The sequence below is a fragment of the Salinimicrobium terrae DSM 17865 genome (assembly GCF_000424665.1).
Classification (GTDB): Bacteria; Bacteroidota; Bacteroidia; order Flavobacteriales; family Flavobacteriaceae; genus Salinimicrobium; species Salinimicrobium terrae.
In genome coordinates, this window is the sequence record NZ_AUKI01000020.1 from 1 (window position 1) to 57,671 (window position 57,671).

55 protein-coding genes, 1 rRNA gene and 1 pseudogene (1 of these 57 running past the window's edge) are annotated in these 57,671 nt (G+C 38.8%); 30 read left to right on the forward strand and 27 right to left on the reverse strand.

The features are described 5' to 3' along the window. A 16S ribosomal RNA gene (locus H148_RS0109070) occupies positions 1-113 on the reverse strand; the annotation flags it as partial. Between the two features lie 820 nt (positions 114-933). Continuing rightward, positions 934-1,623, reverse strand: a complete 690-nt coding sequence (locus H148_RS0109080; RefSeq protein ID WP_029034525.1) for a DUF4294 domain-containing protein — start codon at positions 1,621-1,623, stop codon at positions 934-936. A gap of 101 nt (positions 1,624-1,724) precedes the next feature. Here H148_RS0109080 and H148_RS0109085 point away from each other — a divergent pair, with 101 nt between their 5' ends. Together H148_RS0109085 and H148_RS0109090 are read left to right on the forward strand one after the other, a co-directional pair. Continuing rightward, complete coding sequence (locus H148_RS0109085; RefSeq protein ID WP_029034526.1) at positions 1,725-2,813, forward strand: M42 family metallopeptidase; 1,089 nt, start codon at positions 1,725-1,727, stop codon at positions 2,811-2,813. A gap of 86 nt (positions 2,814-2,899) precedes the next feature. Further along, entirely contained in the window at positions 2,900-4,018 is a 1,119-nt protein-coding gene (locus H148_RS0109090) for a DNA topoisomerase IB (RefSeq protein ID WP_245583407.1), read from the forward strand. Positions 4,019-4,126: 108 nt separating this feature from the next. Here the strand turns inward: H148_RS0109090 and acs are convergent, their stop codons facing one another. Beyond that, on the reverse strand, positions 4,127-6,034 hold the full coding sequence (gene acs, locus H148_RS0109095) for an acetate--CoA ligase (protein ID WP_029034528.1): 1,908 nt from the start codon (positions 6,032-6,034) through the stop codon (positions 4,127-4,129). 187 nt (positions 6,035-6,221) lie between these two features. Between acs and H148_RS0109100 the strand changes: the two genes are divergently transcribed. From H148_RS0109100 to H148_RS0109110, 3 genes are read left to right on the forward strand one after another with little or no spacing between them, the layout of a single operon-like run. Continuing rightward, positions 6,222-7,151, forward strand: coding sequence for a DnaJ C-terminal domain-containing protein (locus tag H148_RS0109100; RefSeq protein ID WP_029034529.1), 930 nt, complete (start codon positions 6,222-6,224; stop codon positions 7,149-7,151). Continuing rightward, positions 7,144-7,434 (forward strand): chaperone modulator CbpM, encoded by a 291-nt coding sequence (locus tag H148_RS0109105; RefSeq protein WP_029034530.1) that lies wholly within the window; start codon positions 7,144-7,146, stop codon positions 7,432-7,434. Before H148_RS0109100 ends, H148_RS0109105 begins: the two co-directional genes overlap by 8 nt. 13 nt (positions 7,435-7,447) lie before the next feature. After that, positions 7,448-7,783, forward strand: a complete 336-nt coding sequence (locus tag H148_RS0109110) for a hypothetical protein (RefSeq protein ID WP_029034531.1) — start codon at positions 7,448-7,450, stop codon at positions 7,781-7,783. 464 nt (positions 7,784-8,247) lie between these two features. On the opposite strand, the gene H148_RS0109120 is transcribed toward H148_RS0109110, so the two are convergent. Together H148_RS0109120 and H148_RS0109125 are read right to left on the reverse strand one after the other, a co-directional pair. Then, positions 8,248-9,192, reverse strand: coding sequence for a phosphoribosylaminoimidazolesuccinocarboxamide synthase (locus tag H148_RS0109120; RefSeq protein ID WP_029034532.1), 945 nt, complete (start codon positions 9,190-9,192; stop codon positions 8,248-8,250). Positions 9,193-9,249: 57 nt separating this feature from the next. Then, positions 9,250-10,203 carry a PhoH family protein gene (locus H148_RS0109125; RefSeq protein WP_029034533.1) on the reverse strand — a complete coding sequence of 318 codons (954 nt, stop codon included), beginning with the start codon at positions 10,201-10,203 and terminating at the stop codon, positions 9,250-9,252. 108 nt (positions 10,204-10,311) lie between these two features. Here H148_RS0109125 and H148_RS0109130 point away from each other — a divergent pair, with 108 nt between their 5' ends. From H148_RS0109130 to dnaN, 5 genes are all read left to right on the forward strand, one after another. Further along, complete coding sequence (locus H148_RS0109130) at positions 10,312-11,139, forward strand: SAM hydrolase/SAM-dependent halogenase family protein (RefSeq protein ID WP_029034534.1); 828 nt, start codon at positions 10,312-10,314, stop codon at positions 11,137-11,139. Positions 11,140-11,337: 198 nt separating this feature from the next. Then, a complete protein-coding gene (locus H148_RS0109135; RefSeq protein WP_029034535.1) occupies positions 11,338-11,652 on the forward strand; it encodes a putative quinol monooxygenase in 315 nt (104 codons plus the stop codon). Positions 11,653-11,868: 216 nt separating this feature from the next. Then, positions 11,869-12,603 carry a gliding motility-associated ABC transporter permease subunit GldF gene (gldF, locus tag H148_RS0109140; RefSeq protein ID WP_029034536.1) on the forward strand — a complete coding sequence of 245 codons (735 nt, stop codon included), beginning with the start codon at positions 11,869-11,871 and terminating at the stop codon, positions 12,601-12,603. A 1-nt stretch (position 12,604) separates the two neighbouring features. Then, complete coding sequence (gene gldG, locus H148_RS0109145; RefSeq protein ID WP_029034537.1) at positions 12,605-14,281, forward strand: gliding motility-associated ABC transporter substrate-binding protein GldG; 1,677 nt, start codon at positions 12,605-12,607, stop codon at positions 14,279-14,281. 183 nt (positions 14,282-14,464) lie between these two features. Beyond that, on the forward strand, positions 14,465-15,583 hold the full coding sequence (gene dnaN / locus H148_RS0109155) for a DNA polymerase III subunit beta (protein ID WP_029034538.1): 1,119 nt from the start codon (positions 14,465-14,467) through the stop codon (positions 15,581-15,583). Between the two features lie 229 nt (positions 15,584-15,812). Here the strand turns inward: dnaN and H148_RS0109160 are convergent, their stop codons facing one another. Beyond that, the gene (locus tag H148_RS0109160) at positions 15,813-16,151 is read right to left on the reverse strand and encodes a DUF4870 domain-containing protein (protein ID WP_029034539.1); all 339 of its coding nucleotides are present in this window, start codon (positions 16,149-16,151) and stop codon (positions 15,813-15,815) included. A gap of 219 nt (positions 16,152-16,370) precedes the next feature. Between H148_RS0109160 and mnmE the strand changes: the two genes are divergently transcribed. From mnmE to H148_RS0109210, 11 genes are all read left to right on the forward strand, one after another. Continuing rightward, complete coding sequence (mnmE, locus tag H148_RS17565) at positions 16,371-17,573, forward strand: tRNA uridine-5-carboxymethylaminomethyl(34) synthesis GTPase MnmE (protein WP_245583408.1); 1,203 nt, start codon at positions 16,371-16,373, stop codon at positions 17,571-17,573. Beyond that, positions 17,537-17,812, forward strand: a complete 276-nt coding sequence (locus H148_RS19040) for a tRNA modification GTPase (protein WP_245583409.1) — start codon at positions 17,537-17,539, stop codon at positions 17,810-17,812. The genes mnmE and H148_RS19040 overlap by 37 nt, the downstream gene beginning before the upstream one ends. Before the next feature lie 239 nt (positions 17,813-18,051). Continuing rightward, positions 18,052-18,432 carry a helix-turn-helix transcriptional regulator gene (locus H148_RS0109170; RefSeq protein ID WP_029034540.1) on the forward strand — a complete coding sequence of 127 codons (381 nt, stop codon included), beginning with the start codon at positions 18,052-18,054 and terminating at the stop codon, positions 18,430-18,432. A gap of 6 nt (positions 18,433-18,438) precedes the next feature. Further along, entirely contained in the window at positions 18,439-19,575 is a 1,137-nt protein-coding gene (locus H148_RS0109175) for a tyrosine-type recombinase/integrase (RefSeq protein WP_029034541.1), read from the forward strand. Continuing rightward, the gene (locus H148_RS0109180) at positions 19,565-20,443 is read left to right on the forward strand and encodes a hypothetical protein (RefSeq protein WP_029034542.1); all 879 of its coding nucleotides are present in this window, start codon (positions 19,565-19,567) and stop codon (positions 20,441-20,443) included. The genes H148_RS0109175 and H148_RS0109180 overlap by 11 nt, the downstream gene beginning before the upstream one ends. Before the next feature lie 194 nt (positions 20,444-20,637). Continuing rightward, positions 20,638-20,952, forward strand: coding sequence for a helix-turn-helix transcriptional regulator (locus H148_RS18335; protein ID WP_051286339.1), 315 nt, complete (start codon positions 20,638-20,640; stop codon positions 20,950-20,952). A gap of 1 nt (position 20,953) precedes the next feature. After that, positions 20,954-21,736, forward strand: a complete 783-nt coding sequence (locus H148_RS0109190) for a hypothetical protein (RefSeq protein WP_029034543.1) — start codon at positions 20,954-20,956, stop codon at positions 21,734-21,736. Next, positions 21,729-22,436 carry a P-loop NTPase family protein gene (locus H148_RS0109195; RefSeq protein WP_029034544.1) on the forward strand — a complete coding sequence of 236 codons (708 nt, stop codon included), beginning with the start codon at positions 21,729-21,731 and terminating at the stop codon, positions 22,434-22,436. Before H148_RS0109190 ends, H148_RS0109195 begins: the two co-directional genes overlap by 8 nt. A gap of 386 nt (positions 22,437-22,822) precedes the next feature. Beyond that, entirely contained in the window at positions 22,823-23,041 is a 219-nt protein-coding gene (locus tag H148_RS0109200) for a helix-turn-helix domain-containing protein (RefSeq protein ID WP_037325036.1), read from the forward strand. After that, a complete protein-coding gene (locus H148_RS0109205; RefSeq protein ID WP_029034546.1) occupies positions 23,038-23,364 on the forward strand; it encodes a HipA N-terminal domain-containing protein in 327 nt (108 codons plus the stop codon). The genes H148_RS0109200 and H148_RS0109205 overlap by 4 nt, the downstream gene beginning before the upstream one ends. Continuing rightward, positions 23,364-24,347, forward strand: a complete 984-nt coding sequence (locus H148_RS0109210) for a type II toxin-antitoxin system HipA family toxin (protein ID WP_029034547.1) — start codon at positions 23,364-23,366, stop codon at positions 24,345-24,347. The genes H148_RS0109205 and H148_RS0109210 overlap by 1 nt, the downstream gene beginning before the upstream one ends. A gap of 430 nt (positions 24,348-24,777) precedes the next feature. On the opposite strand, the gene H148_RS0109215 is transcribed toward H148_RS0109210, so the two are convergent. The 12 genes from H148_RS0109215 to H148_RS0109280 all read right to left on the reverse strand — a co-directional run bounded on the left by H148_RS0109215 (position 24,778) and on the right by H148_RS0109280 (position 41,940). Then, on the reverse strand, positions 24,778-25,296 hold the full coding sequence (locus H148_RS0109215) for a hypothetical protein (protein WP_037325037.1): 519 nt from the start codon (positions 25,294-25,296) through the stop codon (positions 24,778-24,780). 610 nt (positions 25,297-25,906) lie between these two features. Further along, a complete protein-coding gene (locus H148_RS17575; RefSeq protein ID WP_211222986.1) occupies positions 25,907-26,722 on the reverse strand; it encodes an HNH endonuclease in 816 nt (271 codons plus the stop codon). Positions 26,723-26,733: 11 nt separating this feature from the next. Beyond that, positions 26,734-28,347 carry an ATP-binding protein gene (locus H148_RS0109225; RefSeq protein ID WP_029034549.1) on the reverse strand — a complete coding sequence of 538 codons (1,614 nt, stop codon included), beginning with the start codon at positions 28,345-28,347 and terminating at the stop codon, positions 26,734-26,736. A gap of 1 nt (position 28,348) precedes the next feature. Further along, complete coding sequence (locus H148_RS0109230) at positions 28,349-28,750, reverse strand: EcoRII N-terminal effector-binding domain-containing protein (RefSeq protein WP_029034550.1); 402 nt, start codon at positions 28,748-28,750, stop codon at positions 28,349-28,351. Next, a complete protein-coding gene (locus H148_RS17580; protein ID WP_083961632.1) occupies positions 28,747-30,651 on the reverse strand; it encodes a DEAD/DEAH box helicase in 1,905 nt (634 codons plus the stop codon). The genes H148_RS0109230 and H148_RS17580 overlap by 4 nt, the downstream gene beginning before the upstream one ends. Continuing rightward, positions 30,629-31,666 (reverse strand): DNA (cytosine-5-)-methyltransferase, encoded by a 1,038-nt coding sequence (gene dcm, locus H148_RS0109240; protein WP_037324964.1) that lies wholly within the window; start codon positions 31,664-31,666, stop codon positions 30,629-30,631. Before dcm ends, H148_RS17580 begins: the two co-directional genes overlap by 23 nt. Next, positions 31,663-32,073 (reverse strand): very short patch repair endonuclease, encoded by a 411-nt coding sequence (locus tag H148_RS0109245; RefSeq protein WP_029034552.1) that lies wholly within the window; start codon positions 32,071-32,073, stop codon positions 31,663-31,665. Before H148_RS0109245 ends, dcm begins: the two co-directional genes overlap by 4 nt. Before the next feature lie 50 nt (positions 32,074-32,123). Beyond that, complete coding sequence (locus tag H148_RS0109250; RefSeq protein ID WP_029034553.1) at positions 32,124-32,777, reverse strand: hypothetical protein; 654 nt, start codon at positions 32,775-32,777, stop codon at positions 32,124-32,126. Between the two features lie 864 nt (positions 32,778-33,641). Continuing rightward, positions 33,642-34,058, reverse strand: a complete 417-nt coding sequence (locus tag H148_RS0109265) for a GNAT family N-acetyltransferase (RefSeq protein WP_029034554.1) — start codon at positions 34,056-34,058, stop codon at positions 33,642-33,644. A gap of 314 nt (positions 34,059-34,372) precedes the next feature. Further along, the gene (locus tag H148_RS18340) at positions 34,373-35,107 is read right to left on the reverse strand and encodes a hypothetical protein (protein WP_029034555.1); all 735 of its coding nucleotides are present in this window, start codon (positions 35,105-35,107) and stop codon (positions 34,373-34,375) included. Then, on the reverse strand, positions 35,064-41,339 hold the full coding sequence (locus tag H148_RS0109275) for a P-loop domain-containing protein (RefSeq protein WP_029034556.1): 6,276 nt from the start codon (positions 41,337-41,339) through the stop codon (positions 35,064-35,066). The genes H148_RS18340 and H148_RS0109275 overlap by 44 nt, the downstream gene beginning before the upstream one ends. Positions 41,340-41,460: 121 nt before the next feature. Further along, entirely contained in the window at positions 41,461-41,940 is a 480-nt protein-coding gene (locus H148_RS0109280; RefSeq protein ID WP_029034557.1) for a hypothetical protein, read from the reverse strand. A gap of 625 nt (positions 41,941-42,565) precedes the next feature. Between H148_RS0109280 and H148_RS19000 the strand changes: the two are divergent. The 3 genes and pseudogenes from H148_RS19000 to H148_RS0109290 form a co-directional block, all read left to right on the forward strand. Further along, positions 42,566-43,071, forward strand: a pseudogene (locus H148_RS19000) (phage integrase SAM-like domain-containing protein); the annotation flags it as partial. Between the two features lie 18 nt (positions 43,072-43,089). Next, positions 43,090-43,707, forward strand: coding sequence for a site-specific integrase (locus tag H148_RS19005; protein WP_342663248.1), 618 nt, complete (start codon positions 43,090-43,092; stop codon positions 43,705-43,707). Beyond that, complete coding sequence (locus H148_RS0109290; protein WP_029034558.1) at positions 43,697-44,422, forward strand: hypothetical protein; 726 nt, start codon at positions 43,697-43,699, stop codon at positions 44,420-44,422. The genes H148_RS19005 and H148_RS0109290 overlap by 11 nt, the downstream gene beginning before the upstream one ends. A gap of 58 nt (positions 44,423-44,480) precedes the next feature. On the opposite strand, the gene H148_RS0109295 is transcribed toward H148_RS0109290, so the two are convergent. Together H148_RS0109295 and H148_RS0109300 are read right to left on the reverse strand one after the other, a co-directional pair. Next, the gene (locus tag H148_RS0109295) at positions 44,481-45,170 is read right to left on the reverse strand and encodes a nucleotidyl transferase AbiEii/AbiGii toxin family protein (RefSeq protein WP_029034559.1); all 690 of its coding nucleotides are present in this window, start codon (positions 45,168-45,170) and stop codon (positions 44,481-44,483) included. After that, positions 45,167-45,679 (reverse strand): hypothetical protein, encoded by a 513-nt coding sequence (locus H148_RS0109300; RefSeq protein WP_037324967.1) that lies wholly within the window; start codon positions 45,677-45,679, stop codon positions 45,167-45,169. The genes H148_RS0109295 and H148_RS0109300 overlap by 4 nt, the downstream gene beginning before the upstream one ends. Before the next feature lie 336 nt (positions 45,680-46,015). Between H148_RS0109300 and H148_RS0109305 the strand changes: the two genes are divergently transcribed. From H148_RS0109305 to H148_RS19045, 6 genes are all read left to right on the forward strand, one after another. Next, positions 46,016-46,306, forward strand: coding sequence for a helix-turn-helix domain-containing protein (locus H148_RS0109305; RefSeq protein WP_029034561.1), 291 nt, complete (start codon positions 46,016-46,018; stop codon positions 46,304-46,306). 19 nt (positions 46,307-46,325) lie between these two features. Then, entirely contained in the window at positions 46,326-47,411 is a 1,086-nt protein-coding gene (locus tag H148_RS17595; RefSeq protein WP_245583411.1) for a virulence-associated E family protein, read from the forward strand. A 290-nt stretch (positions 47,412-47,701) separates the two neighbouring features. Continuing rightward, entirely contained in the window at positions 47,702-48,562 is an 861-nt protein-coding gene (locus H148_RS0109320) for a toprim domain-containing protein (protein ID WP_029034562.1), read from the forward strand. Further along, positions 48,543-49,046, forward strand: coding sequence for a mobilization protein MbpA (mbpA, locus tag H148_RS18855; RefSeq protein WP_245583412.1), 504 nt, complete (start codon positions 48,543-48,545; stop codon positions 49,044-49,046). The genes H148_RS0109320 and mbpA overlap by 20 nt, the downstream gene beginning before the upstream one ends. Next, positions 49,043-49,900 carry a relaxase/mobilization nuclease domain-containing protein gene (locus tag H148_RS0109330; RefSeq protein ID WP_029034564.1) on the forward strand — a complete coding sequence of 286 codons (858 nt, stop codon included), beginning with the start codon at positions 49,043-49,045 and terminating at the stop codon, positions 49,898-49,900. The genes mbpA and H148_RS0109330 overlap by 4 nt, the downstream gene beginning before the upstream one ends. A gap of 12 nt (positions 49,901-49,912) precedes the next feature. After that, the gene (locus H148_RS19045) at positions 49,913-50,266 is read left to right on the forward strand and encodes a DUF6730 family protein (RefSeq protein WP_425414075.1); all 354 of its coding nucleotides are present in this window, start codon (positions 49,913-49,915) and stop codon (positions 50,264-50,266) included. Here H148_RS19045 and H148_RS0109335 read toward each other — a convergent pair. From H148_RS0109335 to H148_RS0109360, 7 genes are all read right to left on the reverse strand, one after another. After that, positions 50,151-51,191 carry a PAS domain-containing sensor histidine kinase gene (locus H148_RS0109335; protein ID WP_029034565.1) on the reverse strand — a complete coding sequence of 347 codons (1,041 nt, stop codon included), beginning with the start codon at positions 51,189-51,191 and terminating at the stop codon, positions 50,151-50,153. The genes H148_RS19045 and H148_RS0109335 overlap by 116 nt on opposite strands. Positions 51,192-51,485: 294 nt before the next feature. Next, positions 51,486-51,791 carry a hypothetical protein gene (locus H148_RS0109340; protein ID WP_029034566.1) on the reverse strand — a complete coding sequence of 102 codons (306 nt, stop codon included), beginning with the start codon at positions 51,789-51,791 and terminating at the stop codon, positions 51,486-51,488. Positions 51,792-51,796: 5 nt separating this feature from the next. Further along, entirely contained in the window at positions 51,797-51,856 is a 60-nt protein-coding gene (locus H148_RS19050) for a hypothetical protein (protein ID WP_425414079.1), read from the reverse strand. 22 nt (positions 51,857-51,878) lie between these two features. Beyond that, positions 51,879-52,484, reverse strand: coding sequence for a TetR/AcrR family transcriptional regulator (locus H148_RS0109345; protein ID WP_029034567.1), 606 nt, complete (start codon positions 52,482-52,484; stop codon positions 51,879-51,881). 102 nt (positions 52,485-52,586) lie between these two features. Then, entirely contained in the window at positions 52,587-55,745 is a 3,159-nt protein-coding gene (locus H148_RS0109350) for an efflux RND transporter permease subunit (protein ID WP_029034568.1), read from the reverse strand. A gap of 4 nt (positions 55,746-55,749) precedes the next feature. Further along, complete coding sequence (locus H148_RS0109355; RefSeq protein ID WP_029034569.1) at positions 55,750-56,805, reverse strand: efflux RND transporter periplasmic adaptor subunit; 1,056 nt, start codon at positions 56,803-56,805, stop codon at positions 55,750-55,752. Between the two features lies 1 nt (position 56,806). Continuing rightward, a protein-coding gene (locus H148_RS0109360) for a TolC family protein (RefSeq protein WP_029034570.1) crosses the window boundary here: on the reverse strand, positions 56,807-57,671 show its 3' portion. Its footprint extends 476 nt past the window's final position; only the last 865 of its 1,341 coding nucleotides appear in the window; its start codon lies beyond the right edge, outside the window — the gene reads right to left on this strand; it ends in the stop codon at positions 56,807-56,809.

Consider the following 57,671-nt stretch of genomic DNA (forward strand, 5'->3'; position numbering starts at 1 on the left):
GTTACGCACCCGTGCGCCGGTCGCCACCATCCGAAGACGTGCTGCCCCTCGACTTGCATGTGTTAAGCCTGCCGCTAGCGTTCATCCTGAGCCAGGATCAAACTCTTCATCGTTAAATCTTATATACTTTAACAACTACTAAAGGAATTCCTCTTCTTCACCCCGATAGCTATCGGGGATCAAAGCTCAAAACGTTCTTCTAGTCTTAATTCTTATTTGCATTTGTTACTAATTAAAGCAACATACGCGCTGTCAATTCAATATGTCAATGAACTTACCCCTCTGTCCTTCCGGACATCTCCCCTTAAAAAAGGGGAGAAACTTTTCCGTATTTCAGGAGGCGTTTCTTGTGAAATAAAAGGAGTTGAACCTTTTCTATTATTACCCTACCCGGGATTTCTTCTTCAGTAATTCTCAATGAACTTCGCTCCTGTTCTAAGCGGCTGCAAATCTACAACCTTTTTTAAAACCAGCAAGAAAAAAAATTAAATTTTTTCTTAACCCCTGTTTTTAGCTTTCTTAAAGAACGAGCTTGCAAATTTACAACCTTTACTCTTTATTATCCAAGTTAAAATTCAAAACTTTTTCAGAGAACTTTGCCTGCTATTTCAACCAGACCAATTTTACTCCGATACTCCTGCCCTACCGGCTTACAACTCCCGGATATAAGACCCTTTGTTGTTTCTCAAAGCGGGTGCAAATATACTACCGATTTCTACTTCTGCAAACTTGTACCACAACTTTTGACATTTCACAACCCCCTCAAGATAAGGTATTGAAAATGACATTTTTGAGAGGTAATTATTTATTCAACCCGCGTTAGGGATAGCAGCGGAAATCCTTTTTGTGAAGCATGAGCAAGCAAAAAGATTGAAGCGTATAGCCCGACCCGGCATGCGCGGTAGCGAAAGCAGGGGAACGCCCAAATACATATTATGATTTTCTATCCCCTTTTACGGGTGCTGACCACTTATCTGTAAGTTCCAGGAAATTGTAATCCAGCGCAGAGGGTTGCCTTTCCAGCTGTTTACCTTGAAAAGCTCTTTGAAGAATATCTTCAATATAATAGTCTTCCTCATTCTTAGATGGATCAAACTCCTCCTTTAAGGAAATGTCAAAGAAACTGGCTGTTGTATTGTACCAGAAAGCTCTCCATCCACTTTTTAGATCTTTCACGAGATCAAAAGCGGTTATTCCGGTTTGCCGGTGAATTAATTTTACCAGAATCTGACCTTCTGTCCTGGTTAATTTCTTTAATTCGGCCGAGAATTGATTTTCAATATAATCCTGGACAATCTTAGTATATCGTTTCCGGTCCCGTTTTGATTTGATTTGATCCAGCCTGTTATTTAATTCCACCAATCTTTCTGAAGCCAGTTTGGCATAAGGATAAACCTTTATGGTTTTTCTGCGGAGAATAAGGTATTTACGACGTTCCAGATCACTGTCAAATTTTAGTCTTCCAAGGATAAGCACCTCATCAAGATCTATATGTGAGCGTGCAATGGTATCTCCTTCTATAATATAGAACTCATAATCCACACTATCCTGCACTGGTTCTTCAACCTGAGCGAGAATAGGCAACGGCGCCAAAAAGAGATAAATGAATAAAATTTGCCTCAAAATACTCGTTTTCAACATTTGAGCTAAAATCATTCCAAAATTACATTATCTATAAATTGTCAGCTCTTTAAATCTTATTAAATTCGTCAAAAAGTATAAAAATGGGCCAGGAAGAAATCCTCAACGAAAAATCTGTAAGTTTTCTCGAACAATATTTAAATAATGCTGCACCTACCGGATATGAATGGGAAGGTCAAAAATTATGGATGAATTATATAGAACCTTATGTGGATGAATTCATTACAGACACCTACGGTACTGCCGTAGGGGTCATAAATCCTAAAGCAAAATACAAGGTTGTAATAGAAGGTCATGCCGATGAGATCTCGTGGTATGTAAACTATATTACCGACGACGGTTTGATCTACGTAATTCGTAATGGTGGAAGCGACCACCAGATCGCCGCCTCAAAAAGAGTGAATATTCACACCAGGAACGGGATTGTAAAAGGAGTTTTTGGATGGCCTGCCATTCACACCCGCGATAAAGAAAAAGAACAGGCTCCTAAACTTGACAATATTTCTATAGATGTAGGCTGCTCTTCAAAAGAAGAGGTGGAGGCTCTAGGCGTTCATGTTGGTTGCGTAATCACTTATCCCGACGAATTCTTTATCCTCAATAAAAATAAATTTGTGAGCCGGGCTCTTGACAACCGAATTGGCGGATTTATGATCGCCGAAGTAGCACGCCTGCTGAAGGAAAACAAAAAGAAATTGCCTTTTGGTCTTTATATAACAAATTCGGTACAGGAGGAAATTGGTCTAAGAGGTGCCGAAATGATCACCCAACGTATTAAACCAAATGTGGCCATAGTGACCGATGTTACTCATGACACCACTACCCCAATGATCGAAAAGAAAACAAACGGACTAACAAAAATTGGTGACGGTCCGGTGATTTCTTATGCACCCGCCGTACAAAACAAGCTGCGAAATCTTCTAATTAAAACTGCCGAGGATAAAAATATCCCCTTTCAGCGTATGGCTTCTTCAAGAATGACAGGCACAGATACAGACGCTTTTGCTTACAGTAATGGCGGAGTGGCTTCGGCTTTGATCTCCCTTCCCTTGCGTTATATGCATACCACAGTTGAAATGGTGCACCGCAATGATGTGGAAAATGTGATAAAGTTGATCTATGAAAGCTTGTTACAACTAAAAGATGGAGATACCTTTAGCTATTTTGAATAGGTATCCCAAAATAACATTTTTGAACCTCCTTTCTAAGGAGGTTTTTATTTTCTGAAGTTTTCACATTTCTTTACAAGGTCGGGATAATGATGAAAGCTATATTTAGAAAAAAATTCATGGTCCTTTCTCCAGATGAAGTTGTAACGCTACTCTCCAATCCTGACCTGGCTGCAGAAAAAGCTAATCTACAGTATATTTCTGAAGATGACCTTTGTATTATGCGGCGCAAAAGAGGAAAAGGTTACCAGTATCTCCACGATGGAGAACCACTTAAGGATGATGAGGTGCTGGAAAGAATAAAAAAACTTGTTATTCCACCCGCATGGGAAAAAGTAAAAATCTGCCCTTTTTCAAATGGTCATCTACAGGTCATAGGACTTGATACCAAACAGCGAAAACAATACATCTATCATCCCGACTGGACAAAGCTCCGTAATCTCACAAAATTTTATAAGATGACCGCCTTTGGTAAGGTTTTGCCAAAGATCAGAGCACAGGTAGATAAAGACCTGGACAAAAAAGGAATGCCACAGGAAAAAGTCCTCGCCCTGGTGGTAAGACTCATGGAAGAAACACACATTAGGATTGGAAATGAGGCTTATGCCAAACAAAATAAATCCTACGGCCTGTCCACTTTAAGAAGCCGACATGTAGAGATCTCCAGCGGTGAAATGAAATTTAATTTTTTAGGTAAACGTGGAATTGAAAATACTGTTTCTGTACGTGACAAGAAATTAATTAAACTGGTAAATCAATGTGAGGAAATTCCCGGATGGGAGGTGTTTAAATATATAGGTGAGGACGGAAAAAAGCACAGTATTGATAGCGGAATGGTAAATCACTACATCCAGGAATTGAGTGGAGAACTATTTTCGGCTAAAGATTTCAGGACCTGGAGTGCCACGAAGATCTTTTTTGAAAAGTTACGCGACACGGGCTTTACCGAAGAGGAAAAGCAGAACAAAAAGAACATCTTAGAGGCTTATGATACCACAGCCGAAGCATTAAACAACACCCGCAGTGTATGCCGTAGCTATTACGTGCACCCCTATGTGGTTGAGCTATACGAGACAGGAGGTATAGTTCCATATTTCCAAAAGGTAGAAAGAAAACGTACCTCCAAACCTAATCTTTCTCAAACAGAAGAAGTCTTACTTGAAATTCTCAAAGATTTTGAAATTGAGCTGGAAGAGAAAGAATCCTAAAACCTATCAAAAATTCTGATTTACTTCTCAAGATGCTTTAGAAAAGCTACAAGGCCTTCAACTTCTCTTATCTTGTTATACTAAAGCAGTTATTTCATAAAAGAAAATTTAATGTTTTGCTTCAGTCATTATTTCGTCAACAATTTCTGGATTAAGCAGAGTTGAAGTATCTCCAAGATTTTCTGTATCGTTTGATGCAATTTTACGAAGAATCCTTCTCATAATTTTTCCGCTTCTTGTTTTGGGAAGTCCGCTCACGAATTGAATCTTTTCAGGTTTCGCAATTGGTCCCAAAGTTTGGGAAACAATCTCCTTAATTTCCTTTTCAAGCTTTTCTGAAGGCTCTACTTTGTCATAAAGAATTACATATGCGTAAAGTGCATTTCCTTTAATATCATGTGGAAAGCCCACAACCGCACTCTCGACCACGTGTTCATGCTCATCAATGGCATTTTCTATTGCTGCAGTTCCCAGGTTATGTCCGGAAACAATAACTATGTCATCAACCCTTCCCGTAATGCGGTAATTTCCGGTTGCATCACGATATGCCCCGTCACCGGTAAAATATTTGTTTTTAAACGTGGAAAAATACACTTCTCTATAGCGTTGATGATCCCCATAGATGGTACGGGCAATTGAAGGCCATGGAAATTTAATTGCCAGTCTTCCGTCAACAGGCTCATTTGTAACGGGTGTCTCCTCTCCCTGATCATTCATAAGAACCGGTTGCACTCCCGGCAAGGGTAAAGTCGCAAAAGTGGGCCTTGTAGGTGTAATACCGGCAAGAGGGGAAATCATAATTGCTCCTGTCTCGGTTTGCCACCAAGTATCTACAACAGGACAATTTCCTTTTCCAATATTATCATTGTACCAGTGCCAGGCCTCTTCATTAATGGGTTCTCCTACACTTCCCAGCACTTTAAGGGAAGTGAGATCGTGCTTTTCAACGAAATTTAAAGGTTGTTTGGCCAGCGATCGTATTGCAGTAGGAGCTGTATAAAAGTGAGTGACTTTTAACTTATCAACAATTTCCCAGAATCTGCCGTAATCGGGATAGCTGGGAACGCCTTCAAACATCACAGTTGTAGCTCCGGATGCCAGAGGCCCGTATATTATATAGGAGTGTCCTGTGATCCATCCAATATCGGCCGTACACCAGTAGACATCATGTTTTTCAAGCTGAAAGACATTTTGAAAGGTGTAAGTCGTACCCACCATATAACCTCCAACAGTATGAACCATCCCTTTTGGCTTACCGGTTGAGCCGGAAGTATAGAGAATAAACAACATATCTTCGGCATCCATAACTTCTGCAGGGCATTCTTTTTCAGCCTTTTGAAGTTCATCAAACCAGAATTTATCCCTGCCCTCTTTCATAGGAGTAGGCTCCACTGTGCGGCGGTAAACGATCACCGTTTCTACACCCGGGGTCTCTTCCAGAGCCTTATCACACATTTCCTTCAAATTAACTTTTTTAGATCCTCTGTAAACTTCGTTTGCCGTAATAAGCATCTTACAATCGGAGTCATTGATACGTCGTGCAATAGCCGAACTGGAAAAACCTGCAAAAACGATGGAATGAACTGCCCCAATTCTTGCACAAGCCAGCATAGCAATGGCTAATTCAGGGATCATTGGCATGTAAAGACATACCCTGTCTCCTTTTTTGATCCCGTTATTTTTCAAAACATTTGCAAACCTGGAAACTTTTACAAATAATTGCCTGTAGGAGATATACCGGGATTCCTCATCGGGATCATTAGGTTCCCAGATAATAGCCGTTTTGTTCCCAAGGGTCTCCAGGTGACGATCCAGGCAGTTTTCTGTGATATTCAGTTTTCCTCCCTGGAACCATTTCACTTCAGGTTTCTCAAAATCCCATTCCAGGGTCTTGTCCCATCTTTTTTGCCAGGTAAACGTACCGGCTATTTCATCCCAAAAAGCTTCAGGATCTGTAATACTTTTCTTGTAGGCTTTCTTATAATCGGCGAAGCTGCGCAGCTGTAAATTTTCCATAATCTAAATTTAGGAAAAGAAGCTTCAAAAACAAATATTTAAAATTAATTGATTTTCAGAAGGGTATCCAGAAATGGCATTTTTGAAAGGAATCTTTCAGGAGTAATAAATCGCAGGAATGATCTGATTTTTTCCTGAAATATGTATCTTTAAAGGAATGGAAGATTAAAAAACTTCATAAAAATCTATGGAATTTATTGATTATTATAAGGTTTTAGAGCTGGATAAAACTGCTACTAAAAATGATATAAAAAAAGCCTACCGAAAACTGGCACGTAAGTATCACCCAGACCTAAATCCTAATGATACTGCTGCCCAGAAGAAATTTCAGCAGATAAATGAGGCACATGAAGTGCTTATAGATCCAGAAAAAAGAAAAAAGTACGACCAGTACGGGAAAGACTGGCAACATGCCGAAGAATTTGAAAGACAAAAAGCACAACAGCAACAGTATCAGCAACAATATTCGGGTGGCAGAACCGGCGGCTTTGGAGGAGCAGAAAATTTTGGCGGCGGCGGATTTGAAGGCGGGGATTTTTCTGAATTTTTTGAATCTATGTTCGGAGGTGCTCAAGGCGGAAGGCAAAGAACTACCCGCTTTAGGGGACAGGATTATAATGCAGAGCTACAGTTAAATCTTACCGATGTCTATAAAACCCAAAAGCAAACGCTTACCATCAATGGTAAAAATATAAGACTAACCATACCTGCCGGTGTGGAAAACGGACAAACTATTAGGATCAAAGGTTATGGAGGGGAAGGAATGAACGGTGGACCAAACGGGGACCTCCTCATTACTTTTGCCATTAACAATGATACTTCCTTTAAACGAGAAGGAAAAAATCTCTATAAAGATGTAGAACTGGATATATTTACGGCCACATTAGGCGGAGATCTCATGGTAGATACCTTTGACGGAAAAGTAAAACTGAATGTGAAGCCGGAAACCCAGAACGGAACAACCGTAAAACTAAAAGGAAAAGGATTTCCGGTTTACAAGACAGAAGGACAGTTTGGCGACCTTTTTATTACTTACAAAATAAAGATTCCGACAAACCTGAGTGCAAGGGAAAAAGAACTTTTACAGGAACTAAAAAAACTGCAAGAAAATGGATGATCAATATATCTCAATATTAGAATTTTGTAATTGCCATCAACTGGAGTATTCTTTTATTCATTCCCTCACAGAAAATGGATTAATACAAACTATAATTATAGAGGAAGATGAATACATTGAGCAGGAACAACTGAGGGAGCTGGAGCGAATAATGCGCCTGCACTACGACCTTGAGATAAATATGCAGGGAATAGACGCTATTAACCATCTCCTGAACCGGGTTTCCCGACTTCAGGATGAAGTGCGGCATTTACAAAACCGCCTAAAATTATATGAAGATTAAACTAAACTGAATTATGAAATTGATTTTGAACATTTTTGCGGGATTAACTTTATTGTTCTTTACTCAAACCTGTAGTTATACAACTAACGGGGAAGATGAATCGCGTTCGGCTGTAATAAAAGAAAAAACTATGGAGATCACCGGCACCATCCAGGAACAAGGCATGACCTCGTACCAATACGGCACCCATACTATTGAAACAGAAAATGAAGAATTTTACGCTCTAAAAAGTGAGGCAGTAGACCTTGACGACTATGTCAACGAAGAAGTTACCATAGTTGCTGAAAAAATTGAAGGTTATCCCCTTTCCGGCGGTCCGGATTATTTGTTGGTACATGAAGTGAGATGAAGTTAGAAAGACGCGGTTAGAAAGGCAAAGGCAAGTATGCAGTACGCAGATTTTAGTAAGTAGTGCAAAATGAGTTAAGAACCAAAAATCGAGAATTTTAGAGTTTGTCATTTCGACCTCTGTTGTAAGCTGCAGATTATTTTTTCTCATAACCTTTAACTCATGATTTATTTTCTTTTGCGAGTTGAGGTTGTTGCGAGTTCAATTTTATTTGCGGAAATCAGCGAAATCAGCGGGAAATTATGGAAAAGAACCCATGTCACGCTGAGCCAGCGACCGCAGGAAGCGACGGTCGAAGCGCTTGTTAGCACATGACATCCATTTCTTCTAAAAAAACTTTATTCAAACCAGGCTTCGACCATATTTCCCCGGCCTCCCGGACGTGAAAATTGCTCAGCCTGACAACCAGAATGCACCAGAGAGCACAAAGCCACCTATAACTTATTTTTAATACTCAATACAAACTACCTTATGTGCTCCAATACATTCCGCTCGATCCTCTCCTCAATATTAGAAATATCAGCCTTTACAAAGGGTTCGCCGGTGATCTGTTCATAGAGCTCGATGTAACGCTCAGAAACTGAATCTATGTATTCATCGCTCATTTCGGGAATTTGCTGCCCTTCTTTTCCCTGAAATTCATTTTGGATAAGCCATTGTCTGACAAACTCTTTTGAAAGCTGCTTTTGAGGTTCCCCTTTAGCCAGACGCTCCCGGTAACCTTCGGCATAGAAATAACGGGATGAATCGGGAGTGTGGATTTCGTCGATAAGCACAATTTCTCCTTCAGCAGTTTTCCCGAATTCATATTTTGTGTCTACCAGAATTAGCCCGTTTTTCTTAGCGAGTTCACTACCGCGAAGGAACAGCTGTTGGGTGTAAATCTCAAGGAGATGATAATCTTTTTCAGAAACGATTCCTTTTTCCAAAATCTCTTCCCGGGAAATGTCCATGTCGTGCTCTCCCGAGTCGGCTTTTGTGGTGGGAGTGATAATAGGTGCTTCAAAAGCTTCATTTTCTTTCATCCCTTCGGGCATATGTACTCCGCAAAGGCTGCGTTTTCCAGCGGCATATTCCCGGGCTGCATGACCGGTCAAATAACCACGTATAACCATTTCCACTTTAAAAGGTTCACACCTCTGCCCTATCGCCACATTGGGATCGGGTGTGGCTTCGAGCCAGTTGGGTACAATATCTTCGGTGGCTTTCATCATTTTAGTGGCGAGCTGATTAAGGATCTGTCCCTTGTATGGAATTCCTTTTGGCATCACAACATCGAAAGCAGAAAGCCTGTCGGTCACGATCATGACCAGGCGGTCATCTTTCAGCGTATAAACATCCCGTACTTTTCCTTTGTAAACATTTTTTTGACCGGGAAAATTAAAATTTGTAGAGGTAATGGTATTCATGTGAGTATTAAGTTATAAGAAAAGATCCCACGGCAGCGGGATCTCAAAAATGTCATTTTATTCCGGATTTTCTATTCTTTTATAAGCAGCAATGATCTTCTTCACAAGCTTGTGACGAATCACATCCTTATCGTCCAGGTGAATTATTCCCACCCCATCAACATCCTGCAAGACAAGAATTGCTTCTTTAAGTCCCGAAATCACTCTTTTTGGAAGGTCAATTTGCCCTGGATCTCCAGTGACCATGAATTTTGCGCTCTTCCCCATTCGGGTAAGGAACATCTTCATTTGGGCATGGGTGGTGTTTTGGGCTTCGTCAAGAATAACAAAAGCATGGTCCAGGGTTCTACCACGCATAAAGGCCAGAGGCGCGATCTGGATCACTCCTTTTTCAATATAACTTTCCAGTTTTTCATGAGGAATCATATCCCGCAGGGCATCATATAATGGCTGCATATAAGGATCCAGCTTTTCTTTTAGATCCCCGGGTAAAAATCCCAGATTCTCTCCTGCTTCCACTGCAGGTCTCGTAAGAATAATTCTTTTTACCTGTTTCTCCTTAAGGGCTTTAACAGCCAGCGCAACACCTGTATATGTTTTCCCTGTCCCCGCAGGACCAATAGCAAAGACCATATCGTTTTTCCTCATCAGCTCAACCAGGCGGCGTTGATTAGCGGTCTGAGGTTTGATCATCCTACCGCTAACTCCGTGAACCAATACTTCTCCACTTTCATTGGAAGTATCGTATTCCTCCTTGCTTTCACTAGTTAGCACCCGCTCAATTGCATTTTCATCAAGACGATTGAACTTCCCGTAATGATCGATCAACATATTGAACCTCCTGTCGAATTCTTCGAGCATTTCCTCGTCGCCATAGATGCGAAGTTTATTACCTCTTGCAACAATTTTGAGCTTCGGAAAATACCTTTTCAAAAGTTCAATATGTGAATTCTGTTCCCCGAAAAAATCCCTCGGACTTATTTCAGAAAGTTCAATGATAAGTTCGTTCAAAAGCGATCGGATTAAATTTAAAAAATGAGTTAATTATCTTTAGATTTGCATTACAAACTTAAATAAATAAAGGTTTAAGTTAGGAAAAATATTCATTAGAAATTGCCCATGGCCATAATTACCTTAACGACAGATTTTGGGGAAAAAGATCATTTTGCAGGGGCAGTTAAAGGAGCGATTTACACCGAGTTACCAACGGCAAAAATTGTGGACATCTCTCATTCCATTGCCCCCTTTCATATTACAGAAGCTTCCTACATCATAAAGAATGCTTACAAGAGCTTTCCAGAAGGCAGTATTCACATCATTGGAGTAGATTCAGAATTAACTCCTGAAAATAAACATGTTGCCCTAAAACTCGACGGACACTACTTTATTTGCGCCAACAACGGAATTCTCTCGTTAATAGCTTCGGAATTTGTTCCGGAGAAGATCGTTGAGATCAATATTCACGACAAAATTCAGAGTAATTTCCCAGTACTGGATGTTTTCGTGAAGGTAGCAGGTCATCTAGCCCGTGGTGGCACCCTTGAAGTCATTGGGAAATCCATTTCCGAAATTAAACAGCTTAAGGAAATGGAACCGTTGATCAACTCCGAGAAGAATCAGATAAAGGGCAATGTGATCTACATTGATAACTACGGGAATGTGGTAACCAATATTTCGAAAAAGCTGTTTGAAAAAGTTGGTAAAAGCAGAAAATTTAACATGAGGGCAAGAACGGCAACATTTACAGAGATCTTCAGCACATACAGTGAGGCAATAAATTTTGATACCGAAATGATCAACCGGGAAGATGGCAAGAAACTTGCCATCTTCAACTCCGGTGGGTACATCGAGCTGGCGATCTATAAGAGCAATCCTAGTACGGTAGGTAGTGCCTCTACCCTCTTCGGTTTGGAGTATAGGGATACGGTGACGGTGAATTTTTTATAAAAGAGCCAAGAACCAAGAGACTGAGCCAAGACTTTTTTAACCTCTCGACTCCGCTCGAGGTGACATGAAGTAGATATTGGAATTTGGTGCCCGCAGTTGAAAATTAATGCTTTGCCATTCTTCCGATTTACTCCAACTCTAAAGGGAGCCGGAAAAATAGATTAGCTAATTTGCTTAATATAAATTGATAATTGAAGAATGATAATACGGATAGTAAAAATGACTTTTGAACCTTCAAAGACAGAAGAGTTTCAAGAGTTGTTTCAAAGGAATAAGGAGAAGATAAGAGGATTCCACGGTTGTGAATTCCTTGAGTTTTATAGAGATAAGAACAATAAAAACATATTTTTTACGTACAGTTACTGGCAGGATGAAGATGCTCTGGAAAACTATAGACTTTCCCCTCTTTTTAAAAAGGTATGGAGCGAGACGAAACAAATGTTTGCAGGGAAGCCGGAGGCGTGGAGCGTAGACAAAGTATGGTCCTCGGGTTCAGTTGGCGGTGCGCAGTAATTAGAGGGCGGTTGTAAATGGTTAATTGGGGATTAATTAATAGGTTAATTAGAAATAAGTTCACTATGACCTCCGTCCTCTGTCCACTTTTCGGAATTTGGTGTTTAACGGAGGTTGCATTTTTGCGCTATACCCCCTCCCCTAAAGGGAGCCGGAATAATGGATTGGGCACCTGATATTTATTATTATAAAAAATAGAAAATATACATTCAAATAGTGATAGCAGTATTAAAGAAAGAAATCAACTCATTTTTTGCCTCTCCCATAGGCTACTTGGTGATTGGACTTTTTCTGGTAATCAACGGGCTGTTTCTTTGGGTTTTTCAAGGGGAATATAATATTCTGGACAGTGGTTTTGCGACTCTCGAGCCATTCTTTACACTGGCGCCCTGGATCTTTCTTTTCCTCATTCCCGCCATTACCATGAAAAGTTTTTCCGATGAAATTAAACAGGGGACTCTGGAGCTGCTCCTCACTAAACCACTAACAACCCTGCAACTGGTGTTGGGTAAGTATTTTGGAGCACTTTCTTTGGTGATCCTGGCTCTTGTGCCTACTATTTTATACGTCGCAGCCATTTATTATCTCGACAGGCCCGAAGATAATCTCGATTGGGGCGTGCTGATTGGATCTTACATCGGACTCCTTTTTTTAGGAGCCTGCTATACCGCCATAGGAATTTTTGCCTCTATACTTTCACATAACCAGATCGTATCCTTTATTCTTGCAGTCTTTCTCTGCTTCATCGCCTATTTTGCTTTTGAAGCCGTTGCCAACCTTAATATTTTTGGCAGCGGAACCTTTGGAGTGGAAGACCTTGGACTTAATGCGCATTATGAAAGCATAAGCCGCGGGATCATGGATACGAGAGATCTAATCTACTTTTTGAGCTTTATCTTCTTTTTTCTTGCTCTCACAAACCTGAGTCTCATCAACAAAAAATCAGCCTGAAGTGAAGTTTCAAAAATCACATTTTAAAAAGGTTTTTTTGTTGCTCCTGGCAATTATTGTGGTCAATGTACTTTCATACACTTTCTACGAAAGGTTTGATCTTACAGAAGACAAACGTTATACACTTTCTGAAGCTTCAGAAGAGATCGTTTCCAAAGCTGAGGCTCCGGTAATTATCGATGTATTCCTGGAAGGAGAATTTCCTCCGGAATTCAGAAGGCTACAGGTAGAGACCAGGCAGCTGCTTGAAGAATTTGCTGCAGTGAATCCGCAGATAACATTTCGGTTTACAAACCCACTCGAGGAAGGTGGTAATGCCAATGAGATCGCAACGCAATTCTACGAAATGGGAATGACTCCCGCTCGTATCAATGTGGTTGAGAATGGCCGTACCAGTGAAGCTATCGTCTTCCCCTGGGCAATGGCAAACTTCGGAAGTAAATCTGTTGCAATTCCTTTACTGAAAAATCAACTTGGCGCAACAACCGAGGATCGTGTTGCAGCTTCTGTGCAACAGCTGGAATACGCCTTTGCCGATGCATTTTCCAAACTTTTAGAACCAAAAGGAAAGAAAGTAGCTGTAATGCGAGGTAACGGCGAACTGCAGGATCAGTACATAGCCGATTTTGTAAGGAGCATTCAGGAGTATTATTACATAGCGCCGTTTACTCTGGATTCTGTAGCGGTAAATCCGCAGGGAACACTGGAGCAGCTAAAAGAATACGACCTCGTGATCGAAGCAAAACCGACAGAACCTTACACCGAAGCCGAAAAGCTGGTGCTCGACCAATACCTTATGAGCGGCGGGAAACAACTGTGGCTGGTGGAACATGCTGCCATGGAAACCGACAGTCTTTTCAGTTCTGCCGGCAGTGCCTTTGCCTTGCCCCGCGATCTTAATCTTGGAGATTTTTTCTTCAAATATGGTTTGCGAATCAATCCTGCACTGGTGAAGGATCTTTATTCGGCGCCAATTGTCCTGGCCACCGGCAGTGGAAATGATGCCCAGTTCAATCCTTACCCCTGGTTCTATTTTCCGCTTTCCTCCTCCCCGACCAATCACCCTGTAGTGAACAACCTAGAGGCAGTAAAATTTGAATATGCGAGTCCTATGGACGTTTTGGAAAATGACATAAAAAAAACGGTGCTGCTTTCAACTTCCCCACGGTCTGAGGTTGTTGGACTTCCCCGGGAAATAAGTCTGGAGGAAATTACAGCAGAGCCCGATCTTTCTGAATATACTTCAGGAGAGCAGCCTTTGGCAGTAATGCTGGAAGGAGAATTTAATTCAGTTTATGAGAACCGGGTGTTACCATTTGAACCCGAAAACTTCCGAAGTAAAAGTGAAGAGACAAAAATGCTGGTAATAAGTGACGGAGATGTTATTAAAAATCAATTACAACGGGGAGAACCGCTATCACTTGGTTTTGACCGCTATACCGGAACAACCTACGGCAACAGGGAATTCTTGCTCAATGCGGTGAATTACCTGCTGGATGACAGAGGCCTCATAGACATTAGAAGCAAGGAGGTGAAAATAGCATTTTTGGATCTGGAACAAGTTGAAGAGCAAAGAACTTTTTGGCAGGTAATGAACATCCTGCTTCCGCTGAGTGTGTTGGCTTTGTTTGCTGGTCTTTTCAGCATTCTAAGGAAAAGAAAATACATTAAAAGGTAAAAAGCTTTCCTTCCATGCCCTGTTTATTAACAATTCCGAAGCTCTTAAAATTATAAGTTGCTGAAAATGACATTTTTAACAGGTATTTTCAGCAATTTGCTGTTAATAAAAAATACCTGCTGCTTTCCTGCTTTTTAAAGGATTAGGATATATTTGTATCAAGATTAACTTATTATGAAGCCAATGAAATTTATTGTATCAAGCACATATTTGCTGAAACAGCTACAAATACTGGGGGGTGTGATCAATAATAACAACACGCTGCCCATTCTGGATAATTTTCTTTTCGAACTCAACAATGATGAACTAACCGTTTCTGCGTCTGACCTGGAGACAACCATGTCTTCAAAACTTACAGTAGAATCTGATTCTGAAGGAAAGATCGCAGTTCCCGCGCGTCTTCTTCTGGAGACTTTAAAGACTTTTCCGGAACAGCCGCTGACCTTTGTTGTCGAAGATAACAACACCATTGAATTGAGTTCCAATCATGGAAAATACGCGCTGGCTTATGCAGGTGGCGAGGAGTTCCCTAAAGCTGTAAGCCTGGAAGAACCAAGCAGTACTACAATCGAGGGAGATGTTTTGGCAACGGCGATCAGCAAAACTATTTTTGCTTCTGGAAATGATGATCTACGGCCTGTAATGAGCGGGGTTTTCTTCCAATTTACCCAGGATGATTTAACCTTTGTAGCTACAGATGCTCACAAACTGGTAAAATATTCCCGAAATGACATTTCGGCTTCTCAAAAAGCTGAATTTATCATGCCTAAAAAACCTCTGAACCTGCTGAAAGGAATTCTTTCAGGCTCAGATTCTGAAGTGGTTATTGAATATAATGAATCAAATGCACGTTTTACGTTTGAAGATACTACGCTTGTTTGCCGACTTATCGACGGAAAATATCCGAATTATGAGGCAGTAATTCCAAAAGAGAATCCGAACAAGCTGGTCATTGACCGCGGACAATTCCTAAGTTCAGTAAAAAGGGTTTCCATTTTCTCCAACAAAACAACTCACCAGGTACGTTTAAAGATCGCCGGGGCCGAACTCAATATTTCTGCGGAAGATGTTGATTACAGCAACAAAGCCGAGGAGCGTCTTACCTGTTCTTACCAAGGCGACGATATGCAGATTGGTTTCAACTCACGTTTCCTTACGGAAATGCTTTCAAACCTGAACGCAAATGAAGTACAACTGGAAATGAGTTTACCTAACCGTGCAGGAATCCTTACTCCCGTTGACGGGTTGGATGACGGGGAGAAAGTTACCATGTTGGTGATGCCGGTAATGCTAAACAACTAAAGCTGAGCTTTAGTTGTAGATCGCTTCGCTGTTAGACCGCTTCGCTACTAGATTTAAGACCGCCACCTGCGGTGGCTGTTAGACCAAAAAAAAGAACCTCTGAAAAATGATTTTTCAGAGGTTTTTTTAGTCCCCTCCTTCGGTGAAGTGGCCGCAGGTCGGGGTGGACTGCCTTCAGCCCGGACTATCAATAATTTGCCCTTAGGGGGCAAAGTTTGCTTTCAGTCACTTATTTAATAACCTCGATAGATAGTGGATAGTATGGAATTTCCCCATTATTTACTTTAATCGCGTTAAGGATTGGGAAAACAATGGCGATAATACCTATACCTATCAGCAATAGGATTCCAATTCCAAATAACAAAATAAGAGGAATAGAAATAATAGAATAAATAAAAATAGATATCTGGAAATTCAGGATCATTTTTCCGTGGGCATCCATTCCCAATACTTTATCCTTCTGAGTAAGCCATATGACCAGCGGAACTATAAATCCGCCAATTACTGTTACCAGGTCAAGTAACTGACTCAGGTGCGTTAGCATTAACAATTGTTTGTCTTCTCTCATGATGGTTGTGTTTGAATAATTCATTTTGATTTGATTGATGATTATTAATATTATTACTTTGTATTGCAAGGTACTAAAAAGACGAATAGAATGTTTAACTGTTGCAAAAAATTTATTTTTTAGAAGAAAAAGTAGATTTGCCACAGATGCATAGATTATTGCCTCAATCCTGCCAACTCACCACTGAGCACTGCCTACTGAATTTATTATCTTTAACCCATGAAATTAAACGACAACATCGTAGCTCTTGCTACTCCTTCGGGGGCGGGTGCTATTGCGGTGATACGGATTTCAGGGCCCGATGCGGTGCAGCTGGCAGCTCCTGTTTTTAAGGCGAAGAGCAAAAAAGACCTTTTGGAACAGCCTTCCCACACGCTCCACCTGGGAAACATTGTGGATGGAGAACGGATTATTGATGAAGTACTTATCTCTGTTTTTCACGGACCAAAATCTTATACAGGGGAAAATACCATCGAAATCTCCTGTCACGGGAGTCCGTACATTCAGCAGGAGATCATTCAGCTGTTGATACGTAGAGGTTGTCGTTCTGCGGAAGCCGGGGAATTCACCCTTCGCGCCTTCCTTAATGGTAAGATGGATCTGAGTCAGGCAGAAGCCGTAGCCGATCTTATCTCTTCTGAGAACCAGGCGAGCCACCAAATGGCGATGCAGCAAATGCGCGGCGGATTCTCCAATGAGATCCAAAAACTGCGACAGGAACTCCTGAACTTCGCTTCCCTGATTGAATTGGAATTGGACTTTGCCGAAGAAGATGTGGAGTTTGCGAACCGGGATGAATTTCAAAACCTGGTAAGCAGAATTCAGCAGGTTTTGAAAAGGTTGATCGATTCCTTTGCTGTGGGTAATGTGTTGAAAAACGGAATTCCGGTTGCAATTGTTGGCGAACCCAATGTCGGAAAATCCACTTTGCTAAATGCCCTTTTAAACGAGGAACGCGCGATCGTATCAGAAATTGCCGGTACCACCCGTGACACGATTGAGGATGAGATCTCCATTGGAGGGATTGGATTCAGATTTATAGACACCGCCGGAATTCGTGAGACCGAAGATGTGGTGGAAAGCATCGGGATCAAACGGACTTTTGAAAAGATAAGTCAGGCGCAGGTGGTACTCTATTTGTTCGACGCTTCCCGCCTCCGTCATCCTGAACCACAGACAAATCGTCATCCTGAACTTGTTTCAGGATCCACGGGCTCCGCCCCAACCCTCAACCAGGTAAAAACAGAAATCGAAAAGATAAGAAATCAATTCCCTCAGAAACCCTTGGTGATCCTCGCCAATAAGATAGATCAACTGACTCAGGGGGAGAAAGAAAATCTCAAATCTCAAATCTCAATACTATCTCCGCCAAAAGCGGAGAAGGCGTGGAAGAACTCCAGCAAAAACTACTGCAATTTGTGAACACCGGAGAACTCCGAAATAACAACACCATTGTTACCAACAGCAGACATTACAACGCGCTGCTGAGTGCCCTGGAAGAGATAAATAAAGTACAGGACGGACTGAACCATAATCTCTCGGGTGACCTGCTGGCCATCGACATCCGGGAAGCTCTCCACTACTTCGGAGAGATCACCGGCGAGATCACTAATAATGATCTGCTGGGGAATATTTTTGCTAATTTTTGTATTGGCAAATGATTTGACTCAAAAAAAATCTCAATACCTTGAAAGCCCTTAATTTTAAAGGGCTTTTATTTTTTGCTCTAATTTTTATTTAGTTAAAATCAGTTAATTTTAGGTCGAATTTGTATCTTTGTTGTACCTCGTTTTGGAATTGATATTTGTCGATTTGTTAAAGGCGAGAAAATGATTCTTAATTTAATCAATAGATCTTATAAAAACCATATAAGACTAAATAGAACTAAAACCTTTCCAAAATGGCTACGAGTATTAGAGTTGAAAAAATTTGTGAACACTGCAATGAAAAATTCATTGCAAAGACAATGAAGACGAGATACTGCTCCCACATCTGTAACAGTAGGGCATATAAAGAGAGAAAACGGTATGAAAAATTAAACGGCTTAAGCACCACCGAATCTGGTGAACAAGAAAAAAAAATACCAGCACCTTCCACCTCCTACCTCAGTAAAATTAAAGAAACAGAGTTTCTTACTGTTCCAGAAGTCGCTAAACTTTTACGTCTATCAAAGGCTACAGTTTATAGATTAATAAAAGAAGGAAACCTAAAAGCGGCTAAATTTTCACAGAGGTCGACACGGATAAAAAGAAGTGAGATTGATAAATTATTTAAAGAATAGATTTCTATGGCCAATGTTACATTAAGAAGTAAAATACTGGCTAAGGGGAAACTTAGTCTATATCTCGACTTCTACCCAGCAATTATACACCCCAAAACAGGGAAACCCACCCGAAGAGAATTTCTAAAACTCAAGATCTTCGAAAATCCAAAAAATGATATTGAAAGGGAGCACAACTCCACACAAATTCAGTTGGCAGAACAAATTCGTGCCAAAAGGCTAATGGATATTCGAAATAAAGAGTATGGTCTGAAAGAACATATGGATCTGGATATCAATTTTTATAATTTCTACGCCAGCATTGTGGAAGAATATTACAACAATGGAAGTAAAGGAAATTATCACTCCTGGAAGTCTTCATTAGACTATTGGGAAAAGTATCTCGGAAAAAGCTTAAATAGTAAACAGCTCCTGCCCTACCATGTAGAAAAATACCGAGCATTTCTATTATCAGCTAAAACTCTTCGAAATAGTAAAAAGGATCTTTCTCGAAACACTGCTTCAGCTTACTACAAAAACTTCATAAATGTCCTTAAAAGAGCCTATAAAAAGAAGTTGTTAGCTTCAAATTTAGCCGAGGATGCGGTTTATATTAAAGAGGAGGAAACCTACAGAGAATATCTGACAGAAGAAGAATTAAAAATGTTATCCAAAGCCGATTGTACGTTACCCTCTCTTAAGCGTATGGCATTCTTTTCTGTGATGACGGGCCTACGATTTTCAGATATCAGTAGCCTGCAATGGAAGAATGTTTTTCATGACCGGTCTCAAGGCCACTATATAAAACTTAAGGAGCAAAAAACTGGTAATATTCAGAACCATTTTATTCCCGATAGTGCCCATGCTCTTTTAGTCAAAGAAGGTACAACAGAAGGAAAAGTATTCCGGGATATCAAATATTCACAAATAACCCGTCCCTTAAAAGAATGGTTAAATACAGCCGAAATAGATAAAAAAATTTCTTTTCATAATTTCCGTCATACCTATGCTACACTCCAATTGTCAAAAGGAACCGACATTTACACCTTATCAAAAATGTTAGGGCATAAAAATGTGACTACAACACAGATCTATGGTAAAGTTATGGATCGACAAAAAATAGAAGCCTCTAAAAAATTAAATCTCGATTTTGATGGACTATAAGACCATTTACCTTGAGTATTATAATAAAACTTTAAAGGATCAGGAGGATACAGTAAAAACTATGTTTACTGAACTAAAAGCAGAAAACCGTAGCTACTCCTACTCCCGAGATAAAATAGGTAGTATGTTATTTTCTAAAAAACATGAATTTGAATCTGCTTATCCAATCCATATTCTTTCACAGTACGAGAGTTTATTAAAGGAACGCAAGCAACTTTACTCCGAAGATAGCCTCAAATTAATTTTTAAAAATGAAATGAAGGACATTTTTCAGGAGAAAAAACCTTTTGGAATTTTGGAATACTCCCGTTTTTTGGAAAATTTAGCCACCTGGATTGGGTTGAAGGATGCCTACTCTAATTTTGGAGCGCACAATTGGTTAATGGAATTATATTATGAGTACGACGAAATTGAAAAGATAAGTCTGTACCCTAAAATTATAAATATCAAGGAGAATAAAGATTTTATCCGATTGTCGTCGAAAAAATTTCCTAGATATGAAAAGTTAAAAGATTCAAAGCCTGAAATATCCAAAACGGAAGTAAACTTAGAACTTCCAATTCTGGATAATGATGAAAAACTTCTTTTAATACATTATTTGCTACATTCGAATTACCTTGAAAAAATTGAAAAAGTAAAAATTCTCGCCTTAGTCGGAACCACACCTATAAGCGCAAAAATTTTTAAACAGGAATCACGGAAAAACAACGATTACAACCAGGTCCGTAAAGGTTATGAATACCTGGGAAAGAAGAAAGCTCAAGAAAAACTTACATCCCTTTTGCATCAAGTAGAAATCTTTAAAATTGGTAATTTAAATCGAGCTATTAAATTGGATCTTAATAAACTTAGAAAGCCAGAGATCTAAAGATAATTTAAAAAAGTTTGAACTATCTGAGGTGAAAATCCTATCCTATTCTGAACAAAAAAAGCCTTGCAACTAGCTAATTGTGAGGCTTTTTTATTTGAACTACACTCGAACGCTCATAAACTACGACCATCGATAAGCCGAAGTGACCTCCTTTTCTTCGTAGAGAATTATTAATAACAAAAACTAAAAATATGAGAAAAGTAGTTTATGAAGTAACTGAAGAAAACGCACACCTGATTGCTAAAATGCTTCTTAAATATGCAAGGGAGCAGGAGCAGAATCAAGTAGAGCAGTATCTAACAATTGATGAATTATGCGAGCTAATTGGCTATAAGAAAACCTCTATCTATGGCTTAGTCCAAAAGAACAAGATCCCTTACCACAAAAAGGGAAAACTGTTCTTCCTTAAGTCTGAAATAATGGAGTGGCTAAAGAGTGGTAAAAAAGCTACAGGCGAGGATATTAAAAGAAAAGCGGATGAATATTTACTTAAAAACCTTCTTTAATATGAATGGATATGAAAGAACACGGGCCTGGTACAACTTCTGTTTTGAACATCCAGATAGAATTAAACCAATTCATCATGCTATCTACCTATACACGGTTGAACTTTGCAACCGCTTAGGTTGGAAAAGGAAATTTGGACTTCCAACAGATACTACAATGGAAGTGCTTGGCATCAAAAATTACAAAACCTTTATTAAAGCACTTAACGATCTCATAGATTGGAGACTAATTGTTCTCATTCAGAAAAGTACTAATCAATACACTGCTAATGTCATTGCTTTATCTAAAAATACCAAAGCAACTACAAAAGCATTAGACAAGGCAATACAATTGCAAAGCCAAAGCACTGTCAGTATAGATAAACAATTAAACAATGAAACCTTAAACAATAAAACATTATTTAATGTAAGTGTTTCAGATGTACCCGTTAATTTATTAGAATTTTATAAGCTGGCGCTGAAATTACAAAAAGTGATCTGCAAAAATCTTCGGGATAAAAATGCACCCTCTCTAGTTCAAGAGACCGCAAATTTTTATAGTTGTGTAACTCCAATTCAGAAAATGATGGAACAGGAAAAAGTTACTGTAAGGCAAATTGAAAATGGAATTTATTTTTTAGGTAGTGCCGACGGTAATTTCTGGAAAGGGATTGTTTTAAGTGCTGAAAGTTTTAAAGAAAAACTGCCCCAACTGCTAATGGCTGCAAAGAGAAATTCAAAAGAAAAGGAGTCTTTGGCACCAATGAACCATTCAGTCCAACAAAAACTGGAGAAGTATGACTAATATAATTAAAGCACTCGCCAGTTTAAAGAAATTAGATTCCGGCGAAACGGTTAAGGTTGTACATGATGTTTACCCCCGGCCTGAGGCTACACCTAAAAAAGCCGGATTACGAATGGACAAAAAGCTCATATGGAATCTTTTTAAGAAGCATAAGCCGACTGATTTTATTATTAATGATACAAACGAGCAGATCATATTCACCATATTACTTTATTTCCTCAAGGACCCAAGCTTTAATAAGTATAATATTATTAAAAATCAAGCTGCTCATGAAAAGGGACTATTAATATATGGTGATTATGGAGTCGGTAAAACTGAACTCTTCAAGATTCTTCGAAACATAGGAAGAGACTTGTCTAAGTTCAACTGTTTTGACTTCTGGTTTCCTGAAATTTCTGCAGGTTCCTTTGTAGATGAATACATGGCTTCAACAAGTAAAATGGATACCAATTTTAGCCTGGAAAAATTTTATGGCGGTAAGCTTTACATTGACGACTTGGGATATGAGAGAAAAGCCTTTAATCGGGATGAAATTTTGGGAGATATTCTTTTCGAGAGAAACAGAAAAGGATGCAAAACTTTTGTAACAACAAACCTCACTCCTACCGCCTTATCGGGAAAATATGGAGAGCGTATTGGAGATCGTTTATTGGAGATGTTTAATATTATATCATGGCGAGGAGAGAGCTTCAGAAAATAAGTTCTTTTTAGACTAAATAGAAATTTTCGCCTGAAGCCGTTGCAAAGACATCTATTAAAACATTATTCCGTTATTACACAATAAATCAGACTTTTATATGAAATATAATTGTAAAAAAAGTGGGTTTAGCAACTAGTCTTCTACCGCTCAGCAACGGCTCTGACCAACGGCTACTATTTAATGGCTCCGGATAGCTATTTTGCAAAATAAGGTTTCTTAAATCACATTATATTGTGGATCATCCTACATTTTACTACTCAATAAGTAATATTACGTTTATTTCCACAATGAAGTGTGGATTTTAATGTACTTTTACATTAATTAATAAATTTGCTTCTCTATTTCACAATAGTATGTGGATTAGCGATAGCAGAGATATAAGCAAAATGGAAGCAATACAGAAAATTGGTCAATTGATTCAGCAGCGACGGGATCAATTGCGCATCACTCAAAGACAATTAGCCGATATGGCTAACATTGGGATCAATACGCTGTATAAGATTGAAACGGGGCAGGCTAACCCTACCCTCCAGTCATTACAAAAAATTACAGATATCCTGGGAATGGAAATCACCTTACAAACTAAAAAAGTGAGTGCTGAATGAGGAGAGCTACTATATTCTATAAAGGAGAAGAAGCAGGTATCTTAGAACAGCATGATGAGGGAAGCTTTACCTTCCGGTATCTGGAACCTTGGCTGGCTGATCCGACAAATCCATCCATCAGTCTTACCCTTCCCAGATCTCAACCGGAGCATAGCGCTGAATACCTATTCCCCTTTTTTTACAATATGCTTCCGGAAGGGACCAACCGACTAAGCGTATGTAAGGCAAATCGGCTGGATTCCGATGATTACTTCGGGATTCTTATGGCTACCGCCCGTTATGATACGGTAGGAGCTGTTACAGTCCAAAAATATAAAACTTAATGAAAGTAGATCATTGCCCGGGAACATTGGCAGAAGGATTCAATACGTATAGCAGAACCTGCTTAAAACGTGTTTTTGATGGTCGTAAGGTTTCTCATGTGCTGCCTTATGATGCACCGAACTCCAACCGACAAACCGATAAACTTTTTGAAGACAATCAAAAACGTATTTCAATATCCGGAGTACAGGAAAAATTTTCAGTACTCCTGGAAAAAAATAAGCTGCGTCTCATCAAAGAAGGAGAGCAAGGCACTCATATATTGAAACCTATACCACACGTTGGCAGAAAACGCGGTCAAATGCCCGCTAATGAGCATTTAACCATGCAGATTGCCCGCCAGATATACAATATTGAAACCGCAGAAAATGCACTAATCTTTTTTCAAAATGAAGCTCCCGCCTACATCACCAAACGGTTTGATGTAAAACCGGATGGTTCGAAGAAAGCCAAAGAAGATTTTGCCACTCTTGCCGGGAAAACTCCTCAAACCCATGGCGAACATTATAAGTATGAAGGAAATTACCTCGATTTATTTGAACTGATGAAAAAATTCCTACCGGCTTATCGCATTGAAACGCCCAAAATGTTCAAACTACTGGTTTTTAATTATCTGTTTTCAAACGGCGACGCTCACCTTAAGAACTTCGCCATTCTGGAAACTCCTATGGGGGATCACCAGTTAAGCCCGGCTTATGATTTACTCAATACCCGAATTCATGTAGACGATAGTAATTTCGCCCTGGAGGAAGGATTGCTACCTAAAAGAATGGCACAGACAACAATTGCCGGACAGTTCAAAATTTTGGCAGAACAGGTGGAAATCAAGCCTAAGCAGTTCAATCAAATCATGGCAAGCATGATGGAAAGTTCGGAAGAAGTCGTCCAATTGATCCATGCTTCCTTTTTGGAGGAATCTACCCAGCGAAATTATATCCAGGATTACCAATATCGCTTGAAGCAACTGCAAAAATTAAACTCTTGATATTCTTATACTTTTATTTTTAGCCGGAGTAACTGTCGGGCATTAGGAGACTTCGTGTTTTTTACGGAAATGATATCAGGCGTAGAAAATTAACAAGAATGAAACATAAAAAATTCACCTTGATTACAGTGAAGATTTGGACCTAGGATAACAATGCAATAGCAACGGCTTCAAATTACATGAAATATTTGCAACCCCAAATATTTCAGTCATTTACATAATTGACTAACAAGGTTTTCAACTGCAGCAACGGATCTCAACGGAATTTGCAACGGCCTTTAGTGATATGCAACGGCTCTTTTAATTTCCCCACTCCACAAAGTATTCAAAAAAGGTTAATTAAAAATGTTATTCAATTATATGCATTGACATATAAAATCAGCTTGAAATCAAAAATATATGCTTTAACATGTAATTTACTTCCGTTGCTCTATAATAGAATCCGTTGTTTCAGCTCCTTTATAGCAATTTCGCGTTCTCTTGCTCTGCCAACGCGAATTGCATCAACTAAAATCAGTAATTCATATAAAAGATTATCTTGTAATGCGGCTTTAGGTACTGAGCTATACAATGGAATAATACCGTGTCCTTTAGATGATCCTTTCGCATAAGGCCAAACGTATTCCTCACTGCTTTGAATTTGTTCCTTTAAAGGAGAGGCTGAATGTGAAGTGGGTATACCACGTACTACCGCACCAGGCTTTTGAGGAAAAATATATTTTACACCAAATTGTAGAACATCCATAAGGGCAAGCCTCATCACTTTTTTTCCTCTGGGATGTAATAAACCGGAGTATTTTAATCGAACTACTGATTCACTGACTTCAGATTGACTTATTCCTATAGCATCTGCCACTGCTTTTTGTTTCCAGGCTTGCTCATTAATGCTAATTAATTTTAAAAGCAATAAAATATCCTGTGGTTTAATTTGAATAGTCTTAATGCTCATATTCATATTTCTTATCGCGATATGCAATATTATATATTTTTCGCTTAATTTTTTGACTATAGCCCACCTCTTTTTCAAAAGAGGCATTATGAAATTCAACGGTAAGCCAACGGTTGAGATTAAGAACTGAGCTTTTTCTATGATAAATTCTATGGTATCTAACGGTGTTCAACGGTAAATTAATGGTTATTCCAACGGGGCCGTTTGGATTCAATGGTCGGAAACCGTATTCTTTGTTCTTTTAAATTTAGAGTAACGGCTTCGAAACAGGTCATCAACAAGTATAATTAAAAAAATGCAGCCAATCTGCAACGGCTTCGGTTGGAAATCAACAACAGCTCTGGCAATGTTCAGCAACCGCTCCGGCAACCGTTTAGCAATCTGTTTAGGCAACCGGTAGCAACCGCTCCGGCAACTAGTAGGCAACCGTTCAGCAATTGCTCTGGCAAATAGTCAGCAAAGGCTTTAATTAACCGGGTCCGAAAAAATTCGTAACGGAGAAAACACTGAAAAGAGATTTTTTGACTTGAACAATAAAGACCTAAGACTGGCTATTTTCATGAGAAACCAAATAGGCTTTTTCAAGCATAAACTGCACCTTTGATTCTTCTTATAAAGATTTAATACAAAGAATATTTCTTAATTCTTCTACCTCCATTGGTGGAGACTTCTTGTGCACCATTGCATGACAATTTGGGCACAAAGGAATAAGGTCTTTTATTGGATTCACCTGATAGTTGTTCCCAAGTTGGCTGACCGGAATTATATGATGGACATGAATATATCCTTCACCTATCTCACCGTATTTTTCTTTGAAATTAAAGCCGCAAACCTGGCAGTCTGACCCGAAATGTTGCAAACAAATAGAACGGTTTATCTTACTTCGTTCATATTTATTTACCAGAACCTTGTGAACAGCTCCTTCAGGAAGACCAATTTCTTCTTTTTCTTCTTGTTCTTCATAAACTTCAAAAAAAACAAAAAAGCATTGAAGTATTTGAATAGTTTGTTCAGATATGTAATCTTCCTCAGATCTATGCCGAGTATCTATTGGGGAATGTTCGATTTTGAGTTTAACTGAAGACCAGGTTTTATTAATATCATAATCCACAGAACCATTGATACTCAAATGAAACGTTTTTTTTGAATTATTCTTAACCATATCGTTATAACACTCAAAGAATATATCCCGGTCTTTTTTCTTCTTGCCAATAAAATCAAATAAATGCCCTGCAAAATCCTCAAAGACTAATTCAGAAGTTAAAGTCTTCCATCTCAGTCTTGACTCAACAGAAATTCCTCTATTTTTTTGGAAACCATGAGGTCTTACTGTTATAATATTTTCAGCAGATGTTATAGCTCCTTTAATTGAAACAGCAATCCCTAAGGTTTCTTCGATTTTTTTTGCAATTAAATCCTGGTTCAAAATATAGAATTTTAGTCTTCATTAATTTCCGGATCAGGCAAATCCTCTACTAAGTTTCTAAGAATCTTAGAAACTTCATACCTCAAGGTATCGAGTTGTTTCTGAATATCAGGATTTATGACTGATCTTTCTGCTTCACAAAGTGCCCAGAGTAAAGAATCCATTCCTTGAACCGTTACACCCGACTTCAGGTTAGGCACATAAACTTTCATATAGTAAGGATGTCCCGTATTTATCTGTACTCCGTGGTGCGTGCTTTCATCCGTATGAACCTGACACGGCTTCCAAAGCAAACCGTCATCTATAGAGTCCACAGGTTGAACCACCAGTTGGCCTTCTTTAGAGGGTTTGTTCACAGGCATTTTTATAACAAAAGTTCCTTGACGATTGGTCACCTTGACTTCATCTTTATCAGGATCCTCAACTTCCGAATAACTGGACCGAGATGCTGCTTCCTTAGCTGCAATTCCTCGATTTGATTCGTCATGCCCATTTTTACTTCGGGCAGTAACAATTGTTTTAATTCCTTTTCGGTAGCGTTCATTGGCAGCCCTCCTTTCAGGAGTTAAAAATTTTTCAAAAAAATCGTATAAAGCTGAATTTAATGATATTCTTGATTTTTTAATATCTACATTGAAAGCTTCATCCATTTCATGATTAAAAGAAAACTCCACTCTCAAAAGGTTCATGTGTGGTTCTCTGGAATATATATTTAACCAATCCGGACCACATATTAATCTATTTTCCCGATAGACATAAATGCCTTGGTTATTAGTTTTTATATTTGCCTTTTTGACTTCTTCATCAGTTTCAAATTCTTGAGTTCTTGGGATGATGCAGGATCGGACCATGAAACTAACATCCTCTCCTCCCATTTCTACTGGTACTTCTTTTTCATTTACCCTGGTCTCAGGATGCCAAAGACAAAATGGGTCCCAAGGTTCAACATTTCTGCCATTTACTTCAATTTGAATAAAGGGTGCTCTTCCGTCATTTTCATCTAAAAATCTTTGAAAAACCATTGACAAATGGCTGATCAATCCCTCCTCAAGCTTTTTAAGAGCATTCTGAGCATGAACACCTAGAGGATCAACATAATTTTTAATTAATCTATCCACCTTTTCCCACATAATTATTGTGCCGGAATTGTCTTCTGAAATATCAGCGATCATTCCTTCCTGTTCAGGTGTCCCTTTAGCTCTCTCAACCCGCCAATTATCCTGAATCTTCTCAAGATCCCAAGTTACCCTTTCCAAAGATGTTTCACTTCTTTTGGAAATTATTGAAAGACGTTTACAAAAAGCAGTAGATCCAGTTTTTAATCCCAATCCGAACTTGCTCAAACTTTTTGGATTAGTCTGGCGATCTGACCCATATTTTACTGCATTTTTTAACTCCGCCATATTCATCCCCGTTCCATTATCGACGATAAAAACCAGCACCTCTCCTATGGGATCCTGTTCAATATCTATTTTCACCTTTGTGGCATCAGCCATGATTGAATTGTCCACAATGTCAGCTATGGCAGTATCAAAGCTATAACCAGTATCCCTAAGCCCTTCAATCATTCTTTTAGGGTCGGGCGGGATAATCAAATGGTCGAAGTCATTTTGTTGTTTGTGCATATTATTTCATTTTTACGGTGATCCAGCTGTTAGTTAATTTGAGCTTACCATTTGTTTCAGGTATGTTATTTCTCTCGTAACCTATTTTATAAACTCTTTCATGTTTATTAAAATTTACTTTGTCACCTGCCTTTAGGTGATAAAACTTGAAAAATTTGGTCATTCCAGTTAGTCTGTATTCATTCCGGGTGCCTCCAAAAAATTTATTGTTGTAGTAAATAAAATTAAATTCCCATTGCTTATAAGCATCATCTATAAATGTCAGTTGGATCCTGGGATTTTTTTCCTCCTTGGGTAGCGTCGGAAAGAAATTGAGAATTTCCATTTTTTTTGGAACCAGAATTCCACCTTGATGCCCACCCGTCTCTCCAGTGTCGTTGGAGCTAAGTTGTTTAATAATCATAACTTTTTATTTGGTGTCATTTGTAGTGCTTCATAAATTTCTGCTAGATCTTCTTGATCTCCAACCACACCCGTGATAGCAGCTGAGGCAAGCGCTCTCTTTTTTTCTATTTTGGAGTTCACAAAATCTTCTACAGTGTCAGCATAAAATAGTCTACGAATAAAAACAGGTAATTTCTGACCTCGTCTGTGAGCCCTAGCAGAAGCCTGATCTTCCAACGCCGGATTCCATTCGGGATTATAGTGAATTACATGATTTGCAGCAGTAATATTTAAGCCTGTCCCAGCGGCCTTAGGATTTAATACCAAGAAGGCAGAACCATCTATTGCAGAAAACTCGTCTATCTTTAATTGCCTTTCCAGTGATTGAGTTCTGCCATCAATGGCCTGCACGAAACATCTAAAAGTATCTTGTATCATGTGAACAATTAAATCACTCATTTTAGTGAAGGAAGTAAAAATGAGAGCCTTTTCTTTGCGCATATATATGTCTAGCAGAATTTCTTTTAGCCTAATTATCTTTTCGTTAGCACCTGAATAGTCAATTCCGTCTTTCAAGGCCACAGCAGGATCGCAGCAAAGCATGCGTAGCATTTGGATTTGCACCAGAGAAGCACTTGCACCATAGGAAGCAATAATTTCCGCTCTCTTCTCCTCATATAAATCCTGCATTTTTGGAGACATAGTTATTGCTTCTGCAAAATCTAATCTTTCTGGCAAATCATCAGCAACATCCTTCACCATTCTTCTTAAGATCAGAGGTGAAATAATGGGTTCCAATTTTTTCGCCCCTTCAACTGTATCAGGAAAATTTTCGTTGAACCAAGTATTTGAACCCAAGAAATCTGGCGCAATAAAATCTGCTAAAGACCATACATCCGACAGTCTGTTCTCCAAAGGAGTTCCGCTTATAGCAATACGACATTTTCCCTCTAGAACTTTGACAGCCTTTGTTCTTTGAGCTTCAATATTTTTTATAGCTTGGGCTTCATCACATACGATCAGCGACCAATAGATCCTCTGCAGCAAATAAACATCCCGAATCAAAATATCATAAGATGTTATAATAACTTGATGTTCCTCTAACACCTCCCGGAAACCTGTTCTCTCATGTCCTGAATGAATCATCGTTGTTAAACTGGGTGCAAACTTTTTCAGTTCTCTCCTCCAGTTTTCCATCAGACTAGAAGGGCATATTACTATGGCCTGAAAATCAGCCTTATTGGATTCATTTAATATTAATCCAATTACCTGCATGGTTTTTCCCAAGCCCATTTCATCGCCTAGAATACATCCAAAGTTCTCCTTGTAAATCTCACTTAACCAATAGAAGCCTGTCGTCTGGTAACTATAAAATTTGGCTTTAAATCCAGTTATCTCCGGGTGCGGCAGCTCCTTATCCTTGGTTTGATCTACCTCTTCTAAATTATCTTCAAATATTATAATGTCCTCGAGGTCCTCCGCAATCCGAAGCTTCAAATAATCTCGTATAGTAAGTTTTCCAGTCCTTAAATTGTACTTTTCAAAAACTGATTGTATGAATGCCAAGGATGAAGAAATGGGATACCAATCATTATTTATGATTATGTGATTTCTATTCAAATCTAAAACTTCGGTGACATCTGCAATTTCCAACTTATGATGACTTAAAACAAGCCTGAGATTAGCTTCTGGAAGCCTACTTTTTATAGCTGTTATAATTTTGATTGAAGCATCTACATTGTATTTTTTAAAATTAATATGCGGGAAAGATTGTTGAGGGTTCACAGAAGGTGATTTTACTAAAGAAAGATAGATCTCAGAGGCGGTCACTTCAATGGACTCCCCCCCAAGTACTCCTTTAAGTTGACCAGAGCCTAAAACCCAATCCTCATATTCCTTATTTCTCTCCTGCACGATCACTTTTCCTTAAATTATCGGTAATAATTTTGGCAAACATCTTTATAACCGGCACTGAAACTGAATTACCAAATTGTTTGTAGAATTGAACATCAGATACTGGTTGCTGATATTCACCATTTAAAAATTTTTCGCATTTTTTTGGAAACCCCTGCAATCGACATGCTTCCAGAGGAAGTATCTTTCTCGGAATTTCAGAATGTTCTTGCTCAATTAATATTTCCCCCCCGTCCTTATAATACCTTGCAGACATTGTTCTGGTTGTTTTAGTATCAAAAGGTGGAGATACTAAGCCAAACCCAAAACCGTTTCCTTTTGCCTGGTGATTTCTCTTATGTCTTTGTAAGGCATTCCACGTTCCTGGAGTTAATGTATACTTATTACCAAACATTTGAAGAACGTCTTCCTCCTTTAGTAAAATAGACGATAAATTTTTTAATCGCTTTTTGGGCAGCTGAATTTCTAAACTACTGAGGGTTGATTTCAGCAGAAGATCCTTCCTAAAGCCCACAATGAAAATTCTCTCCCGGTGCTGAGGCAACCAATGAGCGGAATCAACTATGAAGCTTTTAAAATCATAACCTACAGTATCTAATTGTTCTTCTATAATTTTAAAGGTCTTCTTATTGTCGTGACTTTTTAAATTCTTCACATTCTCCAAAAGAAACGCCTTTGGTTTTTTTGCTTTGAGTATTTCTTTTACACGAAAAAATTCTGTGCCTTGAGTAGGGTCATCAAAACCATGGGCACGTCCTAATGAATTCTTTTTTGACACACCTGCTAAGGAAAATGGCTGACATGGAAAACCCGCAGTTAAAATATCATGTTCTGGAATATCCTCTTCAATGTCAACGAGTGAAATATCTCCTACGGGAACATCACCATGAAAAGCTTCATAAGTAATTTTAGCAAATTTATTCCATTCCGAAGAAAACAAACATTTCGCACCAACTGATTCGAATCCAAACCTAATCCCTCCTATACCGGCATATAAATCAATGAAGGTTAATTTATTCATTCTAATTTTTTAATAATTTCTGCATAAGCAGAGTTCATGTTCTTTTTTAATTGACATTCCCAAACAGTAATTACCTGCCATCCTAAGTTTTCTAAATCTTTTATGTTTTTCCTATCTCTTTCTACAGTTCCGGCAATCTTTTGTTTCCACCACTCAGTTCGAGTCTTAGGTAACTTGAAATACCTGCAGTTCTCATGACCATGCCAGAAACAGCCATTGATCATAATTATGGTCTTATATTTTGGTAAAATAATATCAGGTTTTCCCGGCAGCTTCTGATCGTGGAGTCGAAATCTATATCCTTCTGCATGAAGGTATTGTCTCACTAGCAATTCAGGCTTAGTGTCTTTACCTTTAATTTTACTCATGTTAAAACTCCGAGTCTTTTTGTCGTGCACGTCCGCCATCAAATCCTTTAAACCTTTAAAATTAAAATAATGGAGAATTTCATATGGTTCTAATCAACGTACCTTACCGGATTCAAATTAAATTTTACATTTCTATTACCTGAATCAACAACAATAGGGTTTTTTATAAAGATTCTGTACCTAACTTGATCTCCATACTCAATCGGCTCGATTCGATCAATTTCTGCATTTAAATAATTACCTCTAGGAAATAATCCTGTTTCATTCATTGAGGCCACCTGCACGTAATTGTGCTTTACACTACTCGGTGTTAGTACCCAATCACCGGTATAACCCTGATTAATAATTTTATTGAAGTCATCTCTTGAAGCTACTTGAACTCCTTTAAAATCCTGATCCAAATCCGATACATCAATGGTAATATTTATATCTGAGTAATTTTTATAAAAGCTGACAATCTCTTGAAAATATTGCTTCTCTACTTCGTAGAATTTCAGCCTGGACTTTATATACTCTTCATTAAACCCATCTGAAAAAATTTTTGTAGAAATATTCGAAAGCTGATTCTTATTTAAGTTTTTTATCCCATTCTCATATTTAGTTTTTATGAGATTTACCATATTGTCTTTTTCTTCGGGATCCAGATTAAAGCGATCTAACATTCCACTTAAGGACTGCCCCTTGTTATTTAACTTTTCATCATGTAGTTGTTGAAGGACTATAGCGATTTGTTTATCATTCATAACATTCTAATTTTCCGAGTAGAAATTTTTGATGATCAAAGTTTAAGTGCAAAGTTTTGAGATAGTTTTTATTATCTCCTTTCGAACATCAATTGTTTCAATTTGGCTCTTTAATCTTATACTTTTCAAGAGAGTTTCTATGAATACTCCAATCTATCAAGACTCTAAAATTAAAAATCGATTAGCTAAATTAAGTGTAGGGAAAATCTTTCAGCCAGCAGTAAATATAAAAAATCTTAGAGTTTTGTTAAATAGCAAAATACTTTTTATTGAATTATTTTTAATCAAATGATCTTCAGCAATACCCTTTAATTCCCGAAAAGGTGGGAAAGATTTGAGATGGTAAGTTCTGGAATCATGTAAATTAAAATTTACTCGGTTTTGAGGTTAAGGAATGGAGAGACTAAAAAAATAAATCATTAGAGTACCAATTGCCTGCAATTTTGGCTAAACTGGAACAATTAGCTCAAAAAGAAAAAAACATTTTGAACGTGAACCTTACTGAAAAAAGGAGAAAGAGAAGGCAATAGAAGAAGAAAGACAGGAAAGAATCACCGCTGAATTGAAGGTCTTTAAAAATTTGTTTGATACAGCTATGAGATGACATAAATCGCAGTATTTAAGGAATTATATTATTGAGTTTGAAAGATATGCGATACAATCTAATACCATGGATGATCAAAAGAGAAGGTGGTTTATCTGGGCTGACGAAAAAGCGGATTGGTATGTTCCTTTTATTGAAAAAGAAGTAAAACTTTTGAAAGATATTGACCGGTAGACTTTGGAAAAGAAAAAGAAATGGTGATTTCCATTCGTGTTTAAAGGTCTATTCATTAATTTTCAATTTTATTCCTAAGACAATCTTTATTCGAATTTAAGTTTTATTAACTTAAACTTCTGTTCTTCAATTGTAGCATAATCTGACACCTCAAAACCTTTTTTGAGAAAATAATTTTCTGCTTGTATATTTTCACTCTTGATGGTTCCTGAAATCCATTTTATTTTATTTGTCTTTGCCGTACTTATCAAATAATCAATAAATTTATCTCCGAATCCTTGTCCTCGAAAATCCTTTAGAATAAATCTTTTTATATCATTATAATATTTTTTTTCCGCACTAATACTCATTATACCTATTGTATGTCCGATATCATTTTTCATGACAAAAAATGAATCTGTTTTAAAGAAAAAGTTTAAGCTGTTTTTTTCGGCTGAATTATTTTTTTCATACCATTCCTTAAGCTCCATTCTTTCATCCTCAATAACCTCCTTAATTACCATAGATTTTTTAAGCAGTTTCTATTTCTTTATTTCAGTTTCTTTATCTTTTTATCAATCTCCGCTATTTCACCCATAATTTAATAGATCGTTGATCTTATAGTCGCTGGATCAAATGGGTGTTGAACAGTTGCCGAAGTGTGAGCTATCCCCCCATATTTTTTAAGCTTAGTAACAAAATTTTTATCCTTACTACTATGTGATATAAATACTTCCATTCTTATGAATAGGAAAATAAGATCCTCCCGCTAATAAACTATTAGGAAGAAGAATTTTTTTTTAAAAAATTTTCGTCTTATTCAGGAGGTTCTCAATAGTCACTTTTTTCTTTGCGGGCTACCTATGACCTGCTCTAACTCTACAAGCTCTTTATTGTACCTTTCCAGCAAGAAATCATTAAAATTAGAAAATTCCTCCAAACCTTCTATTCTTTTCTTTAGTTCTGCGCTCCTTTTGTGTTTTACATCATATTTCTCAACCTCTTGACTTTTGTCGGCCAGATCATTATTCAATACGTATCTTATGATTTTCATGTCTGGGGCGTCCAGTAGATTTAGGCCCCTCCTAATAATTTCCCTCCTCTCTGTACTCAGCTCTAGTCCTGACACAGCTCGGTTTAAAAGATCGTTAATTATCGAGCGTGCTAATCGATCTACTTTTAGAGCCTCTTGATAATAATTTATTTTTTCATTGCCAATTTCTTGACTTTCTTTTTGAAATTCCTGCTGCATCCGCGGCGGCAGAAAGAAAGGAAGCTCCTTCTTTGGATCCAGATTTTTTAAAGTCTCTAAAAGTGGCTCGAAATCTTCCAAGAAAGGTTTTCTTTGTGGAATCGACCATCGGTGTTCCCATAGCTTAAGGATAATATCAACGCATTCCTTTTGAGCCTGCTCCTTTTTCTTTCCACTTGTTATTTCAACTAAATCCAACTTTTCGGCAATATAATGTGCCATCCATTTTGAGAGCGTATCCACTCCTGGGTCAAGGTCCAATTCGTTTACTATTGCCCTACCCAAGTTCAAAATTCTCTGTTGTGCTTTTGAGTCTTCCATCTGCAGAAAGTAAGTAAATTTTATGATGCGTTAAATATTCATATTTGTCATCTTTGGACCGAAATTTATAACTGATATTTCTGCTAATGTTAATTTCAAAGATTAAATTACAGTTATAGGTTTCACAAAGCTTTTTTAGTAGTTCTAATGAAGCACTTAGTCGCATACCATGCTGTTCAGGCTCTTCATCATAATCTTCTAAATCACTCCTCCAGGTATCGCATTTCAAGCCAATAGCACCCTCACTAAAATACCACGTTTTACCATCATTATCTGAGTGAAGATTGAGCCGTTTTAAAAATTTCTCACCAAGCGAAAAGGGCGGATAGCCAATATCTTTACCATATGGGTCCAATTCGTCAAGCCCTTTACGAAAATCGAGATCCAATATCCATCCTTCAAGCTTAAAAATTCCCGAAGCTATTTCTACCCGATTCTCCTTGTAATCCGGAATCTTAAAATCATGACAATCACTGCAGGTTGATAGTGCTCTCATTAAAGCATCCGCAGTCATTTTAGAAACTAGAGCAGTCGAAACTGAATAGGACTCGTAATGTGAATTATGTCTTTCAGTCCAACCACCTTTAATATTAAACCAAGTCTCTTTTCCCCGGCTGCCCATAATACCTTTTAAAAATTCGTGATCTTGAATAGTAGTTCTCCAGTTGTCACTCTTCCCTTTAGTTATCCATTCAGGCCTTTCTAAGGGTAGGAGATCTCTGCTATCTGCTAACCATTTACCATCTTTCCTAGTTAAGAGGTGTCGAGATAACCACGAATTCCAAGGATTTTCATCGCTCCAAGAATTTCTGGTAATAATTACTGGCATATTTTCAACCAGCTTTGCTGCTACGTTTAGCATTGAATGATATGATACATAAAAATCCCAATCATCTGTCTTTGGATAACTTCCATGGTCATGCCAGGTTTCCCGATCTTGAGATTGGTTCCATAGGCTGACCCTAGGGTCACTGCTAAATCCTGTTTTTGATTCGAGCTTCCATTCTGCAACAATTACATTAGCACACAATTCCTGAATTTGCTTACGTGGAACTCCAAAAGCCTCCCCAAGGGGCTCCAACCAGTACCGATCGAAGTCATATCCAAAGTGACTTTTTAATCCAGTATTAACCTTTCCATTTTTATGCAGGTAACTATCTACTTTAAATCCGGAATCTTCCTTCTTCACTTTTTGTTTGCTCTTACCTATTCCTTTTAAGAGGGAAACCTCTTTTGCACTGTAAGATCCGGGACTATTCTTTTCAATATAAAGCGCAATTTCGGCGGAAAATTTTTGGATTATGATATGAGGTTCTAAGACAGCATATTTCATAAAAATCTTCCTATGATCGAATAATATAGAGAAATGGTCAACGGAAACTCGGTACAGGGCAATCAGGAGGTATTGCTTTGCGTGCAGGTTATAAAACGGAAAATGTTTACTTCCAAATGCATCAACTTTGTCATGTTGTAGCCATTCAATTAGGTAATTTAAGATCTCAGAACAGTTAAAATCTGCTAATTTCTTAATCACATGACAAGCACTCCACCTAATTTTAGAGCGAGGTGAGCCTAAAGCTGACCAGATAAATCCAGCTACACTTCTGCTAATGTCATCTGAGACATATAACCATTCACTCCAAGGACCATCTCCAAAATCCTCTTCCATATGTAATTCGAACCTAGACAATGCATAATCTGTTAAATTAGATGTGTCTTCCGTACTAATAAAAGTCAAAGCATGTTTTACAAATTCAAAAAAAACACTAGCATCTACAAACTCTTGGCCTTGTGATAATCCTTCAAAAATTCCTTTTCTTAATTCAAGAGCTAAACTATCATTAAGATCTAATTCACGAACTATGGAGCTGAATGAATAATCACTAACAAGCTGAAATGCATATCGTTGTCCATACCGGTACATAATCGTCGGCCACTTCTTTTTAAAACTGACCTTATTTTTCCAACGATCAAATATTAAATTAAGACATTGTTGGCTTTCATACTGACTGACGTCTTCAGAACTCAATATAACATCTATAAGATCCTGTATGTGATTAGAATTGGTTCGGGTAATGGCTTCCTCAAATAAATCAATTGAACGCCAATGAAATTGCTCATCCTTTACCTGAAATTCTTTTGAAAATTTGTTCAATAAAAGAGCAAAACCTTTAGGTTTTAGAAATTCTATATCTTGAAATATTCTATCCCATTTTTTTATTTCAGCTTCACTTCTATTCAGTACCCGTAGATGTTTGTGCGGCGTATTAACCTCCCTTACAGTGTCTGGACATGATCTTGCAGTATCCTCTAAATTCTCGTTCGTAATGTTGTACAAATCTCCAATAGATTTTAATTTCATCCAGAACTCTGCCGTTGCACCCTCTGTTCTTAATAAATTATACGCATCATCAAAGATTTCTTGTTTGATTTTATCTGAGGATTCATTTGCTAAACAGGTTGAGAGGAAATCCGTTAGATGATGATCCTCTAATAAACGCGCTAATGACCATCCTTCTGCGGGTTCAATTATTTTTGATTTAACTAAATAATCCAATAGTGTTTGAAGCTGATATTCAAACCTCCCAATTTCCCTATCACGCCATCTGCTCAATGCTGATATTCCGACTTGTGGAGACATTTTTGCACAAGTTACCATTGCACCAGATCGACTCCAGTGTTTTTCACGATAGACATACTCTCCGACCAATTCAGCAACACGGATAAACCTATAGGCTAATTTCTGTGATGAGTGTGAGGCAGATAGTTCTCCCAGTGAGACAACTGCTTCCCAACGGTTAACGATTTCATCCCCAAATTTGGAGACTATATTTATTGCTTCTTCAAAATAAACCGCAGCGTCATCTTTGGAACTGGAAAGGACTGCACGTGCTATTGAAATGTAATGATCCGCAATTTCTTCAGGTCTGGCATTTTTTAAACCTTTTATAAGTTCATATGTAGAGTTTTCAAGTTCATTGATCACACCGGTGAGGTGGGCTGCTCTGGTTCCAGCGCGCAGCAAAATAATTCGATTAGGAATTTTAAAGGAAATAGTATTCCGAATATAATCATTGAAGTATTGTTCAATTACTTTAGATTCCTGCTGAATACAGTACAAAAGAATAGAAGCCGAAACTTCTGCAATTTCGCTGGGAAGAACGTCATGAGATTTATACCTATTGATATATGCCTTTTTTGATTCTTTATTAGCCTGCTCTGTCCTTTTTGATAGATCATCAATGTTGCCCGAAATGACTTGGGCCCTTAAGAAAAACCATGGGAGCAAACCTCCTATCACTTCTTTAAATTCTCGGATATCATCCGTATAGTTCCGTTTTTGGTTTTCCGATTTATAGAGCTTTGGCATTAGATCATCTAACTGGACAACTAAATTTTCGGAAAGAACATACCTAATGGAATGCGCTTTAAGGAACATTACTCGCTCCTTAGAATCATATCTTGATCCTACCCCATGTGATGCTCTATCTGGAATATAATAGGCCAGGGTATTTAATATAGAAACAGGATTCATCTTCCTGTGAAGACACACCTCTAAAAATGTTATGATGGATGGGGTAATATTGTCATGAATTGGATCTTTCGGTTTTTTAATCCGCGTTTTAGTGCCGGACAATAAATTCAAGGTTTTTTCCAAATCCTCAATTTCAGCAAACCAACCAACTTTCTCTAATTCACTTACAACGGCAACTACAAAAAATTTATTATTCTGTGCTTTTTTAAGAAACTCAGCAATATCATTAAATCTTCCTGCATCAATTAATCTATTAGCGAGGCGTTTTACTACCTGAAATATGAATTCCTTTGGCTTAAAACTATTGAGAAACTTTAGACAAGATTTTACTCCATTGAGGTTTAACTGAACAAGGGCTAATTCCAGAATGTCATCAAAACTAACGCCTTCCCTTTGATCATGATCCTTATTTCGCTTTGACTCCTCGAAATAGATATCCAGCCAATTTAATGCAGACCTCTGATATCCACTTGCCTCTCCATGAAATTCCTTTATTTCGCTTAATAAAAATGCCGAATACATATTCTCGGAGCCTTCCCAGTTACTCTTTAAAAGCCCTTTGAAAGCGATTTCTTGGACCTTAAACTTATCCTGTAGCTGTGGAAGCAAATCGATGTTATTAAGAAAAAGATTTTGCTGCCTCTGATCTCCGGCAACTTCTTCACCTGCTCTTAAAGCAAGTTTGATAGCATCTTTATAATTTTGAGATCTAAGGGCTGCCTTGAATGCAAACTGCAACCGAAAAACAATTACATTTCTGGTATCTATAGGGTTGTTTAACGGCAATAGTTTATCGGATAAAGCAATAGTAATTAGTCGATCATATTGCCCAGCCTGGAGATAAATTTGAGGAAGTACCTCTGCTACATAAGTGAACTCAACCGCAAGAGGCTCCAAAATTTTTATATAACTATTAAAGTCATTTTTTGTGCCCAAGTAAACATCTCGAAACCAGGTCTCAGTAGGTTCATCTCTAAACTGAACTGACGAATCGAGTAGCCATAAGGAGCGTCCAATATCTGCAACAAAACTTTTCACATGTTCAGTCCTTACTTCAGCGACTTGTGCTAAAACCTTAATAGGAATATTGGGAGGTAAAATCGATAATCCAGTACATATCTTGTCTACACTGGTTTGATAATCTCTTGGTAGAGCATCTTTAATCTTTTGAACAGCCGTGTTTAATTGGTGTTCAATTTGCTTTTCAACTGTTGTCCCAAATGGCCCTAGATAAACGAGAAGTTCATTCAACGAGGCAGGAGCCGCTGCTATTGCATTCATCTGCACTCTTGGATTTCCGTTGGTGAGACGATGGAATTCAAAAGCCTGAACCTTGTTTACCTCTGGGAAATAATTTTTTAGGTTCGCGAAAGTTTCTTCTTTAGAAAACGGCAGAAGATCCAACTGAGTAACAGAGCTTGGTGGCTTCAACAGATGAATGCGCTCCGGCCTGCACAATAGTACAAGGCTACAGTCAATAGGAAGAATTTCTCTTAGCAACTCATTTGCAAAGCATGAGTCGCCAAATTCCTGAGCAGCCATTTCGGCGTTGTCGGCAGCATCAATTATAATAACTAATTTCGCTGGTTTCGTGACTTTCTTCAACGTTTTTATTGAAACATCAATTCGACTTAAAAAGTCATTCATGATATCAGTTTCTTGAGTTGTATCGCGTACTAGCATCCTCTCACACAAACCCATTGAGGCTAATTCATTGACTATTTGAACAAGTCCATCCCGATGCCTATGCCTGGGCTCGCTCCGGTTACGATATTTACCCGAACCAAAACAATCGTAAGCTATACCCAAAGAACCTTCAGGTAGTGCTTCAAGTACATATTGGCTAAATACCGACTTTCCAACACCACCTTCCGCTTGAATTATTAAAGGACAATTTATACTTGTAATAGTGTTCAACAGGTTTTGATACTGATCTCTATAAGTTATGCCATTAATCTCCTCAAACAGCGGAGGTGCAGGAAAAAGTTGTCTTTCAGAAGTCACTCCAAACGGTCTAAGAATGTCTTCTTTAGTTATTTTCCCGCTAGAATGGGGTAGCACCTTCTCTTGGACTAATGATACAATACTATCGATTTGGGCCGGATCAATCAATCCAGGTTGGAGCCTGGCCATTTCCATCCTGAGATCTTCTTTTTGAATATTATAATCCCCTTCTCCATCCTCGAAATTTAATAACCTACAAAATGCAATCAGCTCCTTCCCATCAAGTTGGGTGTAACCTTTAAGGGTTTCCCCGAATTTTTTATTGACCTTGCCTCCCTTAACAAGGGTTGCGATATTTTGCTTAAACGCTTGATCTACCTTTCTATTTGTTATAACAGTAAAGAAAACTCCATCAATAGATTTTTCTTTAGCATGTTGCTGGTATCTCTCTGAAAAGCCGACAATCGTATCTTTCAAACCACTTAAAGTGAAAGGTTTATCTTTCTGAACTGTAGTATGTTTAAGTTGATAATATTCGACTCTCTTTTTGGAGTTAGTTCCATTATAATATTCTGAAACATCAATGACGTACTCCCCTGCTTTTTCCTTTTCTTTTGACCCCTCAATTACGACCATTTTCAAGTCCGTAATAGGTTGAATTAATCTTAGACAGCGTCTAGCTGCCCACCGATAATGGAATACATCACCAGCACGAGAATACGACACCAGCTTGTTTGTACCATCTAATTTCATTGTTGATTTTTGTGTCTCTTTTTAACCTTTCTGAAAGTTTAATTATTCGCCTTTCTGTGCTCAAAAGGAGAAAAGGGATTCTTACCACCTAAATAAGAATTTTCCTTAATTTCATTCTAATTCAATTTTTTTGCGGCATTCTAAATTTTTTAATTTCCACAATACTATAGGAACGAATTGCGCCGTTTAATTTTTTTACGGTAATAGAACCTATAGCGTTCCGATTATTTGAGGTACTCGTACATCTTATTATAGTTCCTTCTATTGTTTTATCCTCAAGATCAATTAATATAGGTTTATATAAAATTTCGAAAACGTTCGTTGAGTCGTATTCCCAAGGGTCGTCAAAGTTAGATGGATATAATATCCTTCTCTGAAGGTTAATAGCATATTCTCTTGCAGCTTCAACACTGGAAAATATTTTCCTTTCCTCATTTTCATCCAGAATGGGTAGTCCTATAAAGCCCTCAGGTTCGGAATAGCTTATATAGCTTATGAACTGATTCGATTGTTCTACTAAACCCTCTTCTGTTTTTAATTTAATGGAATCAATTGATATCCATACCTCATTTCTATTTATTAATAGTTTTTCAGTTTTCATCTGTTTTATTATCTTTTACCTTCTAATGAAATATGTCTACCATCATTAGTGCTTACTGAAGCTTTAAAGCTACATTACGAATGTAGGAATTTATCCTCTATAGCTCCCGTGAAACATGAGGAGAAATGGCGTGAAGAGCTGTAATTTGTACCCCAAAAATGAATAATAGCTAAATTTTAGCCCTTTGTACCCGAAGAAAGACAGAAGGTGTTCTCCCCTGCTCTTTTCAAAAAATCCAGCAAAAATAAGGGACAGCAGAGGAGAGATTATTAGAGAAATTACTATCTTAGTTTTTCAAACGATGATTTGCTAATTTCTGTGCGACTTTCCGGGGCCTATTGTACCCCATACTCCACTCCACCCCCATAAAACCTGAAAAACTTATTCCTGTATTGGAAAATAAACAGCAAATTTTATTCGATATTTTTTACCTTTAAATGTAATTAAATATAATGATAATGGGGCTTTAGAGCCTCATTTTTTATTTTTATATTTTCTCATATTTATGCACTGTGCACCCCGCTATGCACCTAAAGTGCACCCCGTTGTTAAATTTCGCTATTGAGGTGCACAAAGTGCACCCAACTTCTTTTTTTCTCTTATCTTTAATAGAAAGTAGCGAGTCATGAAAATAAACCTTAGAAAAAAGAAACTGACAACGGGAAAGTATAGTCTTTATATTGATTACTATAAAGGAAAGATCACGGATGAAAATGGTAAATCAAAAAATAATAGAGAATTCGAATATTTAAAAGAGTATCTATATATTTCACCAAAGACACCTTCCGAAAAAAAAGAAAATGAAGAAACACTCTTAAGAGCTGAACAAATCTTATCTATACGCAGGGCTGAATATGCCCAGGGGAAATACGGGATTAAAGACAGATCGAAAGATAAGTTACTATTCCTTACCTACTATGACAAGTTAAAAGAAGAACGATACGAGAACAAAGGGAATTACGATAACTGGGATGCTGCTCAAAACCACATTGAAGATTATTGCAAGAAAAAGAAAATAACTTTTGAAGATATTGATGAGAATTTGTGCTGGGCTTTAAGAAGTTCTTAAACAAAAACTCCAGAACTAAATCTAATACTCCATTATCTCAAAATTCAAAATATACCTATTACAACAAATTTAAAGCTGCTTTGAGACAGGCTTTCGACGATGGTTATACCCGTAGAAACTTTGCTACAGTTGTAAAAGGTTTTGCTCAGGGCGAAACAAGCAGAGAACACTTAACGCATGACGAACTCATGGCAATGGTAAAGGCGGAGTGTAAACATCCTATACTTAAATCTGCTTTTTTATTTAGTTGCCTTACCGGTCTTCGATGGAGTGATGTAAATAAACTTACATGGTCTGAAGTCCGTGATGAGGGACATGAAACACAACTGGTTTTTAAACAGAAAAAAACGGCAGGACAAGAATATCAATTTATCTCTCCTGAGGCAAGAAAATTAATGGGCAAAAGAAAACAGGAAAAGGATCGCGTTTTTCAAGGATTAAAATATGGAGCTCACTTCAATGCCGAGATCCTGAGATGGTGTATGCGAGCAGGTATAACCAAGCACATCACGTTCCATAGCGCGAGACATACTCATGCCGTACTCTTACTAGAAAATGGTGCCGACATTTATACAGTTTCAAAGATCCTGGGTCATAAGGAAATCAGAACTACCCAGGTATATGCGAAATTAGTAGATAAGAAGAAAAAGGAAGCCGCCTATCTGATTCCTGACATTCATATAGATTATGAAATTTGATTTGTTTCAATATCTGGCCGCGATTGCATTTATTTATATCTATGGGCGGATATGTATTCATATTGTTCCTGGGATTGGGCGCTATTTTATAAATGACTCCCGGAATTACCAAAAAAGAATTGAAAAGCCCCGGATCCTATTTAATTTGGTTGGACTGGCTTTTATGCATCTTATGTATTTCTACAATATGACCGATGAAAATCAAAATATTCTCATCAAGGTGATCATTCTAGCAGCCTTTGCGTCGGGCTTCCTCCTTTGCTGCTCATCGTGGACTGAAAAATTTACGGACACGTTTCAAGTTCAAAAAATTACTACAACTAAGATCAATAACAATAGTTTCAAAATAAAGGCTTCTGACAATCAGATTGAGAAGTTGTACAATGAATTGGTTAAATATGATTTGCTGCTTAACGACAGAACTTCTTTCCAGGATTTTAAAAATGTTCTCACCAAGAGCTGGGACATACACAATTCCAGAATACATCTTAATATGGACGGCCCCAGTAGCAGGGAATTCTATGATTGCCTGATACGAACCTTTCCATTAAATTCACTTACACTTAAAAGCTTCTTTTCTTCTTCAAAGCTAATCCTAAGACCAGACGGGAAAAGTTACAAATACAACACTATTAAGAACGCCCCTACCCGAACCACAGTTTCGAAACATCACGATACGCTAATAACTATTTTTAAGAAAATTGAAATGAATTGAAAAAAAATATCTGCTCCGATCGTTACCACCAATAAAGGTCTGGTCATTGTGAAAAATCTTAGTCTACAATTGCTTTAAGATCTTTCATAATTCTTTCAAATCTTGCTCCCTGATCTTCAAAATAAAGATTACCTATGACTGCTTCCTGTAGCCGATCACTTTGTAAGATCTGGCTGAAGGATTTTATAAGATATTGTTTTACATCCTCATCAGGAGATTTTTTTATCTGTTCTCTAAAATTAGAAGTATAATTTAATAAGTATACAATATCTTCAAAGTCATGGCTCATTCTAGGGTCCCGGCCACCTCTAGCTGAAAATGCAGAAAATTTAGTAGCCAGAAAATAGGCAAAAGGAAGTATCCTGATCGTTTGTTCTTCAATCTGAACAGGAATTGCCTTTTCAAATCCGGGCTCAAACCAAGGATTTGCCGGAGCCCAACCTACCTCTTTGGTGGACATTACATCTACCTTAATATCACCTAACCGGAATCTACAGATGACATCATCTTCAGATGATTGAGAAAAACCGCGACTCGATAAGGATTCTCGTAATTCTTCAAGTTCACCAATACTAACTATTTTGAAAGTAAGATCAATGTCTTTCGTGGGCCGGACATCTTCGGCTGCCGGATCATCAATATATAAGCTTATCATAGCTCCCCCTACAAACACTACCTTTTCATTTAGGTCGCCTAAAGCAAGAGCTACACGTTTAGTAGCTTTTCTATTTATAATGGTATTTTTCAACTTAATCTTTTTTCGAGTTCTTCAAGTGCAATGTTTTTTTCTCTTACTTTACCTACGCGTATGGCGTCGCAGAGCACCATGTATTCATAGAAAACCTGATCTTTTAGACAAGCCTTCGGAACGTTCACATGAAGAGGTTCTATGGCTTGACCTCTGACTGAACCTTCAGCATACGGCCAAACATATGGTTCTTCCCCCTGAATAACCTTATTTAATGGTGCTGCAGAGTGTGCGGTCGGTAATCCTCGCACCAGGGAGCCAGGTTTTTGGGGATAAACATAAGGCAAACCATACCTGAGAAAATCGAGTAAAGCAGATTTCATCAACCGCTTCTTATCTTCAAATAGTAAACCGGCTATTATGGACCGGTTAATGCTTTCACTCACCTCACTGGCACTAATCCCCAGCTCATAAGCAAGATCTTTCATATACCAATCTGTTCCTTCTTTTGCCGCAATTTTCAGTAAAACCGCAACATCGTGAGGCCTCATTCCACTATGCTTCTTCATAATGATTCTATTTCAGACAAAGATATCAAAAATTCTCAATTCGCGAATCGCGAATTGAGAATTAACTATTGCTTGCCGAGGGCATTCTGAGGATTCCTTTTCCAAATTTTGAAACGGAGAATTATATGCACTTGCATATAATACCACCACAGATACATGAACTATACGCCGAAGCATTAATCATTTGGTTACCTCCTATTTCTCGTAAAAAAGTCTTACCACATCCATGATTATGCATACCCAGGTACGTAAAGTACACATCTCAGATTTTTTCCCTTCCTAGTTTTGCTCCAGAAACCGCATACCAAAGCATTTTAAACCTTAAACCTTTATATCATGAACGAAATCAAAATTCTGGAGCAACTGGACCGTATTGAAAAACTGGTCCGAGCTGGTAAGACTGTAATGTCTTTAGACGAGGCCAGTGAATACACCGGGATCTCCCGGAGCTATCTGTATAAGCTGACCGCCAAAGGCGAGATACCCTTCTCTAAGCCCAGGGGAAAAATGATCTACTTCTCCAAAGAAAAACTGGATGAATGGCTGCTCACTGATACCAGGAAATCAAAAGGAGAATTAAAGGCTGACGCCCTTGAGTACACTTTCAGGAATAAGAGAAGATTCTAAAACGCTAACATCCGCTGATATGTCAGGCAACGAAGACAAGCTATACACAGCTCAGGAACAGAAAAAGAAAACCATTTATGACTTCATCTACAAATATGCCGGTGAAAAATACGACATCCGGTATGATGAATTAGGTCATGATTTCCAGATCTCCCTGAAAAACCAAAATGCCTGGCAAATACTGGATGCCAATTCTTTCCTGATCGAACTGGCCCAAACAGATATTAATGTCAACCCGGCAAAACTGGAAATATTTCTAAGATCTCAATTCATTTCTAAATTCAATCCAATTAAAGAGTATTTCCGGTTATTACCGAAATGGTATGGGCAGGATCATATAAAGGAACTTGCCTCCTACCTACCTCTCAAGGAACCGGATCTATTTCTGTACCACCTCAAAAAATGGCTGGTCCGCACGGTGAAGTGTGGTCTTGAGAAGGAATACTTTAATAAGCAGTGCCTGGTTCTTGTCCATCCTCAACAGAACTCTGGAAAATCCACCTGGTGCAGGTTCCTCTGCCCTCCTGCCCTTTCGAAATATTTTGCAGAGGACATGACCACTGATAAGGATGCAAGGATCCAGCTGACCCGAAATTTCCTTATCAATCTGGATGAACTCTCGATTCTGGCAAAAAAAGAAATAAATGCTCTAAAGGCTTATTTCTCGAAAACCATGATCAATGAACGTTTGCCCTACGACCGGAAAAATTCCACTCTCTACAGGACCTGCAGTTTTATAGGTTCCACGAATCGGGCGACTTTTCTCAATGATGAAACGGGATCTGTTCGCTGGTTGTGCTTTGAATTGAAAGGTGCCATTGACTTTAATTATTCCCGAAAGATAGATATCGATAAAGTGTGGGCGCAGGCATACTACCTGGCCTATGTGGATGAAAACTTCTATCCCGAACTCACTATTGATGATATCGAACTGAACGAAAGCAGGAACAGGATCTACAGGGAACCGACTATGGAGGAGGAACTGTTGGGTAAGTACTACATCAAGAGTACTGAACCGGAAGATTTTAAAACAGCTTCGGAGATTGTGCTTCAACTGGTTTGCGTAAATCCCCGCCTGAACATGTACAATATGGCAGGGCATTAAAAGCCCTGGATTATGAAAGAGTAAAATCTCCAAAAGCGAGAGTTTATGGATACCTGATCAAACCTTTATTTAAGCTCTCTCCCTTAGAGGTTTTATAAATTTTAATTACCCAATTATCCAATTACCATAACAAGGCTTAAAGGCAAGAATTTAAGGATTTTGAACGGGGTAATTAAAATTTTCAAATCTACCCGAATGGGTAAATGGGTAAGAAGGTTTTCGGGCAAAAAAAGAAGTAAAAACCTGTATCTAAAGGCCATGGTAGATGGATCATATAAAAATTAAAGAAAATGAAAAAAAGTAAAAACGACATATCGTGGAGTAGTGCCCGAAAGATCTGCATCGTAAAAACACTGGCGAGCTCCGGGCACTACCCCACTAAGAAATCGGAGAAAGAAGCCTGGTTTCTGAGTCCCCTGCGGTCAGAAACGCAGGCATCTTTCAGCGTGTCTTTGTCCAGGAATTTATGGTTTGACTTCGGATTGGGAAAGGGTGGAAATATTATAGACTTGGTCATGGCCATAAACAACTGCTCTGCCTATGAAGCAGAAAGATGCCTGCAGGACAATATTCAGTTTTCTTTTTGCCCGGTAGAAATTCCGAAGAAAAGCAATCCACACCACATCCGGGAAGTAAAAACCATTTCACATCCGGCACTTGTTCAATACCTGCACTCAAGAAAGATTCCCCTGGATCTTGCACAAAACTTCTGTAGGGAAGTATGGCATAGCATGAACAACAAAATCTATTTCTCCCTCGGATTACAAAATGATGCCAACGGGTGGGAACTGCGCAATAAGTATTTCAAATGTTCCACCTCCCCAAAAACAACTTCTTCTTTTAAAAGAAAGTTTGCAAAACTTCTTATCCTGGAAGGAATGTTTGACTTCTTGTCCTTAAATGTACTTGATAAGGAGCTCTTTTATAGCTCAGATATCATAGTGCTGAATTCTCTGGGCAATATCAGTAGCATTGAAAATGTCCTAACATCCTATGCTAAAGTCATCCTTTTACTGGATAATGATCCGGCCGGTAGAACAACTGCCGGGGAGTTACTATTCCGGTTTCCTAATACCAGAGATATCAGTGATCTCTATAAAGATTATAAGGATCTTAATAATATGCTGACCCATGGAAGAATTGAAAAATGAAAGGAAGAAACCTATAGTAATAGATGTTTCTAAATTAGATCCTGCTGCTGAAGGATTATCTATAGAACAAATAGATGCTTCCCTAGAAGAACATCCTGCTATTGAACCGAATTCTAATTCAAGATGTGTGCCTGTGGGCACAAAAATTATTGCTCCCGGTGGTCGCAATAAAAAAGAGATGTTTAAGGCAAAAAGGGAATTCGTGAAGTTTCGATGTTCCGTATACGAAAAGAAGCTGCTGTACATCAAAGCCAAAAGATGCAGGCTTAGCGTTAGCGAATTTTGTCGCAGGTCCATATTTAATCTGGAAATCAAAGAAAGATTTTCCCATGATCAAATAGAGATCATGAAGACCCTTAGCAAGTTCCACAATAACTTTAAATCTATAGGAAACATGTTCAGGAAAAAAGATCCGAAGCTTTCTGCGGCAACCTATGCCCTGGCAGACCAGATAAAACAACAACTTGAAAAGCTTCAGAAATGATTGGCAAAGGAAAATCAATCTCCCACACCCAGGCTTCCATGGCCTACGGATGGAACCAGGAGAAGAATGCTGAGGTGGTATATCGGCAACACCTGGTAGGAGAAAACCCAAAAGAGATCAGCCGGGAATTTCAGCTGATCCAGGAACAGAATGTCAATTGCAAGAAGAATACCCTCTCCTTTGTGCTTAGCCCCACAGTTGAAGATGGAAAGAAACTGCCCAGAGCTGAGCTTCAGAAAATATGCAGCAGCTTTATGGATAAGATGAAGCTGGGAGAAAGACAGGCAATTGCTTTTGTGCACCGGGACAAACAGCACCTGCATATACATCTTTACGTGAACAGGATCGACTTCAACGGTTCAGCATACAATGACAGTTTCATTGGGAAACGCAGCCAACAGGCAGCTGAAAAAGTTGCGGAACAGCAAGGACTGACCACCGTTCGACAACTTCAGGTAGAGAAAGAAATCAGCCTTAAGGATATCCGTGCGGAAATCAAGCGGCGCCATGATATCGCAATAAAGAATTTCAAACCCAGAAGCTTTGCAGATTACATTAAAGCCATGGAGACAAATAAAGTGAAGGTAATTCCCTGCATCAATAAAGCTAACAAGTTGCAGGGTTTCAGGTTTGAATTTGACGGTCACAATTTAAAAGGCAGTGAAATACACCGATCCATGAGTGGCGGAAACATCGGCAAATCTTTAGTCAATCAGGCAGGGTTAAAGCCTTTTTTCAGGGAACACCAGGAAATGAAAATAGCCGGAAAAGTTGTTCAGCTTTCCAACCGTTTAGCGCTGAGTATAACCAAACACCTTATCAAGAAGATCATTAGCCACGGAATAGAATTTTAATATAAGAAGGTCATGACAAAATTAGAAGAGTTATCAGAAATGCTTGTTTCAGAAATCGATGATTTTAAAGAAACAGTAAAAAAACTGGAGGAGATCCGGAAAAGTAAAATTCAGCTCGATCTCCAGAACCTGCCGTATTTATTAACGGAACACCAACAAAGTATTTCCTGGGGTATAGAACAAAACCAACGATATCTGGAAATTGCAGAAAAGAGGAACAATCAAACCAAAGCTTATTTGCGAAAAGGTTTTATCCTTGTTGCTGTAGGATTTCTTCTGAATCTTCTTTCTGTAGCAGTAACCTTATATCTAACAAACCCAGGCCTCGACCCGATTGTTTGGGATGGAATCTCTTGTAGAGCTTGAATATATTTTCGCCCGCCTGCTCCAGGTCAACCCCCAATCCATTATCTGAAAAACATATTTCTTTCTCTTGACCATCATTTATTGCTACAGTCACATCTACCTGTAATGGCCGCTCATTAGACCGGAATTTTATTGCATTAGAAAGTAAATTAAAAAATATACTGTAAAGATATGCCTTGTTGGCTTTTACTATAAAATCTTTAGGAATAGCCACCTGTACAGTTCCTCCACAATCCCTGAGATCCTTCTTGAAATTCTCAACGACTTGCTCAACAACTCCCTTCAGCGGAACAAATTCTGTTTGTACAAGACCATCCTTATCTCTTATTGACAGGATGGTGTTCATATCTTTTATTACTTGATCAAGCTGCCGAAGACTGATACCCAAATGTTCCAGCGAAGACTGAAAATCTAAAGAATCCGGTTCTAAAATTTCCAGTATATCCACTAAGCCTAAAGCATTGGTTAAGGGGCTACGCAAATTATGAGAAACAACATAAGTAAACTGCTGTAGATCCTTGTTTTTTTCTAAAATTTCTTCCCGGCTCCGCACCTTTTCGGTATTGTCCCTTGCAACCATGTGCACCCCTACCACTTTCTTATTCTCCACGACCGGTACTTTCACGACATCCCAATGTCGGGGTTCAGAATTCCCCTGTGAAGTAAACAGATCAAATCTTACTGTTTTTCCAGAAAATGCCTCTTCAAGCTTTTCTTTATACAAAGACTCTACATCTTCTGACAGGAAATCATTGTAACTGCGATATATTACATTTTCCTTTGGCTCCCCGACTAATTTTAGAAAGGCAGGGTTAGCATCCAATATAATTGACTCTTCATTCTGATAAAGGATCAGTTCAAGAGAATTTTCGAACAAAGAACGAAACCTAATCTCTTTAGCAGGATTTGAGAATCTTTTTTTCAATCCAATTCAGTTTACTTTTATATAGAGGGAGAAGAATAATCAGCAGCAGAAGTTAAAAATTATTCTTTATACTTAAATATTTTATTTCACAATTAAGATAAATATTGGTTTTCGCTCAATATAAAAAGCATATACCTTAAAAATTCGGAAATAAAAATTACCGCCTTTTTCCAAAAAAGGCCATTATCCTGTTTTACCCTAAGGCTTCTCCAGTTTCAGCGTGTGTAATAACTAGAGACCTATCTCAGATAATACCATAATTTATAAAGCTGAATTCCTGGTGACCCTGGGTTCCTACTCTGTCCAGTCTACTGTGGGAATGACTTCGGGTTTATGAAGCCTGAATGGGCGATAGAGTTCTGTTGATCCTGGTTGGGAGGTGATCCATACCAAAAAATTACTGACTTTAAGGAAATCCTGTCGCAAAGCAGGACTTTCCAGAAGATTTAAAGAAAACCTGCTCTCAAAGTACAGGAGGATCTCAATAAAATCGAAATCACACTCGCAAACTGTTTCAAAATCGTAATTTAATTTTATTCCACACCCTGCCCAGGCAGATAAAGTCTCCTGATACTGGTGTAATGTTGGGATTGAATTCATGGTAATTAATTAATAAGGAACTCTTTAAAGCATTCAGAAAGTTCAGGGAAAAACCAAGGGTTCAGGAAATGATATCTTTCCGCCCGATTATTGTTGTTGCTGGATCTCCTGCAACAATTTTCTTCCTTTTTCCGTAGTTATGGCATTCATATAAAAGAACAGGGATTCCTGCTGATATTGTGCTCGTGAGATTTGGGTAGTATCCAAAAAAGGTGAATTATCATAGGTCATGGTCATCTGGAAAAAAAGTTTTGAATAAAAATATGCGTCAAAATCTTCTCTGTATAATCCCTGTTTCCTGCCTCTTTCAATGTTATGCACCAGGATCTCCGAAAGCTTTTCAGAAAAATAAAGCATGTGCTTATTAAAGATCTGCGGATAATATTTGATAAGCTGGCGCAGCATAATAGAATCATTGGTCCTGGAGGCTCTTTCCATGTCCTCATCTCTTGCAAACATTCTTTCGACCGCATTATCTATAGTCTCATCCAGATTTTTCATCTTGGAAAGTACTATCTCTAATTTATAGGCCAGCACCTCTTCAAGTAGTGCTTCTTTATTCTGATACTTCTGGTACAATGTCTTTTTGGAAATTTTCAGTTCCTGGGCTATGTCGTCCATGGTAACCGTCTTCGCCCCATTGTGAAGGAAAAGCTTTGTGACTTTTTCCAGTAATTCAGTATCTTTTTCCATATTCTCTCCTAATTACATCCTTCTACAAAGATCTACTTTTTATTTTTTTGCTGAAGTTTAATAAAAGCTGACTGCCGAAAACAGTCAGCTTTTTTGTCATTTTTAGAACTCCAGTTCATGCTTTGGGTCAATGTGCTCATAATCTGCAACCATCAACTCTTCATAATTATTCTTTCCGGTTTTGGTAAACTTCTCTTCAAGACGTACAAAGATCATGAACACCACCGGCACGATCACCAGCGTAAGGAACAGGGAAGACAACAATCCTCCAATGATCACAATCGCCAGACCGTTACTCATCTCTGCCGCTGCACCAGATGCGAGCGCAATTGGCAACATCCCGAATACCATTGCAATGGTAGTCATCAAAATGGGACGTAAACGGGCATGGTTCGCCTGGATCAATGCCTCACGGATCTTCTCCCCGTGTGCCAGCCTGTGGTTGGCAAAATCTACCAATAAAATGGCATTTTTGGCAACCAATCCAATAAGCATGATAATCCCAAGAATGGTGAAAATGTTCAAACTGTTATTGGTAAGTGCCAGTGCCCATAAAGCTCCAATGAAGGATAGCGGAATGGAGAACAATACAATAAAAGGTTTTACAAAGTCATCATATAGCACCACCATGATCATATAAACGAGCATAATAGCGGCTAAAAGTGCAATCCCCAAAGTACCGAAACCTTCACTCTGGTTTTCCATGTTTCCACCCCAGGTCCAGGCTACGCCTTTAGGCTTCTCCACGCTGGCCAGTTTCTCTTCCCATTCCTGGGCTACTGCTCCCGTAGTTCTACCCACAGTTTGCGCCATAACGGTTACCGAAGGAGAACGGTCATATCGCTCCAGCAAAGAAGGACCAGATTCATAGCTGATATCTGCAAACTGCGCCAGATTGATCCTTTGTCCCTGGTTATTCATAAACTGAATACTCCTTACATCCTCGATGTTATTACTCGAAGTTTCATCAAAAATGATATTGATGTCATATTCGGTACTTCCGGTACGGAATTTATTGTCTGTATTTCCACTGAAGGCCGTACGTAAGGTTTGTCCCACCACGGCAACATTAAGGCCTAATGAAGCCATTTTGTCCCGTTCTACATTTACTGAAATTTCAGGATTTCCTTCCTCCACACTCATATCAATTTCAGTAGCTCCGTCAATATTTTTCAGGAGGTTTTCAGCCGCTTCAGCATAAGCCATCGCATCTTCAAAACTGTCCCCGGTAATGGTCATTTGCAGCGGTGCCTGTTCTGCACCAATAATTCCCATGGGCACGGTAGTTACCTTGGCTCCTACCAGCTCCTGCTCAAGGGCGCGGGTTAGTTTAGCTGCAAAAACGTTGGTCTTATCTTCTCTTTCAGATTTATCGACAAGAGTAACATTGATTTCAGACTTGTAATTCGTAGCCTGGGCTCCTCCCATTCCGCCGCTACTTGACTGGCCTACTGTGGTGATCATCCGTTCCACTTCGGGCAGTTGAGAAAGATAATTTTCGGCCTGCTGCGTGATAAAGTTCGTTTCCTCAATAGAGGCGTCTTTATCTATTTCAAGTTGTACAAGAAACTCCCCCCTGTCTGTCCTCGGAAAGAAATCTGAACCTATATATCCCATGGCTACTAAAGCAATAGAGCTAACAAATAAAACAGACACCACAAGAAAAGTCTTGATCTTGTTATCAAGTGACCAGTTAAGAATCTTGGTAACCTCTTCAGTAAACCAGGTAAGACCGGCTTCGAATTTGTGGATGATCTTTCCGAAGAAAGAGTCTCCGCTAATCAATTCCAGCTTTCCATATCTTGAGAAAAGCCATGGCACCACAGTAAAGGAAACCAGTAATGACAACAAAGTTGCGATGATCACGGTCACACAAAATTGTGCAATAATATTAGCAACAAGCCCGGAACTCAAGGCGATTGGGAGGAATACCACCACAATTACAAGAGTGATCGCAGTTACGGTAAATCCAATCTCCTTGGAACCGTCATAGGCAGCGCGAACTTTATTTTTACCCATTTCCATGTGCCGGTGAATGTTCTCGATCACCACAATTGCATCATCCACGAGGATACCTACTACTAATGAAAGTGCCAGTAAACTCATAAGGTTCAAACTGTAACCCAGGAGCAACATTCCAATAAAAGTCGCGATAAGCGAAGTGGGAATGGCCACCATCACGATAAGTGCGTTCCTGTAACTGTGCAGGAAGAAAAGCATCACAAATGCCACCAGCGCTACCGCGATCAAAAGATCTTTGATCACAGAATCTGCCGCAGCAAGGGTAAAAGTGGAGGTGTCATTCGCCATGGTAAGTTTAACTCCCTGCTCTGCGTATTGTTCTTCCAATTCGGTCATTTTCTCCTGTACAAGTTCACTCACGGTCACCGCATTGGCATCCGTTTGTTTTTGAACCTGCAGCAAAATGGTACTTTGGCGGTCAATTCTTGCGATCTTCTCAGTTTTCTTCTGAGTATCCTGAACTTCAGCAACATCGGTTAACCTGATATTCTGACCATTCTGAGAAGCGATGACCAAATTTCTTAGCTCATCTACACTCTGGATCTTTCCCGAAAGTCGGATAAGCGTGGTATTTTCCCTGGTGGTAATATTTCCGGTAGGAAAATCCAGGTTGGAGGCGCTAATGATCTGCTGTACCATAGGTACGGTAAGTCCGTAACCTTCCAGCTTGTTAGGGTCGAGATTCACTCTTATTTCCCTTTCCTGTCCCCCAACCATGTTTACCTGGGCTACCCCGGAAAGTCGGGAGAAAGCCGGCTGGATCTTTTGATCGATAAGCTCATAAAGCTCATTTTCTGAAAGATTCGCTGTTACTCCGAGACTCACAATAGGTAAGTCTGAAAGGGAGAACTGAGAGAGCGATGGCTCTTCAATATCTTCAGGCAGATCTGAGCGAATAGAATTTATTTTACGCTGCGCTTCATTCAGTAAGAAATCCACATCGGCGTCGTTGTTGAACTGAATGGTCACTACAGACAAGCTTTCGAAAGAACTGGTCTGGATCTTCTTGATGTTTTCAAGGGAAGAAACCGCATCCTCGACTTTTCGGGAAACTGTATTCTCCACCTCGGCTGGTGATGCTCCCGGATAGATCGTCATCACGGTCACCACCTTAATTTCCATTTTTGGGATCAACTCATAATTGAGCTGACTATAGCTGAAAAGTCCGCCAATGATTAGTAATGCAAGCATTACGATCACCAGGCTGGGCCTTTTTATAGATACTTCTGCTAATTTCATTTTCTTACTTTATAATAGTTACCGCAGTATTATCGGCAAGGTTTATTTGTCCACTGGTAACAACCACATCTCCTTCATTTAATCCGGCAGTAACCTGGACTTTATTTCCGTAGTTTATTCCTGTCTGGATCTCTTTTAGTTTCGCGGTTCCGTTTTCTACGACAAACACCAGGTTGTCACTTACACTGCCAACAAAGGCCTCTCTTGGAATGATAAGTACATTGTCATCCCCAGACTGGTTAAAGACTGCGGTCGCATACATTCCTGCTCTTCGGCTTCTTTCAGAATTATCTACAGTGATCTCTACAGGGAACTTTAATGCACCGGTGGAAGCAGGAGCTATAAATGTGAGCTTACCTTTAATGGTGTCCTTAGTCACACTGGGCACCACATTCACCGTATCTCCTGGCTGCAGGCGGCTTACCAAAGCTTCATCAACTTCTACCCTTAATTTTAGAGAGGAAATGTTTACTACTTCCACGATAGGCGTACCGGCACCTACTACCATTCCAACTTCTACCATTTTCTTATTCACAATTCCATTGGTCTTAGAGCGAACACTGGTATCTCCGGAACTTATTTTTGCAGATTCATACTGGGCTCTTGCATTTTGCACCTGCAGACGTGCCTGGTCAAGCTGAACTGCAGTGACACCACCGGTTTTGTAAGCCGCTTCATATCTGTCAAAAGTGGAAATTGCATTATCTAAATTTGCTTTCGCATTGTTCACATTTACATTGATCTTATCTCCCGAAAGTTTTGCGATCACCTGTCCTGCTTTCACTTCACTCCCCTCTTCCACGTAAATAGCTACAACCTGTCCGCCCATTTCTGCGGAAATATTTGTACGCGTTTCGGGCTGGAAGGTTCCATTTACAGTGAATTGTCCGTTGATGCTTTCACTTTGAGCAGTTGCAGTCCTTACAGCAACTTCTGTATTCTTTTGTGCTACAATATCAAGTTCTGCTTCGTTGTTGCTCTTGTTATTCTGAAGGATTAGAAAGAAAGCTACAGCAACTCCTGCCAAAGCTATTATGGTGATGATGGTTTTCTTTTTCATTTTATAGTGTATTATTAGTAAGTGTTTCTAGTTGTCCCTGTGACCTTAACAGTTGTACTTCGGCAAGTTTATATTCCAGCCTGGCGTTGGTAAGATTATTCATTGCCGCTGCAAGATCTCTCTCCACATCCAGCATATCATTGAGGCTGGCCAAACCAAGACCGTAATTGTTTTGTGTATCTTCCAGTACTTCCCTGGCCAGTGCCACGTTCTCTTCCTGAATTTTAATGGTAAGCAGGCTGTTCTCTAACTGTGCAACTGCATTAACGTATGCTAACTCCATTGCCAGTTTTGTCTCTTTTAGATCTTCCCGTGCTTTTTCAATTTCGATCTGGTTTTGTTTTACCCTGGATCTGGTTGCGCCTCCGTTAAAGATGGGAATGCTAATATTTACGCCCACAGCTGCAAGGTCTGACCAGTACACGCCTTTATCCTCTCCATTTCCTGCCGGAAAAACATCTCCCTGTCCCAACCAGCCGTAATTAGCAATAAGCGCTGCGGAAGGGTAATATTCAGCCTGACTCGCTTTCTTTTGCCAGTTAAGAAGCTCCAGTTGTTTGTTCAAAAGCTGAAGTTCGGTTCTTTCAATACCTCCAATACTGGTTTCCGGTAGAATCACCGGATCAAATGTTTGTTCCGGCAGACTAATCTGCTGTCCAATAGGCATTCCTATCATGAACTTTAAGGCATTCTCGCTCAAGGCCACCGAATTTAACACCTGCTGCCCATTCGCAACCAGATTGTTAAGAGCTACTTTGCTGCGGTCATAGTCTATTTTCTTAGCCAATCCATTTTCAAACAGACCCTGGACAATTTCCACAGTCTGCTCTGTTAGTTCCAGATTAGTTTGCACGTTTTCAAGCATT

Bases quoted from the DNA above. Each gene is read 5' to 3' on its own strand.
- H148_RS0109085 (WP_029034526.1), top strand. From the start codon at position 1,725: ATGGGCCAGGAAGAAATCCTCAACGAAAAATCTGTAAGTTTTCTCGAA.
- H148_RS0109090 (WP_245583407.1), top strand. From the start codon at position 2,900: ATGATGAAAGCTATATTTAGAAAAAAATTCATGGTCCTTTCTCCAGAT.
- acs (WP_029034528.1), bottom strand. From the start codon at position 6,034: ATGGAAAATTTACAGCTGCGCAGCTTCGCCGATTATAAGAAAGCCTAC.
- H148_RS0109100 (WP_029034529.1), top strand. From the start codon at position 6,222: ATGGAATTTATTGATTATTATAAGGTTTTAGAGCTGGATAAAACTGCT.
- H148_RS0109105 (WP_029034530.1), top strand. From the start codon at position 7,144: ATGGATGATCAATATATCTCAATATTAGAATTTTGTAATTGCCATCAA.
- H148_RS0109110 (WP_029034531.1), top strand. From the start codon at position 7,448: ATGAAATTGATTTTGAACATTTTTGCGGGATTAACTTTATTGTTCTTT.
- H148_RS0109120 (WP_029034532.1), bottom strand. From the start codon at position 9,192: ATGAATACCATTACCTCTACAAATTTTAATTTTCCCGGTCAAAAAAAT.
- H148_RS0109130 (WP_029034534.1), top strand. From the start codon at position 10,312: ATGGCCATAATTACCTTAACGACAGATTTTGGGGAAAAAGATCATTTT.
- H148_RS0109135 (WP_029034535.1), top strand. From the start codon at position 11,338: ATGATAATACGGATAGTAAAAATGACTTTTGAACCTTCAAAGACAGAA.
- dnaN (WP_029034538.1), top strand. From the start codon at position 14,465: ATGAAATTTATTGTATCAAGCACATATTTGCTGAAACAGCTACAAATA.
- H148_RS0109160 (WP_029034539.1), bottom strand. From the start codon at position 16,151: ATGAGAGAAGACAAACAATTGTTAATGCTAACGCACCTGAGTCAGTTA.
- mnmE (WP_245583408.1), top strand. From the start codon at position 16,371: ATGAAATTAAACGACAACATCGTAGCTCTTGCTACTCCTTCGGGGGCG.
- H148_RS0109170 (WP_029034540.1), top strand. From the start codon at position 18,052: ATGGCTACGAGTATTAGAGTTGAAAAAATTTGTGAACACTGCAATGAA.
- H148_RS0109175 (WP_029034541.1), top strand. From the start codon at position 18,439: ATGGCCAATGTTACATTAAGAAGTAAAATACTGGCTAAGGGGAAACTT.
- H148_RS0109180 (WP_029034542.1), top strand. From the start codon at position 19,565: ATGGACTATAAGACCATTTACCTTGAGTATTATAATAAAACTTTAAAG.
- H148_RS18335 (WP_051286339.1), top strand. From the start codon at position 20,638: ATGAGAAAAGTAGTTTATGAAGTAACTGAAGAAAACGCACACCTGATT.
- H148_RS0109190 (WP_029034543.1), top strand. From the start codon at position 20,954: ATGAATGGATATGAAAGAACACGGGCCTGGTACAACTTCTGTTTTGAA.
- H148_RS0109195 (WP_029034544.1), top strand. From the start codon at position 21,729: ATGACTAATATAATTAAAGCACTCGCCAGTTTAAAGAAATTAGATTCC.
- H148_RS0109200 (WP_037325036.1), top strand. From the start codon at position 22,823: ATGGAAGCAATACAGAAAATTGGTCAATTGATTCAGCAGCGACGGGAT.
- H148_RS0109205 (WP_029034546.1), top strand. From the start codon at position 23,038: ATGAGGAGAGCTACTATATTCTATAAAGGAGAAGAAGCAGGTATCTTA.
- H148_RS0109210 (WP_029034547.1), top strand. From the start codon at position 23,364: ATGAAAGTAGATCATTGCCCGGGAACATTGGCAGAAGGATTCAATACG.
- H148_RS0109215 (WP_037325037.1), bottom strand. From the start codon at position 25,296: ATGAGCATTAAGACTATTCAAATTAAACCACAGGATATTTTATTGCTT.
- H148_RS0109225 (WP_029034549.1), bottom strand. From the start codon at position 28,347: ATGCACAAACAACAAAATGACTTCGACCATTTGATTATCCCGCCCGAC.
- H148_RS0109230 (WP_029034550.1), bottom strand. From the start codon at position 28,750: ATGATTATTAAACAACTTAGCTCCAACGACACTGGAGAGACGGGTGGG.
- dcm (WP_037324964.1), bottom strand. From the start codon at position 31,666: ATGAATAAATTAACCTTCATTGATTTATATGCCGGTATAGGAGGGATT.
- H148_RS0109245 (WP_029034552.1), bottom strand. From the start codon at position 32,073: ATGGCGGACGTGCACGACAAAAAGACTCGGAGTTTTAACATGAGTAAA.
- H148_RS0109250 (WP_029034553.1), bottom strand. From the start codon at position 32,777: ATGAATGATAAACAAATCGCTATAGTCCTTCAACAACTACATGATGAA.
- H148_RS0109265 (WP_029034554.1), bottom strand. From the start codon at position 34,058: ATGGTAATTAAGGAGGTTATTGAGGATGAAAGAATGGAGCTTAAGGAA.
- H148_RS18340 (WP_029034555.1), bottom strand. From the start codon at position 35,107: ATGGAAGACTCAAAAGCACAACAGAGAATTTTGAACTTGGGTAGGGCA.
- H148_RS0109275 (WP_029034556.1), bottom strand. From the start codon at position 41,339: ATGAAATTAGATGGTACAAACAAGCTGGTGTCGTATTCTCGTGCTGGT.
- H148_RS0109280 (WP_029034557.1), bottom strand. From the start codon at position 41,940: ATGAAAACTGAAAAACTATTAATAAATAGAAATGAGGTATGGATATCA.
- H148_RS0109290 (WP_029034558.1), top strand. From the start codon at position 43,697: ATGAAATTTGATTTGTTTCAATATCTGGCCGCGATTGCATTTATTTAT.
- H148_RS0109300 (WP_037324967.1), bottom strand. From the start codon at position 45,679: ATGAAGAAGCATAGTGGAATGAGGCCTCACGATGTTGCGGTTTTACTG.
- H148_RS0109305 (WP_029034561.1), top strand. From the start codon at position 46,016: ATGAACGAAATCAAAATTCTGGAGCAACTGGACCGTATTGAAAAACTG.
- H148_RS17595 (WP_245583411.1), top strand. From the start codon at position 46,326: ATGTCAGGCAACGAAGACAAGCTATACACAGCTCAGGAACAGAAAAAG.
- H148_RS0109320 (WP_029034562.1), top strand. From the start codon at position 47,702: ATGAAAAAAAGTAAAAACGACATATCGTGGAGTAGTGCCCGAAAGATC.
- mbpA (WP_245583412.1), top strand. From the start codon at position 48,543: ATGGAAGAATTGAAAAATGAAAGGAAGAAACCTATAGTAATAGATGTT.
- H148_RS0109330 (WP_029034564.1), top strand. From the start codon at position 49,043: ATGATTGGCAAAGGAAAATCAATCTCCCACACCCAGGCTTCCATGGCC.
- H148_RS19045 (WP_425414075.1), top strand. From the start codon at position 49,913: ATGACAAAATTAGAAGAGTTATCAGAAATGCTTGTTTCAGAAATCGAT.
- H148_RS0109340 (WP_029034566.1), bottom strand. From the start codon at position 51,791: ATGAATTCAATCCCAACATTACACCAGTATCAGGAGACTTTATCTGCC.
- H148_RS0109345 (WP_029034567.1), bottom strand. From the start codon at position 52,484: ATGGAAAAAGATACTGAATTACTGGAAAAAGTCACAAAGCTTTTCCTT.
- H148_RS0109350 (WP_029034568.1), bottom strand. From the start codon at position 55,745: ATGAAATTAGCAGAAGTATCTATAAAAAGGCCCAGCCTGGTGATCGTA.
- H148_RS0109355 (WP_029034569.1), bottom strand. From the start codon at position 56,805: ATGAAAAAGAAAACCATCATCACCATAATAGCTTTGGCAGGAGTTGCT.